Below are 54,857 nucleotides of genomic sequence, written 5' to 3'. Positions count from 1 at the left end.
CCCATCGCTGGAATTTCCAGCGATGGGCGTTTCGGTTTCCAAAGGGTGGGTTAAAGCTGTGATTTTAAGAAGGCGATGGATGTGTCGTAGACCTGCTGTTTCCAGTTCCAATTGCTGAACTGATGATTCGCTCCCTCCACAATCTTCACCTGCATCTGTTCACCGTACAGGTCGGCGTAAGGGCCCACAACATAGACGGGAACCTTCTCGTCCAGTTCGCCATGTACCAGCAGCACCTTGTTTCGGTAGCCTTTAGATCTTCCAATGATGTCCATCCCCCGCAGCTCGGTGAGGAACTCGGCCGAAAGCAGCAGTCCACCCACCGAATAGGCCTGCTTATAGCGGGTAGGCACCGCATGGATGCGGGCGCTGATGTCATAGTAGGCGGTCAGGCCGGGCGACCAGAGAGAGATTGCCTTCGGCTGGCGCAGCGGTGCCGCCATGCTGCACAGGATGCCGCCCAGGCTGTGTCCGACCATAAACATCTGTTCAGGGTCGGCAAACGGCTGAGCCGCTGTCCAGTCATAGATGGCAAGCGTCTGCTCCAGCTCAAAGCTGACCCGTTTCTCCCGAAAATCCCCGTCGCTCTCGCCGCAGCCGTAAAAGTCGAACCGCACGCAGGCAAACCCTTCTTCCACGCAGCGTTTGGAGAAGAGGAAATGCAGCCGGTCCATCCCTACCCGGTCAACTGAAAAGCCGTGATAAAAACAGACGGTTGGGAACGGGCCATTCCCGTCAGGGGTCATCACGGTGCCGCGGATGGTCCTGCCCGCAACCACCACCTCAACATTTGTAAACATAACGGAAAACTCCCTTTCTTTATCCAATATAACCCAGCGCGCGCGGCAGGAACATGGTGATGTCCGGCACAAAGATGAGCACGAGCAGCAATAGATAAAGCACGATAATCATCGGCAGGGTGTCTTTAAAGATCTCCTCAAAGGTGGACCCCGACACCCGCTGTGCTACAAACAGGTTGCCGCCCATCGGTGGGGTAATCATACCGATACACAGGTTGATGACCATAATGATGCCAAAGTGCAGCGGGTCAAACCCAATGGCCGCGGCAATCGGTGCAAAGATGGGGGAAAAGAGCAGAATGGAAGAGATGGTATCCAGGAACATGCCAATCAGCAGCAGCATGAGGTTGATGAGCAGCATGATGACATATTTATTCTGCGAAACCGAAAACATGAAATCGGTCATCATGGTGGGGACATTGAACATGGTCAGCAGACGGCCGAAGGTGTTGGCCGCGCCGAACAGGATCATGATGGTCGCCGAGGTGATGCCCGCGTCCACCAGCGCCTTTTTGAATGCCTTCCAGGTCAGCGAACGGTAGACAAATGTGCTGACGATCAGCGAGTAGACACAGCCGATGATCGCGCTTTCGGTTGGGGTAAATACGCCCGAGTAGATCCCCCCCAGCACGATGATCGGCATCAGGATCGCAGGGATGGCCCGCCAGAGCACTCCCAATTTTTCCTGGATAGTGGTCGATTCGCTGGCATCAGTATTGTAATAACCGCGCTTTTTAGAGACATGTTTGTTCCAGATGATGAGTACTACGCCCATCAGCAGGCCGGGGATGATACCGCCCATAAACATATAGGAGACCGACACGCCCACGGTGATGCCGTACATAATCATCGGGATGGAAGGTGGGATGACTGGGCCGATGGTCGAGCCGGCCGCGATGATCGCGCCGCTGTAGCCTTTCGAGTAGCCCTGCGCCTGCATCGCGCCGCACATAATCCCGCCGATGGCAGCGGCGGTCGCGGGGCCGGAGCCGGAAATCGCCGCAAAGAAACAGCTGGCCACCACCGCCGCGTTGGCCAGGCCGCCGGCGCGTTTGCCGGTGACGACGTTGGACACGTCCACCAGTTTCTGGGCGATCCCGCCGCCCTCCATCAGGCTGCCCACCAGCATGAAAAACGGGATGGCCAGCAGTGAGAAAGAGTCAATGCTGGTGACGGTGGCCTGCGCAAGCATCGAAACCATATCACGCCCGGGATAGAAGATCTGGAACACCGAAATACAGCTGATGCCAAGCGCCGCTGCAATCGGCACGGTGAAGATCAGACAGAGGAACAGGATGCCGAGCATAATCAGGATAATCATGCGTTTGCCGCTCCTTTCCTCTTTTTAAAGTAGCGAACCCGCCGCTGGACAATCCGCAGACCGCAGCCCGCCATCCCCAGCACGCCCGCTAGGTACATCACCCATTTGGGGCACCAGGGCATTGCGGTGAATACCTGGTACTGCTCGATGGTCATCTGCATGGTGATTCCGATGCGGTAGGCAAGATAGAAACAGTAGATGGTGGCGACCAAGTCGCCGATTATCAGGATGTACTCGAATACCTGCGGGTTCTTTTTGGTCAGCAGCGAGACGGCGGTGACCTTCATATGTACATCCAGCATCCCCGCCCAGCTGATGCCTGCAAACGAAATCCACACCAGCATCAGGCGGGTCATCTGCTCGGTCCAGGAGGTGGTGTAGGAGAACAGGAAACGGGTGACGATGGTGATGGTCAGAAGCACCAGCATAACAATCATCAGGATGATGATGACCCATTTTTCGATCTGATTATAAAACGGCTCTTTTTTATCCAAACGTATGCACCTCTTTTGAAAAAGGGCCACATGCGGCGCGGATCGTGGGACGCATGTGGCGATAAAGATGATAGAGAAGAAATCGGGTGGCTTTTTTGAGAAAAGCCACCCGCGAGTTACCGAAAAAACTTAGTATTTCGCGTTGACCGCCTCAACGGTGTCGATCAGATCCTGGATGGGTGCGCCGTACTCGTCGTAGACCGGCTGCGCCGCATCGCGGAACGCCTGGCGTTCCTCATCGGTCAGTTGGATGACCTGGTTGGTGCCGTTGCTGCCGATCTTCTCGCGCAGTTCGTCCTGGTTGCTTGCGCTCAGCTCACGCTCCCAGGCTAGCCCCTCGGTGATCACCTGGGTGATCAGCTCCTGATCGCTTGCGGACAGGGTATCCCACCAGGACTTGGAGGCAAGCAGCGGGGAGGTGTCATAGATGTGTCCGGTCTCAATGATATACTTCTGTACCTCATACAGGCGGTTGCCGTCAATATTGGCCCACGGGTTCTCCTGGCAGTCCATCGTGCCGTTCTGCAGCGCGGTGTACAGCTCAGAGAAGGCCATCGGGACAGCCGACGCGCCCAGCGCGTTGAAATGGGCGATGTGCATCTGGTTTTCCATCACACGGATTTTCAGACCCGCGAGATCAGCCGGTTTGTGGATCTCCTTGTTGGCGGTCAGGTGGCGCCAGCCGGTCGAGAGCCACGCCAGTCCGTGGAAACCGGAGTTCTCCAGATCGGCGAACATCGACTGGCCGACCTCGCCGTCCAGAACCTCCTCGGCTGCGGCCTCGTTTTTAAAGAGGTAGGGCAGGTCGAGCAGGGTGGTGGTGTCGGTGAACGCGCCCAGGAAAGCGACCGAGGAGATACACATCTCCAGCGTGCCAAACTGCAGCTGTTCGAGCAGTTCACTGTTGTTGCCCATCTGGGATGCCGGGAACACCTGCACGGTGATCCGTCCGCCGGTCAGGTTGTCAAAGTCCTCCACCAGTTTGTCGCAAAACTCGTCGATGGGCACTCCATCGGCCGAAACATGCGCGATTTTGATGGTGACCGGATCACCCTGGGTGTGGTCGGCCTCGCCGCTGGCCGCGTCCGCCGGGGCGGAAACCGCCGTGCTGCTGGCCGGGGCCGGGGCGCTGCTGGCGGGAGCCGGGCTGCTGCCGCCGCAACCCGACAGGAGCATCGAACAGCTAACCATCAGTGCAAGGATCAGAGAGAGTCCTCTTTTCATTTTCATTTCCTCCTTCTTTTTTGGAGCCGCAGAGGTTCTGCGTCCCTTAACAAATTTATTCTAGCGTGATCCGGAAGTAAAAGTAAACGGTCAAGTGGGTCAATTAACCACATCATAAAATTGTGCTGAATATCCATAAGCCTGTAAATTCGGCGAATTTTTCACAAAACTCCCACTAATTCTTTGTGTATTTCGGGTCATTTCCAAGCGATTTCTCGTAAAAATGTCAATAATCATTATTTTTTCGTCTGATTCCTGTGCTGAGTGCCCATAAAAGTCATTCCCCCGCTTGTTTTTTGGCTGGATTGCCCGTATAATAGAAACAGATGCCCACTATTTTAGTAGTATTGCAGAAATTTTTTTGTAAATAATGAAAATTTGATGTAGATTGCACACATTTGCCAGGGCGGGAGATGGCGCAAACGGGGAGGGGATTCTATGCAGCTGGATTCTCAGATTTATCTGAATTGTGCAAAATATCTATCCGAATGTATGCCCTGCCCGGTGGCGCTCTTCAGCCCGCAAGGGCAGCCGCTGGCCTGCACCCATCCGATTCGCGCTCCTTTCGCGCAGATGGTGGTGCGGCAATGTTTGGACGACCCCGCGCGCAGCGGGCAGATTGCCGGTTCGTATGGCGCGCAATACGCGGTGCTCAAGGGTGAGGACCAGCAGCCGCTGTGCATCCTGCTGTTTATGGAGGCTGCCGGGCAAGACGGCCTGCTTGCGCCGGTGCGTACCCTGCTGCTGTTGCTGCTGCAGGAACATAACCTGCATGCCCAGCTGTTTTTCGAGTCGGATGAGCACCTTTCGTTTGTGCGGGAGATCCTGTTTTCGAACGCTTATCAGAATGTGGCGCTGCGCGAGCAGGCCATCCGCCGGCAGTATCCCGTCTCGGCCAACCGGGTGGTCATGCTCTTCGACCCGCTGGACGACTCCCTGCAGGAGCTGGGAGAGCGCCGCGAGACGCCGCTTGTCAGCCGCAAGGACCTTTTTTCCAAAACCATCGCGATGGCGCCCGGCTACCATTTTGATGACATCTTCGACCTGCTCAACCTCAAACGGATCGTGCTGCTCAAGATGATCCCGCCCGAAATGAGCGATTTCCCGGAGGAATACCTGTACACCTTTGCGCAGGCGGTGCTCGCCATGATGCAGCGAATGGACGGCGGGCAGTTCCGGGTCAGCATTGGCAGCTGCTACAACGAACTTGCCGAGATCCGCAACAGCTATGAGGAAGCCTGTTTTATCGCAAACCACTTCGATTTTTTTGATACCGAGGACCGCGGGATCCTTTTTGTAACCGACCATATTGCCGATTACCTGTTCAGCCTGCTGCCAGACAGTTATTTTGCTGAAAAATTTGCCCCGCTCGCCCCACTGACAGGCAGCCGTTCCAACCTGCCGCAGACGCTGTGCGCCCTTTCGCGCTACAACATGAATTTTCAGGAGACCGCCCGGGCGATGTGCCTGCACCGCAACACCCTGTTGCAGCGGTACAGCAAGATGGATACTTTAACCAAATTGGACCCGGCCAAAAACCGGCAGGACCGGGTCACGGCGCGGCAGTATGCGCTCTTTCACCGCCGCAGGACGATCATCCGCGCCGGCTCAATCATCCGGGGCAAGAGCATCCTCACGCAGCTTTATGACTGGCTGGCCGAGTGTATCTCCCGCAACAGTGACGGCGCCATCCAGCTCGAGGTGCAGACGGTGGGGCTTTCCGGCAATAACGCCCTGCTGTTGGAGATGCTCCGGCAGGACAAGATTGACTTCTGCGTTGGCCAGGCGGGGATGCTGCTGCCGCTGCTGGGTGATGCCATTTCGATTGTGGACGTGCCGTTCCTGTTTCCCTCGCCCCATCAGGCCATCCAAATCCTCAATGGCCCTGTGGGGCAGCAGCTGCTAGCGCCGCTGCAGGACAGCGGCTTTTATGGGCTGGCCTTCTGGAGCATGGGCTGGCGCTATTTTACCTCCCGCTCAGAGCTGCCCATCCGCCAGCCGCAAGACCTCAACGGGCGCAGCGTGCGGATTATGCGAAAACCGCTGCTGGATGCGTTCATCCGTTATCTGGGGGCGGAACCCTGCTACATCAGCTACGACAAGCTGACCGACGCAATTGACAGCGCGCTGGTCGATGTGCAGGAAAATCCCTACCAGAATTTTTATGATATGCGGCTGTATGAATCCCATCGCAATCTGCTTGAGTTAAATATGCTGTTTGACAGCAACGTCCTGCTGACCTCCTCGCGTTTTTGGAACCGCTTTTCGGTCAGTGAGCAGCAGACCCTTTCCCGCTCGATCCAGCAGACGGTTACGTGGAACAGCAGTTCGTTTTATCATATCACCGCGGCGGCCAAGCCGGCCATCCTGGAAAAAGGGGTGGGTATCCACATCCCCTCCCAGAAGGAAAGCCTCCCCTGGCGGCGCGCGGCAAAAGAATTTATTCTGTCCTCCAGCTATCGCCAGCTCTATCTGGACTTTTTGCGGAAAACCGAGGAAGGAGGGGAATTGCTGGATGGATCATTTGATGTATGAGATCACCCAAAAGCTGCTGGAAACCTATCCGCAGCTGGAGGTGGCTGCCTTTGATACCACAGGCAAACGCATTTGCAGCTATCCCGGGTCGCCCAGCAGGCGGCTTTCGGCCAGCCCGCATCCGCCCAAAATTCTCCGCGGCAGCCATTTCACCGCCGCCATCCCGGTGCCCAGCCACGGCGCGGTAGCCTTTGACGGTAAAATTTCCGATATTCAGGACCCGGATACCCTCTACGCCTTCGCCAAAAATTATATAAAAATTCTTCAGGAACAGGAGAGTATCCGCTGGAAACTCGGCATCGAAAACGCACCCTGCTCGGTACTGCTTAAATCGCTGTTCAGTATCTCGAGCGACGAGGACGTTTCCTATGTTACCCGCAGCGCCAAGGCACAGGGCTATGATCTTGAATTGCCGCGGGTGATCCTTCTAATCGAACTGAGTGCCGCCGAGGCCAGCGACCGGCTGCTTGACAGCGCGATGCTTGGCCTTCCCGCCGAAATCCGCCAACTGCCGTTCTTTTCGGAGCAGGATATCATCGGCTGGGGCAACGACCACCAGATTGCAATCTGCAAGGCTCTCGGCCGCCCGCAGGACGGCACCCTGCGTGAGCGTTTCGCGCCATCTCTGGGGGAACTGTGCACCCTGTTACAGACCCAATACCATATTTGTGCAAAGGTCAGCGTCAGCCCCCCGGTGCAGGAAATCCGGCGCTACGTCGCCTGTTTGACCATCGCCCAAAAGACGCTGATGTTTGCCAAAAGATTCGGCCGTGACCAGATGGTTCACTTTTACGACGATTACCTGCTCGAAACCGAGATTTCCCAGCTGCCGCCCAAGGTGCTCGATCATTTTTTTGCCAGCCAGGTCAAAGTCATTGAACGTTCCTCCTGGATGGCTGAGACAATCGACGCCTTGGTGCGCCATCAGATGGCGCTTGATAAGGTCGCCTGCACGCTGTATATCCACCGCAATACCCTTGCTTTCCGTCTTCGCCAAATCCGCAAAACGCTGCGCCTTGACCCGGTCAACCGCGACAGCGATTATTTTACCCTGATGGTGCTGAATATCTATCTGCACCTTTATCACTGGGATTCCATCCCAGCCAGCGGCGGCTGAGCCCGCTACAAAACGGGAAGCCGCATCGCCTTGGTTCGGTAAAAGGCTAGATATATGCGCTCATAATTCCTTAAGAGCTGCAATCTGTTCGTTCTGGTGCTCTGGCGCGATACGGATGCATACAGTACCACCGATGCTTGTGCGGCAGACGGCATCGGCTCAAACTTTACTTTGGTAAAAGAGAGGCTGCAAAGCAGCCTCTCTTTATTGTATAAAGAAAACCACTCGCCTAGCGAGTGGTTCAAAAGGAGGCTACTGCCAATAATGGAGGCGAAAATGACAAAGGAAGGATATTCAGGTGGGTCTGAAGGACATCGTTTCATGGGATACCACAAAGGGAAAAGCAGCACGATGCTATATGAGCAATTCGGCGAGTTGAAGTACAAGTATAGAAGTCGGGAATTTTGGTGTCGTGGATACGATGTAGACACGGCGGGAAAAACACAAGCCGAATAGCGAAATATATCAAAAACCAGTTAAAAGAAGATCAGCTGGGTGAGCAGTTAACGGTGAGTGAGGTTAGCCCGTTTACAGGCGGAAAGTAACAATCTCTGCGAAGCTGGCAGACCGTATTACACGTTTGAGGTGTAAGCGAGAAATCGAGGGCTTTGCCCGCATGTAAAATACCCCCAGCTACGCCGGGGGTACTTATTTTTGTACTGCTTATCTGTAAAAATCAGATGGTACCGTCCCAGGTGGAGACCACCGTGTTCTTGCTCTCTTCCTCGTCGAACCATCGGGTCGTGACCGCCTTCGTCTCGGTGTAGAACCGATAGCCGTCCTTGCCCAGGCAGTGCAGGTCCCCGATAAACGAGTTTTTGTGCCCGGTGAACGGGAACATCCCGATCGGCACCGGGATCCCCACGTTTACCCCGACCATGCCGCCGTCGGTATGCCGCACGAATTCCCGTGCATAATGACCGTTCTGTGTGAAGATCACCGATCCATTCGCAAACGGGTTCGCATTCATTAGTTCCAAGCCTTCTTCGAAGGTCTGGACCCGCTTGATGCAGAGCACCGGTCCGAAGATCTCGCGGTCGCCCACCGTCATGCCCGGTTTCACATGATCCAGGATGGTTGGTCCGAGGTAGAAGCCGTTCTCAAAACCCGGTACGATCGCTTCCCGGCCGTCCAGAACCATCTGCGCGCCCTCTTCGAGCCCCTTATTGATCCACTCGATCACCGATTTCTTATGCTCCGCGTTGATCACGGGCCCCAGGTTTGTCTCCTTGTCATATGCCGGGCCGAGCTTCAGCTTCTTTGCCTGTTCCACGAGCGCCGCCACCAGCTTATCGGCAATCCTTTCCTGCACCACCACGACCGGCAGCGCCATGCATCGCTCGCCCGCGCAGCCGAACGCCGAGTTGATGATTCCCGCCGCCACACGCGCCACCGGCGCGTCGTCCAGCACCAGCGCGTGGTTTTTGGCCTCGCAGAGCGCCTGTACCCGCTTGCCGGTCGCGGCCGCAGTCGAATAGATGTGCATGCCAACCGATGTCGATCCGACGAAGGTGATGCCCTTGACGTCCGGATGCCGCAGAAGGATCTCCGCCTCATGCCGCGAGCAGGTTATGATGTTGATGACTCCGTCCGGAAGCCCGGCTTCCTGATAAAGCTCCGCGAACCGCAGCGCCGACTGCGGCGTAAAGGTCGCCGCTTTCAGCACGATCGTGTTGCCGCAGGCGATGCAGATCGGCGTCATCCAGCCCATTGGGATCATCGCTGGGAAGTTGAACGGCACGATTCCCGCAAAGACACCCAGCGGTTCCCGATAGAGCACCGTGTCGTATCCCTTTGAGGCATCCATCAGGCTTTCACCCATCATCAGGCTGGGCGCCGCGATCGCCTGTTCGGTTCCCTCTTTGGCCTTCAGCACGTCCCCCTGCGCCTCCGACCAGTTCTTGCCGTTCTCGAGCGCGACCAGATAGGTCAGCTCATCCATATGCTCCACGATCAGCTCCCGCAGTTTATACAGGATCTGTACCCGCTTTGCGACCGGCGTCGCCGACCAGCCCGGGAAGGCTGCCTTCGCGCTTGCCACCGCTGATTCCACCTCATCCGGGGTACAGCAGGGCACCTTCGCGATCACCTCTCCGGTGCTTGGGTTAAACGCGTCGGTATATTTCTCCGTTTTAGACTGGACATACTGTCCGTTGATGTAGGGCCGCAGGGTTTTTATTTCAGACATTGTTATCGCCTCACTACTATTAATGATGTATCACCGCGGCAAAACAGCCGCAGAAAACCGCTCCAAAAGGAAAAGAGCCAAAGCAACTCTTTTCCTTTTGGGGGTAATTCAAGGGTAAATGGTTTTGGGAGATATCAAATAAAATTATCGGAAGAGCGCCAGGATTCCCATGCTGAACATTGGGAAGAATGCGACCAGCGCCATTGCAACAAAGAGCACCAGGATGAACGGGAGGGCCCATTTGGTAATGCCTCCAACGTCAAGGCCGGTCATCGACTGTGCAACGAAGAGGTTGGACGCAACCGGAGGCGTGACGAATGCGATGCAGAGCGAAAGGGTCATGACCAGACCAAACTGGATCGGGTGGATCCCCAGCGGAGTGACAATCTGCAGAAGGATTGGGGAAACAATGATGATAGTTGGGGTTGTCTGGACAAACATACCGACAATAAACAGGATCGCAAAGATAATCAGCATGATGACAAAGGTGCTGTCCGAGATGCCGAAAAAGAAATTCTGCACCTTTTCACCAAATCCGAGATATACGAACACCGAACTGAGCGCTCCGGCGGTGGCCATCGTGTAGTTCATGCCGCCCATCGCCGCAGTGGTGTCGAAGAACATCTTCCAGATCTTTTTAAGAGTCAGCTCGCGGTAGATAAAGATGCCCACCAGGATGCTGTAGACGGTGGCGACAACCGCGGCTTCGGTGGCAGTGAAGATACCGCCGTAGATGCCGCCCAGGATGATGATCGGCATGAAGATTGCCCAGATACCATCCTTGAGCGCAATAAAGAACCGTTTGATGCTGACCGGTTCGCCGGAACCCTTCCAGCCGTATTTGCGGCTGATGCAGTAGTTGACGAGTATCAGCATGCCGCCGACCAGAAGCGCCGGACCGATACCGGCCAGGAACAGGTCGCTGATCGACTGGTTGTTCGTGATGCCGTAGATAACCAGCGGATAGCTGGGCGGCACGACGCAGCCGAGACCGCCGGCCACGGTGACCAGGGCGACCGCATAGTATTTGTTGTAGCCCGCACGGACCATCTGCGGGATCATGATGATGCCGATCGCCGCGACGGTGGCGTTTGCCGAACCGGAGATCGCTCCGAAGAACATACAGGCCAGAACGGTGACCGTACCCAGTCCACCGACAACGTTTCCGATCAGGCTGTTGGCAATTTTAATCAGCCGTTTGGAGATGCCGCCGGTATCCATCAGGTTACCCGAGATGATGAAAAACGGCAGCGCAAGCAACGTGAACGAACTGACGCCGGAATACATGTACTGAGTGATATATTCCATCGTCGTGAACGGCTGCAGAAGATTGAGCATCAGGATGGCTGCTCCAATGGCCGCGCCGATCGGCACGCCTAACAGGAGACAGACAGCCATGGTTCCAAAGAGTATTGCCATAAGCTATGCCTCCCTCCCTTCTCGTTCCATTTCACCTTCCCGCGCGATGGCGTCCAGATCAAGCGCCGGTTTCCCAACGCCCAGAGTCTTTTCCTCCTCGCCGGCCAACCGCGCACATTCCTGAAGAGTACGGATCAGGATGAGGATCATACTGACCGGCAGAATGCTGAAAGTGAACACTTTTGGAATCTTGAGGATGGGAGAGGTCGCATCGATCTTCTGGAAGCTCATCATGACATTATACATCGGGGAGATCAGCATCGCCGCAAACGCGGCGTTGATGAGGTTCGAGAGGATCAGGACGATCTTTTTTACCTTAAAAGGCAGTGCGTTTACAAAGGCATCGATACGCAGGTGCTTTCTGGTGGTGATGGCGCCTGCAAAACCCAGATAGCTCATCCACACCAGCATGATGCAGGAGAGTTCTTCAGTCCAGGTAATGGCACGGGCGAGATAGCGCGTGACGACCTGCCATGTGAGCAGCACCATCATGGCCAGAAACAGCACCGCCCCGATATAAAGCTCAAACCGGTTGATGAACTCATTCCAAAAGATTTTCTTTTTGGATTCCATGTTGGACGACTACCTCCTTTCGATTGTCTTTTGGGGAACAGGCCGCGCTGTCGGGCGGCCTGTTCCCGCCTGTACGTTTTGAATCTGGATTATTCCTTCTCGTACTTTTCCACTTCGGACATCAGGAGGTTAAAATATTCTTCGCCCATGGCCTCCTTCGCGGGCCCCCAGGAGGTGGAAGCGGCCTCACGGAAAGCGTCAAACTCCTCCTGTGTCAGTTCGGTGACCTCCATCACCTTCCGCAGCTCTTCGAGTTGTGCATTGTCGATCGCTTCGAGCTCTTCACGGTTGCGGATTTCACAGTTGCGGCCCTCTTCGAGCAGGATTTCCTGCACGTCTACGGGCAGCGACTGGAAGTAGGATTCCGCGATGCCGAGCATCTGCAGGGTGTATGTATGTTTTGTCAGGGTCATGTAATCCTGAACCTCATAGAATTTCTCGGTCCAGATATTCTGGCAGGGGTTTTCCTGTCCGTCGACCACGCCCTGCTGCAGCGCGGTGAACAGTTCGGAATAGGCGGTCGGGGTGACGGCTGCGCCCAGCGATTCCATCGCCGAAATCTGGTAGGGGTCGTTCATTGTGCGGATCTTCAGGCCCTTTACGTCCGCAGGGGATTTGATGACGCGTTTTGAGTTGGTCATATGGCGGAAGCCGAGCTCGGTGAATGCGAGCGGGCGGATGCCTGTGTCGGCGATACAGTCGTCGCGCATACGCTGGCCGACTTCGCCGTCAACCACCTTGTGGATGACCTCTTCGGAGGAAAACATGTAGGGGAAGTTCATCGGCATGAAGGCGTTGGTATATTCGCCGAAGCTTCCAAGTGCCAGGGTGCACATCTCGAACGCGCCGCTCTGCAGGCCGCCGACGACCTGTTCGGAGGAACCGCCGAGCTGGCTGTCCATGAAGAGTTTGATCTCATATTTGCCGTCGGTGCGCTCGCGAACCTTATCGACGAACTGGAGGATTCCGAGTCCGTTCGCAGTCTCTTCGACGGTTGAGGATTTGATGGCGCTGTTGACGCGTATGACGATGGTTTCAGCGTTGTCCGCGGCCGCGTTCTGCGCGGGTGCTGCGGTGGATCCCGCGGGCGCTGTGGCATTGTTTCCGGACCCGGAGGAACAACCGGCGAAGATGGCCAGCATCATGCAGATAGTCAGGGCAATCGCGATAATACGTTTCATTTTTATCCTCCTTAAATGTGGGTTTCGGGTGTACTTTATCTCCTTGTCCTAAACGCTTATTCGATTACCGCGTACTCCTCCGCACGGCTGAACGCCTCTTCGGAGATCTCGTTGCCGATGCCCGGTTCGTTCGGGATCTCGAAACGGCCGTTGACAGGCTGCGGGTTATATTTGGTCAGTCCGTGGTTAAACTTCATGCGGTTGTTGCAGTGATGCTCATGGATGATGAAGTTCGGGATGACCGCCTCAAGGTGCAGCGCCAGCGAGGTGGAAAGCGGGCTGGCACAGGTATGCGGCTGGACGCTAATGTCGTAGGCATGCGCCATGTCGCAGATCTTGCGCACTTCGGTGAGTCCCGCGCAGTTTCCAATATCCGGCTGGATAACCTGCAGCGAAGCGTTCTCGAAGTAGGGCCGAAACTGCCAGCGGGTGTAGATGCGCTCGCCGCCGGCCAGCGGGATATTGATGCGGTCGGACACATATTTGGTCAGTTCGGGGGAAGGGATCGTGCACTCCTCGAAATAGAGGATGTTGTATTTTTCAATGAGGTTTGCAACCTGCACAGCGCTCTGTGCGTCGAGCCGGCAGTGGCATTCGGCGATGAGGTCCACCATCGGGCCGACCGCTTCACGTACGGCCGCGACGCGGCGCTCGATCATCGCAAGGTATTTGGGCTGGAGCAGGCGGGTGTATTCCTCCACCGTGATGGTGTTGCCTTCTTCGTCGAACGAGAAGAAGTCATATTTCAGCGCGTCATAACCTTCCGCGACCGCCTCTTTGGCGACGTCGGCGTACTGTTCCGGTTTGAGCTGGCGTTCATGGAGCATCTGTCCCCATTTCCAGCCGAACTGAAGCTGGCTGGCGTAGCAGCGGACCGAATCGCGGCGTTTGCCGCCCAGAAGCTCATGGATCGGGCGGTTGTAGGCCTTGCCTTTGATGTCCCAGAGGGCGATGTCGATCGCGGCGATTGCCGAATACATGACCGGGCCGGCGTTGAGGCCCCAGAAGGTGGTGCGGAAGAACCGCTCCCAGATCCATTCGGTCTGCATCGGGTCCATGCCGATGATCATCGGGGCCAGATCCTTGATCATTGCGTAGGCCGCCGGCGCGCCGGTGTCATAAGCCATTGCGGCCTCGCCGTCGCCATAGATGCCCTCGTCGGTGTGGATGCGGCAGAATATCGGCCGCCAGCTGGGTCGATTGGTTTTGACGCGGAGTACTTCAACCTTGGTAATCTTCATAAATTTTGATCCTTTCTGCATCGTCATCTCCGATTATTTTTGTTCGGGTTTTTGCAGGACACCGGTCGGTGCGAAAAGGCATCTTTGCCAATGGGATTGCGCGTGTGGGTTGGTTATTGCGTCTCATGTCATATGTCATGTCTAGATTATAAGCGCGGAATTTGAAGAAGTCAATAAATTTTTTATAATTATAATGATAATTTTATTTATTATGACTAATACCTAAAAGGGAACACGAAATATTGTGACAAATTGCAGAAAATTTCCGTAGAAATAAAAAAACAAAAAACCGCATGGCTGCAAAGAGATCCACGCAGTTTTCCTGTTCATACGGCAACCACCGGCTCCGCCAGTGGAAAGGAAGGGCTTTATTTATGGACAAAAAAACCTCCCCGATGGATTAAAGTTAAGGTTTGCCAACCTAACAAAACATCGGGGAGGTCTTTTTTATAACAGAGAAAGACATAGACAGTTTAAAGCATACGAAGTAGAACTGTCACGACCACATAGTATTTGCTCTGAAATATCGCAGTCAAGTGATATTTCGAGAAATCAAAGCGAATATAGGAGAAATTCTCGGGAAACTATGTGGGCAGAAAAGGGGAGAATCATAGAGGCGACTGCATGTCCGGATCACATCCACATACTCATAAGTATACCAACAATTTAGTGGGATTGTCCGTCGTAAGCCCTTCTAGGGCTTACGCAAACCTCCGGCTTAGCCAGGGGGATGACTGGATCAAGCCGCTTAAAGCAGGCCGCCTTCGGTCGTACCGGAGGAGATATGCGCCCGACAGAGCTTGCGGATCTCCTCGTCGTTTTTGCGCAGGACCGCCTCAAAGATCATCTGGTGACGGCTGTAAAAATTCTTCGATTTGCGCCATTTCCGGAAAAGCTCACTGCGGTAAAGCTGATAGAGCGTTTTTGTGATCAGCGGAAGCATCCGATTGGCAACGGCGTTGTGGCTTGCCTGATAGATCAACTGATGGAACTGCATATCGTAGGTCCAGAACCGTTCGATCAGTTCGTCGGCATTGTCGCCCTGTCCGAGCTTTTCGTTGGCGATGCGCACCTGTTCGAGGACAGCGGCGGCAGCCTCGAATTCCGCCTGCGTGCCGCGGTGGGCGGCCAGCACAAAGATTTCCGGCTCAAGGATCAGCCGGATTTCAACCAGGTCGGGATACAGCGCGTTCGTATCCATGAATTCAAAACCGAACGGGTCGTCCCCGAGCCCAGGATCCGCACAGGTGAAGGTGCCGATCCCGCGCTGGATCTCAAGGATATTACAGGACACCAGCGCCTTCACCGCCTCGCGAACGGTGCGCACGCTAACATTGAGCCGCTGGGAAAGCTCCTGTTCGCTTGGGATCTGCTCCCCGGTCGGAAGTTCCCCATGAATGATCATCTGCTTGATTTTATCTGCTACTTTTTCTGATAATAACGGTCTGGCCATAGCTCCAGATACTTCCTTTATAACTGATTTTTCGTCTTTTCAGGAGCTCGCAGCTCGCCGTTAGACATGTCATATCAATGTTTATCATACATGATGATTTTGTATTTTGCAAGTCTACCTGCAAAATTTTGTGTTGAAATTTTATTTTGGGGATCGTCGACAAAATCTTTTTTCCATTTGACCTTGACAATTCGATTATCAATGCTATAATCAAGGCAAAACATGTCATGTGTCATGTCTGGCGCAATTCAACTACAGAGGAGGGAATTTATGCGTGTAAGCGGTCATTTGGACCACGTCGAGCTTTCACGGATCCGTGGGATCGGTGAGAAGATCAAGGTCCTGGAGGATCAGGGACGCGATGTGATCCGCCTGCATTTGGGAGAACCCGATTTCACCACGCCTGAAAATATCATCGCCAGCGCAAAGGCCGCGCTCGACCGCGGCCAAACCCATTACGCTCCGAACCGCGGCATTCCCGCGCTGCGAAACGCCATTGCCGAGAAGCTGCAAACAGAAAACGGGATCGCCTACGATCCCGAAACCGAGGTGCTGGTTACCTCCGGCTGCGCCGAAGGACTCTACCTCGTTTTCAGTGCCCTGCTCGATCCGGGCGACGAGGTGATCATCGTCGAGCCAGCTTACATCGCCTATCTGCAGCTTGCCCGCATCGTCGGCGCGAAAAGCGTGCTGGTGCATGCCGGGGAATCGGGCGGCTGGCTGCCGGACATCGACGACCTGCGCAAGGCAGTTACCGACAAGACAAAGCTGCTCATCCTCAACAGCCCCTGCAACCCGACCGGCGCGGTTTATCCGCGCGAACTGATTGAGCAGATCGCACAGCTTGCAATCGAAAAGGATTTCCTAGTCCTTTCGGACGAAGTTTATGAGAAGCTGCTTTATGACGGCGCAGAGCATGTCTCGATCGGTTCGATCAATGGGATGCGCGAACGCACCCTCACGATCAACGGCTTCTCCAAGGCTTATGCGATGACCGGCTGGCGGCTGGCTTACATCGCCGCGCCAAAGGAGTTCATCCTTCCCATGGTGAAGATCCATCAGTATTCGATGTCCAGCTCGAACATCATCGCGGAATATGCCGGCGTCGAGGCGCTTAAAAACGGCGCAGAAGCCTGCGCGCGGATGCTTGCGCAGTACAGCCAGCGCCGCAGGCTTCTGCTGGACGCTTTCGAACGACTCGGTATCCCCTGTGCGGCGCCGAAGGGAACCTTCTATATCTATCCCAACGTCGTTCGCGGCGGGTTGGGAGGCAGGGAATTTGCCGAACGGCTGCTCGCCGACGCCGGGGTTGCGGCCGTCCCCGGAACCGCTTTCGATTCCTTCTATGATACGAATATCCGGATTTCTTACGCAAGCAGCATGGAAAACCTGCGGGAATTCATCGCCCGGTTGGAAGATATGCTTACACGCTTAATAAAATAACAAGGAGGAAAATTTGTCATGATGACACCTGCTGAACTGAAAAAACATATGAAGGGCGTTTGCTTTGTAAATGTGACCCCATTCGATGAGGACGGTACTCTCCGGATTGATTCCTACCGCGAGAACCTGCGGTTCACCCTCGATAAGGTCAAGAATGTCGAATGCACGATCACCCCGTGCGGAAGCAACGGTGAATTCGCTTCGATGAGCGAAGAGGAGCACAAGACGGTCCTCAAGACCTGTGTCGAAGAGGTTGCGGGCGCGCATCCGGTCATCGCGGGCGCCGGCCGTGCAAGTACCTATGAAACGGTTAAAATGTGCAAATTTGCGCAGGAGGTCGGCGCCGACGGCGTACAAATCATTCATCCGTATTATTTCGTCCCGACCCCGGAGGGCATGTACGAGCATTATAAACATATTGCAGAGGCAGTCGATATTGGTATCATCGTCTATAACAATCCTGCCTTCTCCCAGTCCTGGATCAACGGCAAGCTGATGCGCAAGATGATTGATGACTTCGGCGGCAAGATCTGCGGCGTCAAGGAGAACACCCCGCACCTGATGCTCTTCAACTCGATGGTCAAGGCGCTCAAAGGCACCGACGTTTCGATCCACAGCGGTTTCGGCGAGCAGTGGTACGCCTATCAGTTCCCGTACGGCGCGGACGGCCTGGTCACCCCGTTCGGCAACTTTTTCCCGGAATATCCGATCAAAATGTACGAAGCGGCACAGCGTTACGATTTCGACGAGATCCGTTCGCTGCTTAATATGATGGACCCGTATTATTCCTTCGTGGGCCGCTGCGCCGCCGCGCGCGGCGACACTGGCGTTGCCACCAAGCCGGGCGGCTCGATCTACGGCGAAGGTAATGTGCGTTTCGGCGTGCTCAAGGAGGCCATGCGCCTGATGGGCCTGCCGGGCGGACATATGCGACTGCCGCTCACCGGCCTCAACGACAAGGAGCGGGATGAACTCAAAGAGATCCTGCGCGCCCTCAAGCTGGTCTGATCCGGACCCCAAACCGCCCGCGGAACAAGCGCTTGTTCCGCGGGCGGATACAGTAAGGAGCGTAACGCCTATGAAATATGAGCACGACCGTACCTGGGCTGAAATCTCTCTCGATAACCTCGACTATAACTACCGGACTCTGAGCGATCTGGTGGGTCCGGGCTGTACGGTCATGGCGGTGATCAAGGGCAACTTCTACGGGAACGGCGCAATCACCGCGGCCCGTTCCCTGGAGGAAGCCGGATGCCGCTGGATGGGGCTTGCCACCATCGAGGAGGCCATGGAACTGCGGGAAAAGGGTATAACAGCGGAAATGCTGTTGCTCGGGCCAATCTGCCCGGAACACACCAAAATTGCAATCGACAACAATCTGACCATCCCGATGCTCGACTACGCCTACGCGCGGGAGATCTCCAAAGCGGCCCGCAGCGTCGGGAAGACGGTACGGGCACATATGAAGGTTGACACCGGGATGTGCCGTTACGGTATGATGGTCTCGAAAAATCTTGCCCAATGCGTCGACGAGACGATGCAGATCGCGGCCCTGCCCGGTATCGAACTGACCGGCGTATTCACCCACTTCGCATCCGGCGGCGATCCGGCGGAAGACGCCTTCACCATGGGGCAGCTCGCAAACTATCGCGCCTATGCCGAAGCGCTCGAAGCCCGCGGGCTGAAGCTGCTGCGCCACTGCGCAAACAGCCCGGTCAGTTTACGCTTCCCCGAGGCGCGCTACGACATGGTCCGGGTGGGTACCCTGCTCTGCGGCTTCAATCCGTTCGGCTGCGGCGTGGAGCTGAAACCGGTCATGCAGGTGCGCGCCCGCATCCTTTCGATCAAGCAGCTCGATCCGGGCGACACGATCGGGTACAACCGCCTATTCACCTGTGAGCGGCCAACCATCGTTGCAATCATCCCGTTTGGATTTGTCGACGGGATTCATCGCAGCGCCTCGAACCGTGCGCAGATGCTGCTGCATGGCAAACGGGTCACCCTCGTCGGGAAGATCTGCATGGACCTGTGCTTTCTGGACATCACCGATGTGCCCGAGGCAAAAATAGGCGATGTGGTCACAATTTTCGGTGAGGACAGCGGCGTCTTTCTCTCCCCGTACGAGATTACCGCGAGCTATCCCGGTTCCGCGCCTGAACTGAGTGCGGTGATCGGCACCCGGGTTCCGCGCTTTTACCTGCGCGGCGGAAAAATCGTGGCCCGTGACTGAATTTTTAAGAACCTCTTAAACATTTTGCCTATTTCTATCTCCTTAAAACGGGAAGCGGCATCGCATTGCGATCGCCGCTTCCCGTTACTGCCGCAAGGCTTTTTATATACGGGTACAAGCTGTGAGTTAGTAAGAAGGATTAGAAACGTTTGGACACATAAAGCAAAAAGCGGAGGCCGACAAAGGCAACCTCTTAATCCCGGATAATATCGCTTTGGCCGTCGTGCGTTTGGGGAAGGAAGGCAACCGCGTTGATGATAGCAGCTTCGACCGCCGTTTCAACTTCGGGTGTGATTCCTATTCCCGCCGCGATGGGCTTCTTGAGGGTGAATTCCTTCGCGCGGCGTTGTGAAAATACAGCCTTTCGCCCCACCGCTGACCACGCCTGGGCTATAGAAGTTCTTCTGATCCGGATAGATCCGCGCCAACTTATTGTAAAGGGGCCCAGCTGCCTTCCATGATTTCGCTCCGGTTAATTCCGTCAGAACGAGGATGCCGCGAGCGGAGCCATTACGCCCGTTGGTATGTACTGCGATATACAAATCGATATCAAGCATGGCCGCTTCCAGCAACCGGTCATTGATGAGGTTTTTTTCATCCGTGAACCTCGAAATCACATCTGGTCAGCTTTTTGCAGAGGTGTCCGCATACCCAAACGTGAAATTTCCGTTTGGGACTGCCTTTAGCGGTTTCGGGCGAAAATGACTGTCAAACTTATTTTGGCAGTCATAGAAAAAGAAGAAAGTGGCTTGAACTAATTGTTCAGGCCACTTTCCAGTGGTTGCGGAGGCAGGATTTGAACCTACGACCTTCGGGTTATGAGCCCGACGAGCTACCGGACTGCTCCACTCCGCGATATTCAAATTTTGAATGCTTGATTATTATAGCATATCCTACAAAGGAACGCAAGTCTTTTTTTATCTTTTTTCTAAAATATCGATGAAAAGAATGTATTCGAAGAAAAACCGGCGGACGAAGTGTCCACCGGTACGCAAACTTCATTAGAATGCTTCTGGTTTTTCTTCTTGCGGATCTTCTTCGACGGCGGGCTCTGATACTTCGGCAGTCTGAGCGGCGGCTTCCGGCTCGGATTCGAGTGGTTCATCGGAATCCTCAGAAACCTGGGTCGCGTAATAATCGAGGTCGGACATGTCGTCATCCATCATATCGTCATCGAAATCATCACACAGCGTGCAGCTGCGGCGTTTAAAATATGCGGCAAATGCGACGATCGCTCCGGCAATCGCAATCAAAAGCGCTACCGTTGCCAGAAATGTTCCTTTTCCCATAATATATCTTTCCTCCTGTATCAAAGTAAGTTGCTTCAAACGAGTTGCATTTATTATAAACCTTTCGGAAGTTGTTGACAAGCCATATATCCTTATTTTATACGTTTTTTATCCATTCATGCAAAATAAAACAGCCCGCTGAGAATTCTCTCAGCGGGCTGTTGGAGGGGGCACTTATTCGATAATCGGAGTACCGGTCATCTCTTTGGGCTGAGGCAGGCCCAGAATTTTAAGCAGGGTGGGTGCGAGATCTGCGAGCCGGCCACCTTCGCGCAGCTTACAGCCGCCAAGCCCGACCGCGATTAGCGGGACCGGATTGGTGGTATGTGCGGTGAAGGGCGAACCGTCCGGTTCAAACATCTGGTCCGCATTGCCATGGTCGGCGGTGATCAGCGCCGCGCCGCCCATTCCCAGGATAGCGTCAATGGTACGCCCAAGGCAGATGTCAACCGCCTCCACCGCCTTCTTTGCGGCGTCGAACACACCGGTGTGGCCGACCATATCGCAGTTGGCGTAATTTAAGATGATGACGTCGTATTTGCCGCTTTCGATCCGTTTTACCACTTCGTCGGTGACGAGATAGGCGCTCATCTCCGGCTGCAGGTCGTAGGTCGCCACCTTTGGGGAGGGGATCAAAGCGCGGTCTTCGCCGGGGTACGGCGCCTCCACCCCTCCATTGAAGAAGAAGGTGACATGCGCGTACTTTTCGGTTTCCGCGATACGAAGTTGGGTGAGGCCTTTATCCGAGATGTATTTTCCGAAGGTATTGGAAAGCCCCTCCGGTGCAAACGCCACATGTACGTTCGGCATGGTTGCGTCGTACTGGGTCATGGTCACGAAATAGAGCTGTTTTCTGCCGCCTTTGCGTTCGAAGCCGGAGAAGTCCGGGTCCACCAGCGTGCGGGTCAGTTCGCGCGCCCGGTCGGGGCGGAAGTTGAAAAAGATGACCGAATCGTTGTCGTGGACGCCCGCGTCTTTCAGGCAGACAGTCGGTTCAACGAATTCGTCGGTGATCTCCGCGCCATAGGACTTTTCCATCGCATCGACTGCGGACGGGTTTACATTCCCCTCAGAGTTGACGATGGCATCGTAAGCGCGCACCACCCGCTCCCAGCGGTTGTCACGGTCCATTGCGTAATAACGGCCCATGACCGAGGCGATCCGTCCGATGCCGAGCCGGTTCATTTCGGCTTCCAGCTCCGCGATGAAATCCCGGCCGCTGGTGGGCGGGACATCGCGTCCATCCATGAAGCAGTGGACATAGACCTTGCGAAGGCCAAACCGTTTTGCCATCTCAAGCAGGCCGTACAGATGGGTGTTGTGGCTGTGCACGCCGCCATCGGAAACAAGGCCCATCAAGTGCAGGGCGGAATCATACTTTTTGCAGTTTTCCATTGCACCGGTGAGCGCCGGGTTATCGAAAAAATCGCCGTCCTTGATCGATTTGGTGATGCGTGTAAGCTCCTGATAAACCACCCGTCCGGCACCGATATTGGTGTGGCCGACCTCGCTGTTTCCCATCTGCCCGTCCGGCAGGCCGACATCCATGCCGGAAGCGCCGATCAGGGTATGCGGGCAGGTGGCGAAAAGTTTTTCGATGTTGGGCTTTTTTGCGGCGGCGATCGCGTTGCCGTAATCCGCCTGGTTATATCCAAATCCATCCAGAATGATGAGTGCCAAAGGTTTTTTCATAAGTTCGTTTATCCTCCTGTGCACGGCTTTTATTTCGAGGCCGCCTCGATGATCGTGTTGAAATCGGCCGCCTTGAGCGCGGCGCCGCCGATGAGCCCGCCGTCCACATCCGGCTGTGCGAGCAGCTCCGCCGCGTTCTTCGCGTTCATCGAGCCGCCGTACTGGATGGTCATGGCTTCAGCAGCAGCGTCGCCGTAGAGCTTAGCGACCACGGTGCGGATATAATGATTGACCTCGTTGGCCTGTTCGGCGGTTGCGGTCTTGCCGGTGCCAATTGCCCAGACCGGCTCGTAGGCGATGATAATGCGACTGAGTTCCTCCGCCGAAACGCCGCCGAGCGCGACCTTGGTCTGCATGCCGACGATCTCTTCGGTGATGTCCGCTTCCCGCTGTTCAAGCAGCTCGCCCACACAGAGGATTACATCGAGGCCCGCATCGAGCGCGGCACGCACCCGCAGGTTGACGGTCGCGTCGGTCTCTCCGAAATATTGGCGGCGTTCGCTGTGGCCGATGATGACGTATTTGACTCCCATCTCGGTGAGCATGCCGGCGGAAATCTCGCCGGTGAAGGCGCCGGACGCCGCCCAATGGCAGTTTTCCGCGCCGACTTCGATGTTGGTGCCTTTGGTGGCTTCAAGCGCGGTTTCCAGGTTGGTGTAGGGCACGCAGATGATCACGCTGCAATCCGCGTCCTTGACGAGGAGTTTCAGCTCATTGATGAGCGCCTGTGCTTCCGGGCGGGTTTTGTTCATTTTCCAGTTGCCTGCGATAACTGCTTTCCGAACCGCTTTATTCATAACTGCATTCTCCTTTATTCTTGTCATTGGAACAGCGAAAAAAGGGAGCGGATTTGCCCGCTCCCTTTCGGATTACTTGTCGTTGAGGGCCGCGATGCCGGGCAGCTCCAGTCCCTCGAGGAATTCGAGCGAAGCGCCGCCGCCGGTGGAGATATGGGTCATCCTGTCGCCGAAGCCCAGCTTGGTGACCGCCGCCGCGCTGTCCCCGCCGCCGATGATCGAGATTGCGCCGCTGTCCGCCACCGCGGTCGCGACCGCGAGGGTGCCTTTCGCAAAGGCCTCGAATTCAAATACGCCCATCGGTCCGTTCCACACAACCGTGCCCGCGCCTTTGATGGCGTCGCAGAAGAGTTTTTCAGTCTTGGGGCCGATATCCATACCCATCCAGCCGTCCGGGATCTTGTCGCTGTCAACCAGCCTGCTCTGGCAGTTCGGATCGAATTTGTCACCGACGAGGTTATCGACCGGCAAAAGCAGGCTCACGCCCTTGGCTTTCGCCTTGGCGAGCATTTCCTTGGCCAGTTCGAGCTTATCCTCTTCGCAGAGCGAATTGCCGATCGAGTGTCCCATTGCCTTGATGAAGGTGTAGGCCATACCGCCGCCGACGATCAGGGTGTCAACCTTCTCAAGCAGGTTATTGATGACGCCGATCTTATCCGAAACCTTCGCGCCGCCCAGGATCGCGACGAACGGGCGTTTGGGGTCGGAAAGGGCTTTGCCCATGATGGTGATTTCCTTCTGGATGAGGTAACCGCAGACCGCCGGAAGGTACTCCGCGACGCCGGCGGTGGAAGCGTGGGCGCGATGGGCCGAGCCGAACGCGTCGTTGACATAGATTTCCGCGAGGGAAGCAAACGCCTTCGAAAGCGCCGGATCGTTCTTGGTCTCGCCCTTTTCAAAGCGGACGTTCTCAAGCATCAGCAGCTCGCCGGGTTTTAAGGCCGCGGCTTTCGCCTTGGCGTCCTCGCCGACAACGTCTTTGGCCATTTCGACCGGTTTGCCCAGCAGCTCACCGAGGCGTTTGGCGACTGGAGCAAGCGAGAACTCCGGTTTCACTTCGCCCTTCGGACGGCCGAGGTGCGAACAGAGGATGACCGCCGCATTCTTTTCAAGCAGGTATTTGATGGTCGGAAGCGCAGCCACAATGCGTTTGTCCGATGTGATCACGCCATCCTTCAGCGGGACGTTGAAGTCGCAGCGGACCAGCACTTTTTTGCCGGATACGTCGATGTCTTCCACCGACTTTTTGTTGTAGGAAGTCATGTTTGCCACCCTTTCTCGATTTTCTGTTTTTGGGTTTTCCCCGATTTTCAACAACTCTGTTAATTAATCAACAATCCATGGATTATTCTACGGCATCGGCTTTTTTTTTGCAAGCGTTTTGCGCGATTTTCCATGGTTTCAACAGCTTCCAAAGTTAGTTTGCGCAATTCTTTGGGGATTATTTTCCATAGGATACCGGTCTGAGAAAAATCCCCCGGCAGACACCGGGGGATTTTTATTTTTCAGGCCAGATAATCCTGTTCGCGCGCGCGGGTATTCAGCCGCTTCTCCCCGCGCACGATCATGGCGACCGCCTTGGGACCCGCGTTGATTGTGATGGCGGCGCCAAGCTGGAATTTTGCCTTTGGCGCGTGCCCGAACCGCTTGGAAATCTCCTTCCAGAGATCTTCTCCGTACTGTTCAATGCTGCCGTACGCCACCACCGTGGGGGCTTTTTTGTCGCTGGCATGCGCAAGTCCCTGTTCGCAGACGCGGACCACCACATTTTTGTCACCGCGCACCTTTTCCACCACCGCGGTCACGCCGTCGATGATCGAGATGACCGGCCGCAAGCCGAGCACGTCGCCCACAAAGGCAGCGGCGGCAGGGACGCGTCCCGAGCGGCGGACATATTCGAGCGAATAGGGGGCGAAATAAATCTCCACGCAGGAGAACCAGTCATCCAGGAATACGGTGACCTCATCGGCGGTTTTGCCCGCCTTGATGAGCTTGGCAGCTTCCACGATCGGATAGCCGTAACCGATGGAATAGGAGCCTGAATCAAGCACCGTGATGTTCATTTTGTCCACAGCCTCCGGGGTGTCCTCATAAAACTGCTTCTTGGCAAAGACCGCCGCCTGGAACATATTGGACCCCTTTGAGGTGATGGTCGTGTTGATCACATCCGTGTAGCCCTGCTCATAAGCGTCCTGGTACGCTTGGGCGTAGGTCACCGACAGGATGTGGCTGGTGACTGGCAGCTCCCTGGCCGCTGTCAGCCGCTCATAAAATTCCGGAATGGTAAAATCCACCCGTTCGAGATAGCCCTTGCCGTCGATTGCAATTGGGATCGGCAGCATGACGATCCCGCCCGTGAGCAGGTCCGCGTCCGGGATGTCGCAGGCGGAATCGGTCATTAAAAGGATTTTCTGGTCGTGCTGTTTCTTTTTTGCCATACATGATCTCCTACCACTGATATTGGGTGAGTTGTCCGTGATTTTTGAGCGCCGGGAACCCCCATTGACGCAGCGCTTCATAAGTTGCGACCGCCACTGTATTGGAAAGGTTCAGGCTGCGCGCACCGGCAATCATCGGCAGGCGCACGCAGCGCTGTGGGTTTTGATAGAGCAGATCTTCCGGCAGACCCGCGTCCTCCCGGCCGAAAACGATATAGGCATTGTCCGGATAAGCGATTTCGGTGTAGATATGCGGCGCTTTGGTGGTGAAATAAAAGAATTCACCCTGGTTCTTTTCAAAAAATTCCGAGGTTGAAGCATAGGTGGTGATGTCCAGCAGATGCCAGTAATCAAGCCCCGCGCGTTTTAGTTTCGCATCGGTGATCGCAAAGCCCATCGGCCCCACCAGATGCAGCCGTGCGCCGGTCGCGGCACAGGTGCGGGAGATATTCCCCGTGTTCTGCGGGATTTGGGGCTCAATGAGGACAATGTTTAAAGTTGGCATCCGGGCGGCATCTCCAATATGAATTTTTGCGGGCAGGACATGTCCGCCACACCATATAATTTACCATCCTTTTACACGGTTCGTCAAGTAGCAATTGTTACATTTTGCTGATGCGGATATTGAAAGCGCCTTTCAGATTTGATTTTTTCCAAAAACAGCGGAAAGTTGCACCTGCGTGCAACTTTCCGCTGTTTTTGCCGTATGGGTGAAAGGATGTGACCTATGAAACAATCGGATGAAGCGAAACGCCGCGAGCTGTTCTGCATTTTTATGGCGCGGGGATTTTCTCCGGAGGAATCGGTTCGCCGGGCGGGTTATGGCGCCGGGGACTGCGGCAGGCAGTCAGCGGCGCTTCTGGGAGATGCAAAGGTGCGCAGGCGGATCTCCAGGCTGATGAAGGACCTCTGTTGCCGCGCGCCTGAGCAGACCGCGCGCGCCGGGCTCGAACGGCTGGCGCTGGGGGACGTGGGAGGTGTACTCGCGCTTTTGGGAGACGAGGAGACCTTTATCCGGGACGCGGATCTGTTCCATGTGGCAGAGTTGAGGCGGCCCAAGGGCGGTGGGATCGAGCTTAAATTTTACGATCGGCTGCGGGCGCTTTCGCTGCTGGCAGAAATGGGGGCAGGTGGGGACGGCGCGGCTGGGTCGCTCCTTTCCGCCTTGGAAAAATCAGCCCGTGCCGTGGGAAGTGCAGAGGATGCCTGAGTTTTCCCGTTTCTCAAAAAAACAGCTCGCCGCGATGACCTGGTGGCATCCCCAAAGCCCGCATCATGGCCGCGGCGCAATTATCTGTGACGGCGCCGTGCGTTCGGGCAAGACGCTCTGCCTTTCCATTGGGTTTACCGTGTGGGCGATGTCCTGCTTTTCTGGACAGGATTTCGCACTCTGCGGCAAGACGGCCGGCGGGCTGCGCAGAAATCTGATCACGCCGTTGCTTTCCTGCCTGCCTGCGCTTGGCTATGCCTGCAGCGACCGGCGTTCGCGCGGATATCTCGAAATCTCATACGGCAGGCGCATGAACCGCTTTTACCTGTTTGGCGGGCGCGACGAAAGCAGCGCGGCGCTCATCCAGGGGGTGACCCTCGCGGGCGTGCTGCTCGATGAGGTGGCGCTCATGCCGCGCTCGTTTGTCGAGCAGGCGCTGGCCCGCTGTTCTACGGAAGGCGCGCGGTTCTGGTTTTCCTGCAACCCGGAGTATCCGCAGCACTGGTTCTATCGCGAGTGGATTCAAAAGGCGGCGGAGAAGAACGCCCTTTACCTGCATTTCACTATGCGTGACAATCCGTCGCTTTCCCCTGCCGTCCTGCAGCGGTACGAAAATCTTTACGCGGGCGCCTTCTACGAACGGTTCGTATTGGGGAAATGGGTGGCAGCCCAAGGCGCTGTTTACCCGATGTTTGACGAAAGTGCGCATGTGGTAAAAAAAGCACCCGTCTGCGGACGTTTTTTCATCTCCTGCGACTACGGGACGGTCAATCCGGCTTCGTTTGGACTGTGGGGGGAGCATGCGGGGGTTTGGTACCGGCTCGCGGAATATTACCACGACTCCCGCGTGACAGGTGAACTGCGTACCGATGAGGAATACCATCAAGCGCTTATGGAACTTGCGGGGGGCCGGAAGATCGAAGCGGTGATCGTTGACCCGTCGGCGGCGAGTTTTCTCGCGTGTATCAGGCGGCACGGTGTCTTTCGGGCAATCCCGGCGAAAAATGAGGTGGCGGACGGCATCCGTATGGTGAGTAGCCTGCTGAAGGAACAGAAGCTCCTTTTCTGCGCGGGGTGTCGGGACACAATCCGGGAATTTTCCCTCTACCGCTGGGACAACAGGGCGGGAAAGGATCAGCCGTTCAAAGAACATGACCATGCGATGGATGATATCCGGTATTTTGTGATGACCGCGCTCGTAAAGGACACATGCCCGTTTTTCGCCGCTTCGGTCAGCCGGGCGGATGGGCTGCGCGGACATTCCGATGGGTTCTTTGGATGAGGCGCCCGGCGCGGAGCCGCCGCGCCATTTGGGCCGCGTCCAGGAGGGACGCGGCCGCCCGCGGAAGTGGGCCGCCGCGCAGCGGGGCAAATGGCGCGTGTTGTGATAAAGGAGGAAACCTATGAAAATTTGGAACCTATTGCGGCACAGAGAACCGGCGGTGAGCGTGCAGACCGCACGGGAAGGGGTGAACGTGTGGAACGATACACTTTTGCTCTATGGCCGCGACTGTGCGGTTTACGACGGACTGCGCCGCTCGATTCCCATCATTGACGCGGCCATCGACAAAATTTGCCGGCTGGTGGGCGGCTGCGCGCCTGTCTGCGAAAACCGAAAGGCACAGGCGGAACTAGAAACCTTTTTCCGGGAGGTACAGGTGGGCGCTTCCTCCCGTGGGATGGAAAGCTTTCTGCGCTGTTATCTCGACAGCCTGCTCACCTATGGGAATGCGGTGGGAGAAGTGGTGCTTTCCGCCGATGGAGAATCGGTCGCAGGACTCTATAATGCTCCGATCGAGAATGTCTGTTTTCAGAATGCCGCCTCGCCGTTTGATCTGAAGCTTTGCGCCATGAAAAACAGCCTGACGCCAGTCCCGGTCCCGTATCCGGAACTGATCGTCCACACAGCGCTTTCGCCGCGTGCGGGGCAAGTGCTTGGGACTTCCATCCTGGATGGGCTGCCGTTTGTATCGGACATTCTGATGAAGATCTATGCTTCAATGGGGCAGAATTTCGAACGAATCGCCAACCTGCGTTATGCGGTGACCTACAAGCCGGGCGCTTCCAGTGTTGACCGGGCGTATGCCCGGGAGATCGCGGAAAACATCGCAACTGAATGGGCCGACGCGATGAATGAGAGCAAGCGGGGCCGAATCAAAGATTTTGTCGCAGTGGGCGACGTCGATATCAAGGTGATCGGCGCGGACAACCAGATGATCGGCACCGAAGTCCCGGTACGGCAGATGCTTGAACAGATCGTTGCAAAGCTTGGCATCCCACCGTTCCTTCTGGGGCTCAGCTGGTCGACAACCGAACGCATGAGTACGCAGCAGGCTGACATCCTCACCAGCGAACTGGAAAGTTACCGTCGGCTGCTCACGCCTGTGCTCGTGAAGATCTGCCGGATTTTCCTGCGGGTGCGCGGGTACAGCTGCGATACGGATATTGTGTGGGACAATATCAACCTGCAGGATGAACTGGAACTGGCGAACGCGCGTCTGACCGGTCTGGAAGCCGATAAGCTCGCGTTTGAACTCAAAACACTGGAGGGAAAAAAATGAAACATGCGATGATTCTCAAAACCGCGCAGAGTGTCCCGGTTACGCCCGAACAGCTCGCCAAGATTAACGCGTTTTCCCGCCGGGAACTTTCGGCTGAGGAGGTTTACGTCTTTTCGCTCGTCCTCTGCGACAACGAGATCGACCGCGATTACGAGCGGTTCCCGGTTGAGAGCCTGCAGGTGCTGGCCGGACTTTTCGTCGGAAAGACAGGGATCTTCGACCACAACCCGAAAGGGGAAAATCAAAATTCCCGGATCTTTGAAACCGTGGTCGAACATGATCCGGAACGTCTGACCCAGGCTGGGGAGGGCTACTGCGTACTGCGCGCTTGGGCTTATATGGTGCGCTGTGACAAGAATGCTGACCTCATCCTGGAGATCGACGCGGGCATTAAAAAGGAAGTCAGCGTCAGCTGCGCGGTGGAACGCGTGGAATGTTCGATCTGCGGCGCCAATGTACGGGAAGCACCTTGCTCGCATGAACCGGGACAGGAATATAACGGCGTGCTTTGCTGGCGCGACCTGATAAACCCCACCGACGCATACGAATGGTCGTTTGTGGCAGTCCCGGCCCAGAAGAAAGCGGGCGTCACAAAAGGCCGTGTTCCAGGTGTGGATGGGGAACTGCTGAAATCGCTCGCGAGCGGCGGGAGCGTGACCCTGAACAAAGCGCAGGCCGCGGCGTTGACCAACCATCTCAGAGAACTTGAGCAGCTTGCCGAAAGCGGCCGTACCCGGCTGAATGAGCTGCGCCGCCGGATGGTGAAGCTCGCGGCGTTCTCGATGCCCGAGCTCGACGCGCGGGTGCTCGAAGAAGTTGCAAAAAACATGGATGAGCGGCAGCTCACCGCCTTTTGTAAGGGTTTTGCAAAGGATGCGCCGCCCGCTTTGCAACTGGGGGGCGTCGGGGAATCCGAAAAGCCGGACAACGGAGCCTTTCGGATTTGACCATCCGGGTGATGTATCCGGAAAGATAGAAAGGATGATTTTATGGGGAACTATCAGAATCTGAAACTCGACAAAGCGATGTACAAGGGGGAGCTGCCATTTTCGGCACAGCTCGAACGGCTCGATCCGTCCGTAAACTATACGGGCGGCGCGCTTGCCGGGCTCGACGCTTTCCAGCGCCAGCTCAAGCGCTTTGACATCAAGGTGAGCGGAAGCGCAAGCGATCCCCTCTCCAAATTCTTTTCCACCTCTGATTCGGCGGCGCTTTTCCCGGAGTATGTCATGCGCGCGGTTATGCAGGGCGCGGACGAGACCGAACTGATCAATGCGGTTATCGCATCCAAAACCGTCATCAATTCGCTCGATTACCGCACCATCACAACCACCACAGGACACGACATCGCCGCAAAGGTCGTCGCGGAAGGCGCGGAGATTCCCGAGACGGTGATCAAGCTGAAGGACAACCTTGTCAAGCTCAAAAAGCGGGGCCGGATGCTGGTCGCTTCATATGAAGCGGTCAAGTTCCAGCGGATCGACCTGTTCACCATCACTCTCAAACAGATCGGTGCGTACATTACCCGCGCTCAATTCGCAGACGCGGTGGATGTGCTCATCAATGGTGACGGAGCGGACAACGGAAACGCCGCGTCCGCGATCGAAACCGCGGGTGCCGGAACCCTTGCGTACAGCGACCTTGTGAATCTGTGGAGCCAGTTCGAGGACTTCACGATGAATACTCTGCTTGTTTCACCTGATATGATGCAGAAAATGCTTGCCATCGAGGAACTGCGCGATCCGGTCGCCGGGCTCAACTTCTCGGGCAGCGGCACGATCGGAACCCCGTTCGGCGCGAATGTCATCAAGTCCAAATCGGTTCCGGAAGGAACCATTGTCGGTCTTGACAAGAACTTTGCGCTGGAGATGGTTACCGCGGGGGACATCACCGTCGATTATGACAAGCTGATCAATTCCCAACTGGAACGGGCAGCAGTTACTTCAATCGCGGGTTTTGCGAAGATCTTCCCGGACGCCGCCAAGGTGCTCACATTGAAAGCATCCGCGTAAGGCAAAGGCACGGCGGGAGCCGTGGCCGCATAGCGGCCCAACGCGGCATGGCCGCGTTGCCCGCGCTTTGCGCGGGACGGCTCCCGCCAGATCCCGGCGCGGGGAACTGGTTTTCCGCGCCGGTGAAAAGGAGGTCAACAGATGAATCCCGATCAGGTTTTTTGCCAGTTCCTGCTCTTTTCCGGGTTGAGCCCGGAAAGTGGGGAGAACTGGAAACCGCTTTGTGACGCGGCCACAGCCAGGATTTCCGCCGCGATGCGCACGGATGCGGACCCGAACGATCCGCGTTTGGTGCTTGCGGCAGCGGGAGAGGCGTATTGCCAGTACCATCTTATGCGTGCGGGAGACGGTGCGCAAAGCTTCAAAGTGGGCGATATCTCAGTTTCGGAGAGCAGCGGCGTAAGCTTTGCGGATGAACTGCGCGCCATGCGCGATGAACTCTATGCGAATGCGGCAGGGCTTCTCGACTGCAGCTTCGCCGGGCTTTGGAAGGTGGATGGATGAACGCGGCAAAAGCGGTGCGCGTCGCAATTCAAAAATGCGGGGCTGAGACAGTGCTGAAAAAGGAAGGAAAAACCTATCGTTTTACAGCCTGCGTGATGCCGCGGGTCTATACGAATGAAACGCATATCCATCGGAAGGAAACATATTTTGGCCGGGAGGACCCCAGGCGGTTTGTCTATTACGGACCGGTTGCCGATGGCGGGGAACAGGCTGGAGATGGCGACGTCATTTTATGGGGCGGGGAACGCTATCTGCTTTCAGTCTGTCATGATTTTATCTTTCAGGGTGAAAAGATTTTCCGCCGGGCGGATGCGCGGCGGGTGTATGGAGGTGGTGTGGATGGATGAATTGGGCCGGATCAGAAAGACGCTTGCGGAATATCTCGCAGAGCGGCTCGCCGGAGATAATATCCGCGTGATGGAGCAGTACCCGGCCAACTGGCGGCAGGTTCCTCCGGAAAGCGCCTGTGTCGCGGTGGGATTTGCGGGTGTTGCCTTTCCGGGTTCCCCGGATGGGATCAATCAGGCAAAACTCACCCTCCGGTTTGATATCCTATGCCCGGTTTCTGCTCCGAATGACTGCCACAAGGTGTTTGAAAAGCTTTGTGGCGCGTTGATTTGCGTGCGCGGGCAGTTTGGCGTGGGAGGAATTTCCTGTGGAGAGATCACCTATGAACGCGGCCTGCCCGCCTTTGCCCTTACGGCGAACGCAATGTTGAGCGGACTGTTCACCCCGCCGGAGGATGCGCAAGGCGTGCCGCTTGAATCGATCCTGGTCAAAACGAAAGGAGTTTCGATATGATCCATATTCCTACCACCATGCGGCCGGGTGTTTTTACCGACTTGCGGGTGCATGCGGCTGCCGCCTGTGGCATGTATCGCGGGATTGCCGCTGTGGCGCGGACCGTGTCCGGCGAACCCGGGGAAGCGACCCTGGTGCGCGATCCCGCGCAGGCCGCTGTTTTCGGAACGGACAGCGCGCTTTATGAAATGATTAAGGCCTTATTGGAAGCGGGCGCTTCACAGATTTATGCCATTCCCGCCGGAGAGGACTATACCGCGGCGTTTGCCGCTGCGGAAAGGCTGCCGGTTTATCTGCTCGTCTGTGATGGAGGGGCGGATGTACTTGCGGCACATATTTCCGCCTGCTGTGAAAACGGCAGAGAACGGATTGGCCTGCTGGCTGTGTCCGATCCGGCCGCAGCTGCCGCTGCGGCCGGGACGCTCAACCACCCGCACATCGCAGTGATTTGCGACGGCGGGGACGATACCCATGTGACCGCGGCGGCGTTCGCGGCGGCGGTGGCGCGCTTTGGCGCGTCCGGCAGCCTCAATGGGCTGCCGGTACGTTCCGCCGGGGGATCCGGCGGAACGCTCACCGCCGCCCAGGCGGAGATGCTGCTCGCGGCAGGAGCGATCCCATTTGAGGTGTGCGGCGGGGAGGCGGTTTGCGTCCGCGCGGTCACCAGCTGTACCAAAGATGCGGATGGTGAGCCGGATGCGGCCTTCCGGGACCTTTCGACCGTGCTCGCGGTGGACGAGGTGCTCGACACGGTGCGCCGGGCGGTCAAGGCCCGCCTGCGCGGATGCAAAAACAATGCCGCCACGCGGGAAAGCATCGCTTCGCAAATCACCGTTGAGCTGGAAGCGATGCGCGCGCGCGGGATACTCGACAGTTACCGGCCGCCTGTGGTGGCCGCGCATCCGCAGGACAGCGCGGTCTGTGTGGCGACACTTGGCATCCGGGTCGCGCCGGAGATCAGCCAGATCGTCCTGCGTGCCGAAATCACTGTGTAAGGAGGGTCGCGGATGGCTTTTATTACGTTCCCAACCAGTAAGGATATCTATATCGAGGTGGATGGAAAGCGGCTCGCCGCTGCACAGAGCTACAAGGCCAAAACCACTCGGGAGAGCCGCTATGTCGAGGCATTCGGTTCGGATGAGCCGATCGGCACGGTCGGTGGAAGAACCCGCCACCTGTTAGAACTGACCCGCGTGATGCTCACAGAGACCGCCGCTGCGGAAGGGATCGACTTTCACGCGATCGACGGCTTCAATGTCGTGATTGTGAAGCCCGACCGCAAGGTCATTTATTCCGGTTGTCAGTGGTCCGCGATCGACGAAGCGGTCGCGCTCAGCGATCTTGTCTACGAGACGCTCACCATCGTGGCGCGCTCCCGCATGGAGGTGCGCTGATGGCACGGGGACAGAGACTGCCGGACAATCGGTTCCCGGCTATTTTTCTCGGGCGGGAGATCCTTTTTGACCGGCAAAACGGGCTGGGTCAGCTCTCAATCGTAAAACAGGCCTGCGCGCTGCTGCCCGAACTCTGCGGCTATGGGCTTTCGCCGCGTGAGGGATATGCGCTCGCCTATAACTGCGTGCTGCTTTTTCAGACGCTCGCCGGATCGGACACGCTGCCTTCTCCGCGCGCTGCGCTCGAACGGTTTACCCTTTCGCAGATTGCAGATTTGTGCAGACTCTATTGGCAGCAGGACGACCTGCCGTTTGATGCGGGAGACTTTGAGGAATGCGGCGTGAACGAATCTTTTGACAGCATGCAGGCACTTTTATAAAGAGGGGAGGACGGATGGATGGCAAACTACAATCTTTCGGCTGATCTAGCCAAGAATCTGCAGGTCTACAGCGAATTCATTTCGAACCGTTCGGCGGTCGAAAGCCCGCGAAAGCTCGATGTGCCGCTCGTGTGGGATCTCTATATGGACACCACGCAGCCAGTCGGCACAGCGCTCGAGGCATACCGGCAGGAGGAAGCGCCCCTTTCCCCAATCGATTTTTCGCCGGCCGAATTTGAGAGCGGCCCGGCGGCGCAGGTGACCTACCGTTCGCCCGTCACCGGGGATCTCGATATCCTGGGGCTCATGAACGACCGGCTCAAGACCCAGGCGCGCCGCTATCCGCACCCCATCACCAATGAAATGGAGGAAATCACATGACGCGGCTGCAATTTGGCTCGTATCTCTTCGCACATAATCCGCGCAGAATCGAACTTTCCTTCCAGCGCAGCCTGGTTTCCCATCTGATCCCCGCGCGCGGCGCCAGGACCCAGGACCTTGGCCCGCGCTGCCGGGTGGTGCGGTGTGAAGGCGAAGTGTTTGACACCACTCCGGACGGCGCGGCGGAAAAGCTTGCGGAAATCGCCCAGGCCTGTGCAGGCGGCGAAGCTGAAACCCTTTATCTGCCAACCGGGGAGCGGTTTTCCGCTGTGGTTTCCCGTTTTGGATATACGGCCCAGGGGGATGGCAAGGTGCTCTCCTATTTTCTCGAATTTCTTGAGGCGGAAACGGGGGGAAGCGCATGAGCATCGACATAAAAGCGCTTTCCTTCACGGCATGGGATCTTCAGGAACATGAATTTACATTACCCGCGCCGCTCGAATGGGAGATTGTCAAGTCGTTTGACTCCCCGGCGCATTCGTTAGAAGCGGTCTTCTGGCAGGACCGCGGTTACCCGGAGCTTTACAGGCTCAGGGTGGCATTGGGCGAAGTGGTGCTCTTCTCCGGCGGAATTGACGAGCAGACCGCGACCGAAAATGACGAGGGCGCCCGGATGAAACTGATCGCACGCAGCGCCGGCGCGGTGCTGCTCGACAATGAGGCGCAGCCGCAGCTCTATCAGAATGTGACGCTGCAGGATCTTTTTCAAAACCATATCCGACCCTATGGGTTCACCCGGCTTTCCAGTGATGAGAACCCAATTTTAAATGTCTACCAGGTTGTAAAGGGAACCAGCGAATGGGAGGCTTTTACAAATTTCTACCGCAACGTGGCCTATGGCTTCACCTGGCTTGACGACAGCGGCCTCGTCCGCTGTGCGGCTGCGGCTCCGACCGGACAAAGGCATATCTTTTCGAATGCGGCCGCGGGCGCTTTGCGGTACGCGAACCTCAAGATCACCAACAACCGGTATTCGCCGGTGACCGAATATGTGATTAAAGATCTCGATGGGTTCTACAGCTACAGCTACCAGAACCCAAAGGCCTCAGCCATGAAACTTACCCGTAAGCGATATTTGAACCCGCTGCCCGATTTCTTTCTCTATGAAGGGCAGGGAACTTTTGAAGCGATCATCCGAACCAACCGTTCGATGCTCGGCAAGCGGGTCATTACCCTCACGAGCCCGGATCTTCTGGAGATCGCGGTCACCGATCTGGTGGATCTTTCCGGAAATCTGTTTTCCTTCGGTGGGCTTTTCGTCCAGCAGGTGCGGTGGAAGCTCGATTCGAGCGGAGCGTTTACCACACTGACCCTGCTCGACTATGATTATCTATAGAAAGGATGTGGAACGATGGATGTCCTTCTTAAAAATGGGGATACCGTCCTCGATCACCGCGGACGCCCGGTGATGGTCAGCGGCGAAGACGAACTGCTGCAGCGGGCGGCGATCCGGCTGACGGTGCGGCGCGGGAGCCTTGCGCATGACCCGGATTTCGGCAGCAGGCTTTTCTTGGTGCGCACGGGAAATCGCGAAGCCCGGGACCGGCAGGCGCTTGCCGCTGTGCGGGAAGCGCTCGCGCCGATGAAAGAGATCGCGGTGCGCAGCGTGCGCACCGTCTATGACCCGGCGGCGCAGCGGCTTATGGTCGATGTAAGGATTGCCTCCGGGCCGCGTCCGTACACATTGGAGGTATGCGTATGAATCTGACGCAGGAAACCTTTTATGAGACTATGATCGAGAGGTATCGCACGCTTTCCGGCTTTACGCCGGACGAAGCCTCTGACATCGCCCTGCGGTTTCACGCGCTGGCAGGCGAACTTGCAGCGCTTGGCAGGCGGCTGGAAAGCGTGCGCCGGGACGCTTTCCCGGAAACTGCCCAGGGGGCCGCGCTCGATGTGTTTGCAGCGCAGCGCGGGCTTTCCCGCAAGGCGGCCGTGCAGGCAGCCGGACTCCTGCGGTTTTGGCGCGGCGCGAGTCAGGCGGAAAGCGTGATCCCGGCGGGAACCGTGTGCCTTACCGAAGACGGCGAACGGTACGAAACCACTGCGGACGCCGTTCTCGCGGAGGGGGAAGCCGCTGTGGACGCGCCAGCACGCGCGCAGACGGCGGGCGAAACCGGAAACGCCCTGGCAGGGAGCATTGTGCGGCTTACAAAACCGCTGGCCGGGATCGGTGGTGTTTCGAACCCGGAACCTTTTACCGGCGGCGCTGGCGGAGAAAACGACGAAAGCCTGCGCCGGCGGCTGCTCGCGGGCTATGCCGCGCCGAATAACGGAGCAAATGCCGCTTATTACCGGGAAAGGGCGGAAGCATTTCCTGGCATCTCTTCCGCGTATGTTACGTCGGACGGGGAAGGCGGTGTCCGTGTCTATGTGGCTGCTGACGGCGCGGCGGAGGTGCCGGAGGGCACCCGCGCCGCGCTGCAGGATGCGCTTAACGCCGCCCGCGAGCCGTGCGCCCCCGTTGCCGTTCTGGGCGCGCAGGCGACGGCGGTGGATTTGTCCATCGCCGTCGAGCCCGCCGCCGGGCTGGAGCCCGGCGCGGTCTTGGCGCCGCTTGCGGCGCTCCTGCGCGCCGTGGTGGATGCGCTGCCGATTGGAATACGGCTGACCCGCGCGCGGCTCGCCCGGCTTCTGCTCGAAAGCGGCCTCGTGGAGAACTTTGCAATCACCGCGCCAACGGCGGACGTTGCCTGTGCGCACACACAGGTGCTCCGCGCAGGGGAAATCACCATCAGCGAAATGGAGGGCTGAGATGGACCTCATTGCTTCGGCCCGGGCAACCGGCCTTTACGACCCGTATCCAGGCACCCATATCCATCATGAGCTCTCCGCGCTGCAAGCCGGGCTCGACCTGCTCTCAGACGGGATTGCCAGCCTTACACAGATATATTCCGCGCAGGCGATGCCGGTGGAGCGGCTGCATGATTATGCCCGGCTTTTTGGCCTTGCGGTTCCGGACGGAACAGGAGAAACACAGCTGCGCGCCGCTGTCAGCCTGCTGATGAGGCTGCCCGCGCCGCGCGCGCCCGATGAAATCGAACGTTTTTTTGAAGCGCTTGGCGCAAAGATTCTCCTGATCGAGCAGCCAATGCGCGGCCGCGTGCTGGCGGAAGGTTCGCTTGGAGGCTTTCTGCCGGACGCCCAGACCTTCCTTCCGGTGTTCGCGAGCCTCCTGCCCGCGCAGACAGAGGCTGTGCTCAGTCTTGGCGAACTCGATTGGGACAGCATCGCCCAATCCGAAACGGACTGGGCGATGCTTGACCAGGCTGACTTCACCTGGGACTGGTTTGATCTTTATGGACACCGCCTTTTTTGACAGTTTAGATAGAAAAGCAGCGTGGCGGCGGAGACCTGCCGCCGACTGGAAAGGAGTTTTGCATGCCCAGCACCAACAGTACAGAACATCTCGCGCTGAATCAGTGGCTCGGAACGGACAAGCCTAAAATGGCGGATTTCAATGCGGACAACCTGAAGCTTGACGCGGCCATGGGCAATCATTTGGCGGACGCGGTGTCCCACCTGACGGAGAACGAACGCAACGTCTGGAACCATGCGGTGCCGCTCATCGGGACCTACACCGGGGACGGAAGCTCCAGCCGGTTGATTGAACTGGGATTTCAGCCCGCATTCGGCATCATTTTTGCAGTCAGCCAGAATATCGTCCAGACGATCGGAAGCAGCGGAAATATGGCGGTCTATTCCGCGTTTGTTTCAACGCAGGGGGCCTCCCAGGGGGTTTTTATGGAGGAGACTGGTATCACCGTTCTTTCGAGTGAACAAGCGGTTTATAACCGGGTCGCGCATCTCAATGATGACGGAACAGTCTATGTCTACCTGATGTTCCGCTGAGCCCGCAAGACGGGGCTTGCCGGCTTTTCAAAGCCGGGCCGATCCGCCTTGGCCGCCCCGCTGCTTTTTTTGCGTTTTTTTCGCAAAAAATTGCAGCGGGGTATTGCTTTTTGGAAAAAAAGATGCTATCATAACTTGTACTGTCTAGTAAGGTCAAGGAGGTGTAACCTATGCCGAACATTAAGTCTGCGAAGAAGAGAGTGCTTGTTGCCAAGAAGAAGGCGCTTCAGAATAAAGTCGTGAAGTCCAACCTGAAGACCGTCCTGAAAAAGGCCGACGCCGCCGTAGCCGCTAAAGCAGCTGACAGCGCCGATGCGATCAAGGTCGCCATCAAAAAGGTGGATCAGGCCGCGGCCAAAAACATCATGCACAAGAATACAGCCGCGCACAAAAAGTCCGCGCTGATGAAGAAGCTCGCTGCCGCTTCCAAGTAAGCGTCGGCTGGGCGAACCTTCCCCTCTTTGGAATGTAACACTGTCACTTCGGTGACGGTGTTATTTTGTTATCGAAAAATCCTGCTTTTGGCGGCGGCTCTTCCTTGACGGCTTGGCTCTTTTCCTGTATGATAGGGGATAGCTACCAGTTGCGGTCAAAATGGCCGGCTGCTGTGTGCAGCCTGATCCAATTGCAAAGGAGGTATCCTGAATGGAGCATGAGAAATCCGCGTCTCTGTTTTCGCTGATTGTACCATTCGCCGTTGCGATCCTGGTGCTCTGCGTCACCGCGGGCTACTATATCTATCATTATGCCAGTGAAAAGGCCTATCGTGAGAAATGGAAGGATTATAATGACTGTGGACTCGCCTAAACAGAAAAAACGTGATTACGGCGCGTTGTGCGATACAATCAAAGCCAAGCCGTTTGGCCCCCTCTTTCGCGCGGCCGCCTGTGTGGTGCTCTCTGTATTCTTTTTTTATTCTTGGTATGCAAATGGGGTGTTCTCTTCGGATATCGGCGCGCTGCGTATCTATCTGCCGCTGGTCATCCCGGTGATTGCGCTGGTCTATTCGGTTCCGCTGGCGCTGAGCGTGAAAAACCGGCTGGATGTCTATGAGCGCGGCATGGTCTATCATACCGCATGGTTTGAAATGGACGCGGCGTGGGATACGGTCACCAACATTTCGCTGAACCTTGACCGGGGAAATGGCAGGATGGGTTTTTCCCGCAATGCACGGGTTGTGCCTGTACTGATGCTCAATATCACCTTTCGGGAGGAAAATCCGTGGGTTTTCCGTTCCAATACCTATGCGGATCTCATAACCAAAGGGAAAGCTTTGGCCGACCGGTTCCAGAAGGACCATCCGGCCGAGGAGTGTGCGCCGCAGGAAGGTCCTGCCGCACAGCTGGAAAGATCGAATGAAATAAAAGAGGCGGACGTCAACTGACGTCCGTCTCTTTTACTTTTCCGCCGGCCCTTTTCATAGGGACAGGATTTTTTGTTTTACAGCAGCTGATAGTTTTTCAAAACCTCGCGGTGGGTGAGCCAGGCCAGGCATTTTTCCAGCATCACACCGTAACGGGTGTCGGTGCCGTAGCTGAAGGTCGCCTTGATCGCCAGTTCAACAAATGCGGATGCACGCGCCATTGCCATCGGGAAGCTGTCGCCGGTGATCATCGAGCCGGTGAGCACCGATGCGAAAATATCACCCGTCCCCGGATAGGAGGTCGGAACATAGTCGTACGGTACGCACCAGTAGGCGTTCTGGTCGCGGTCGTAGCCGGTATTGGCGCATCCTCCCGAAGCAAGCTCCGCGCCGGTGACCACCACATAGCGGGGTCCTTGTTCCGCCAGCCGCGCAAGCATGCTTTTGAGCCGCTGCCGGGTGAGCGGTTCGTGACTGTACGGCTCATTCAAAAGGATGTATGCTTCGGTGAGATTCGGAGTGATAACCGAAGCGGACTTTACCAGTTCCCGCATGTGATCGACCAGTGCGGGCGTGCAGGTGCGGTAGGTTTTCCCATGGTCGCCCATGACCGGGTCCACAACCGCGAGCGCTTCGGGATAGGCGGCGATGAAAGCCTGCATATCATCCGCCTGCGAAGCATTTGAAAGAAACCCGGAATAGATCCCCTCAAATTCCAGGCCAAGCCGCTTATAATGCTCGACACAGGGCCGGATGTAATCGGTCAGATCGCGGTATTCCACGTCGCCGAGCCCCCCGGTGTGGGTGGAAAGGACGGCGGTGGGGATGGGACAGACCTGTATGCCCATTGCGGACAAGGTTGGGATCACGACCGCGAGCGAGCTTCTGCCGAAGCCCGCGAGGCCGTGGATTGCTGCGACTCTGGCTGGCCGGTTCATCATAGGGCAACACGCTCCATTTTTCCACATTTTCAACGTCGGACTGTTGAAAATGGATAGTTTTCAAATTTTAATTTGTTATTATCTGTTGAAAATCATACTGTGCAATCCAATCGATTTTCCAAAATCCCGCTCGATTGTTTCGATCTTTTTTGGGGAAAGCTATTACCGCGAGAGATCGCGTAACGAAATGGGAGGTGGAATGCAAAATGATGAACAAAACGACAACCACAGCGGTTACCGGTGTGGCAGTTGCGATGGCGGCGGGAACAGCGGCTTATATGCTGGCCAACCACGGCAAGGCGAACACCGGAAAAAAACTCAAGCGCAACGCATCCAAGGCGATCAAAACGCTTGGAACCGTACTTGACAGCGTCGAGTATATGATGCACTGAACGCACCCGGAAAAAGGACTGCCCGCCTTGCGGACGGTTCTTTTTTTGTGCTCTTCGCGCGCCTGGGATTGCCTGCGGCGGCCCCCTTTCTTGCCCGTGTAAGAAAGGGGGAAAGAACACGCGCGGGGACACCCCGCGGCCCCGTGGACGCAATTTCGTTGCCTACGGCAAAGATCGCGCCCAATCTGCTTAGACAAGACGAAGTGTGCCGCGCGCGCTTCGCAATGACGCGCGGGACAAATTTTCGCAGCCTTGCGAAAATGCGCTGCGCGCAGAGCGGACAAATTGATTCATGATGCGGCCCTGCGGGCCGCATACGCGTTGCCATCAGTCTTGAGAGGACCATGCGTTGGGAGCGCTTGTGATCCAGGTCTCGAAATCTAAGGCGGCCTTCGGAGGCGGCTCCCCGTGGCGCGCGATTAGCCGATCTGGATCTTGCCTTCGGGGAGGACTTCGCGACGGTTGTTTTTGGGCCGCATCGCAAGGGAAAGGAAGAAGGAAACCGGCCCAAGCCTGCCGATATACATCGAAAACAGCAGGAGCAGCTTTGGCAGCGTGCCCGCGACGCCGGATACGCCGGCCGAAAGTCCCACGGTCGCAAAGGCCGAAACGCTTTCAAACAGTGCGTCGACGCCGGAAATCGCGTGGGTGTCCTGCATGGTTGAGACGATGCAGCCGGAAGTGACCGTAACAGCCAGAATGCCGAGAATCATAACGGCCATCGATTTATAGACGGCCTGCCGCCCGACCCGGCGTCCAAAGATAACCGTATCCTCATCGCCGCGGATCACACAGTAGACGGTCATGAAAATAACCGCCACCGTGGTGCACTTGATGCCGCCGCCGGTCGAGCCGGGCGCGGCGCCGAAGAACATCAGCACCGAGGATAGGATTTTTGTGATATCGTACATCCCGTCGATTGGCACGCTGTTAAAGCCCGCCGTACGGCAGGAAACCGAATGGAACCAGGATGCCCCCAGTTTCTGCCAGAAGCTGGGCAGCGCGCCGATGGTCGCGGGGTTGTTCCACTCGCAGAGAATGGTCATCAGCGTGCCGAGCACAAGCAAAATCCCGGTGACCGCAACAACGATCCGGGTGTGCAGGGTGAGCTTTTTTGTTCTGCGGTATTGAAGCAGGTCATGGATGACGATGAAGCCGATCCCGCCGAAGATGATGAGCATCCCGATGGTTCCAATGACCACGGGATTCCCATTGTAGTTGCAGAGGCTGATGAACGGCTCCTGCCGGCCAAGGATATCGAATCCGGCGTTGCAGAAGGCGGAGACGGAAAGGAAAATCGCGATGAAAATACCGCGCGGGCCATATTCAGCGGTAAAAGTCGGCATGAGCAGCAGCGCTCCCGCCGTTTCCACGACCAGCGCGGTGAGGATGACAATCCGGATAAGCCCCTTGATGTCGTCCCCAAACGAAGCCACCGATTCTTCGGCCAGATGCATCCCGCGCAGGCCCAGTTTTTTGCCGATAAGCAGGTTGAAAAAGGTGGTGAAGGTCACGAGGCCGAGCCCGCCGATCTGGATCAGCATAAGGATTACGCACTGGCCGAACGGCGACCAGTGGGTATAGGTGTCGTAGATGATAAGTCCGGTCACACAGGTGGCGGAAGTCGCGGTAAAAAGGCAGTCCAGGAATGGCGTAACGATCCCTTCTCGGCTGGAAAGCGGGAGCATCAAAAGCAATGTCCCGACCAGGATGACCGCGGCGAAGCTGGCCGCAATGATCCGCGCGGGGAATGCGAACAGCTTTTTCAGTTTTGGAGCACGACGGTCCAATGCAATCGCCTGTCTTTCATTGATGCGGTTTTACAAGATGGTCAGATGGTGTTTTTAACGCTTAAAAAGCGCTTTGCCTCCCGGATGAGGTTTTTGTCGTTTTTGAAGGTCACCATGTCGTCGGCGTCTTCCAGCGGGCACCATCGGTATTCGCTGATCTCCTCCTCCTGACGGGTGACCGTGTCGTCGGCGCCGGGATGCCCCAGAAAGTACACCACCTGCTTTTTTACATGGGGTTTGGGAAAATATTCGACACTCTGCCGGAACCCATCCAGCAGATCGACGTCCAGCCCGGTTTCTTCTTTGATTTCACGCAGGGCGGTCTGCAGCTCGTTTTCGCCCGCCTCGACATGGCCTTTTGGAAACGACCAGTGCCCGCCGCAGCGATGTTTGATGAGCAGCAGTTCGATTTTATCCTGTTTTTTGCGGTAGACAAGCGCTCCGCAGGATTTTTCACGGATCATAAAAATGCAACAGTCCTCTCTTTTCATGGCGCCGAATGCGCGCCATGCAGCTTTTGGGGCAGCGCCGGGCGTTCGGTTTTTTGCGTTGGCGCTGTTCCGGGCCTTCAGCCGGCACCGGAATATACAGTTATTAATATAACACGATCCGGGCTGATTTAAAAGTATAAATTTTCGATTCCCAAAAGCCGCAAAGAGAAAAGGGATACGCGCCGGCCCTTCCGGTGCGTATCCCTTGCTGTGGCAGATGCGGTCATTCGGTTTTATTTGCCGTTTCGGGCGGCTGACCGTCGGTCTCAAGGAAAATTTCTTCGGCGGCGGCCTGCGCATCCTGAAACCGCCGTTCGAGCAGGTAGAGAATTTCGTATAGTTTCCGGATTTCACCCAGCGCGTCGGTGTAAGTATGAAACAATTGCAGGTACATTTTTTTGTAATCTGCCATAATCTGACTCCTTTCTATATGGAAAACAATATATATTACTTGTGATATCCTATATAGGATATCACAAGTAATATAATAAATCAACTCTAATCGGTAAGATTATTAGGGGAGTTGATCTGATTGAAATTCATCTATCGGGACAATTACATCAAAATGGGCCTGAAAATTTCCTATTACCGAAAGCTTACCGGTATGACTCAGCAGCAACTGGCCGCGAAACTCGACAAGGACACATCGTTTATCAGCCAGATTGAAGCGCCGAATGTCGCGCGGGCCATCACGATGGACTCGCTGTTTGACATCGCCACCGCGCTAGGCGTTCCAGCTCATAAACTTATCGACTTCGATGACGATTGACAAAATCGTCCAGCCGAATTATACTATTATGGTGTCAGCGTGGGTTGACACCATTTTTTGCGCCCGTAGCTCAGTCGGATAGAGCGACCGCCTCCTAAGGTTGCGTTACAACGGCCACCTCAAAAAAAACTAAATAAGGGATTGCAGTTCGACTTTGATCGGGCTATAATCATATATCAGACACGTCCATATAGCTCAGCTGGATAGAGCACACGCCTCCTAAGGTTGTGCTCTACCAGCTGCCTTACGGGGAAAAGTGATCGTTGCCAGTCTCAATTTAATATAAGTCTCTGTAGCTCAGCAGGATAGAGCGTTCGCCTCCTAAGCGAAAGGCCGTGGGTTCGAATCCCGCCAGGGACGCCAGCAAACACGCCGAAAACCTTTGATTTATCAGGGTTTTCGGCTTTTCTTATTTCTGCGGCTTTTGTGGCTTTTTTGCAAAAAACCTTGGTTTGCTAACATTTGCTAACGAGATTTGGCCTTTTGCTAAGAAAGGCGGTAAGTCAGAGGTTCGATTTTTACCAAAGGAACTTGCAAACATTTGTTAGCAGAAATTAGAGGAAGTTGCAAACAAAATCGCGAATTTGCTAACATCGCTCAAAAATGCTTTCAGAACCTTGCTAACAAAAAAAGTGTTTGGTCACTGTGCAAAGTGGTTCAAACGAAGAAAACCTCTCACAAAGTGAGAGGCGTTCTTCTGAGGGAGGGACTTTATAAAGCTTTTGCCAGCTGCTTGAGCAGTGCGGCAGTTTCGGGATTTTTAAGCAGTTCCAGTATCTTCGCTGCATCACTTTCATCACTTTCAGTGACGGCAGTATCCGCAGTTTTAGGCTCTGTATCTTCAACAGGGTCAGGAGTCTTGGATGAGTAAAATGCTTCCTCCAATCGCTGAGCGTTTATGCAGCGATCCTCGTCGATGATGTGAGAGTAGACATCTGCAACCATTTTTACCTGAGCATGACCAGAGTCGCCCTGGACGGATTTCATATCGCCACCATTGAGTTTCAGCTTGTAGGTGATACTGGAGTGACGGAGAGAATGGAATACAACATGAGGCAGTCCGTTTTCTTTGATAAGTTTATTGAAAGCACGGTTAATCACCTGGCTTTCCATCGGACGGCCATTGCTGGAGCAAAAGACCAGGTTATTGTCGATGTATTCATCTCCAAACAGATCCATCAGCTCATCAATTTCTTTTTTTCTCTCTACCAGCATATAGGCAACTGTTTTCGGCAGGTACACGCGGCGAATACTGGTTTTGGTTTTAGGCTCTTTCAGGACCAGAGCAGTATGGGTACTGGCTATGCAAGGTGGAAACTTCTTAATAACACCTTTGTCGCTCAAATCGTCCAATGCACCTCGTGTAACCCGTTGCAGCTCTTTGTTGACGAATATATAAGCTGAACCATTTTCTATGCTCTGTGGTGCAATATCAATGCAGTCCCAGGTAAGGCCCAGCATTTCACCAATGCGTAAAGAGCAGGAGAACGCCAGATTTAAGGCAAGGGAGAGGATAGGATCATCACAGACTTCCATAGCCTTGCTCAGCGTTTCGGCAGTCCATATATCCCGTTCTTTATGTTCTTCTTTGGGAAGTGTCGCATTCAGGACAGGGTTACGGCTGATTAGTTCCCAACGCACCGCCTGATTAAAGGCACTGCGAAGTAGCTTGTGAATTTCTCTTACTGTATGCGGGGTCAGATATTCGCTTGTGGGTTTGCGGTTGTTGACGCTTACCGTTTTCACAGAGAGCAGATCACGGTAATACTTATCCATCATCCTTGGAGTGATGTCGGATAGTAACATATCTCCGATAATAGGAGTTATGTAGTTTCTCGCCAGACCACGGCGGCTTTCATATGTTGACATTGCCCAGGTATTTACACCATAGATGGACATATATTCATCGAGCAGATCGTTCAGGGTCTTTGCCGTAGGAATAAAGAAGGTTCCAGAGTCCTGCTCATACTCAATTTGCTTTTTTCGTTTTTTTGCTTCTGCATTTGTGCTGAAGGTTTCCCAACGCTGTCTGCGTTTTCCGTTTTCATCTGTGTAATCATACACCACAGAATATTTGCTTTTACGCTTCACGATAGATGCCATTTTCATTGCTCCTTTCTGAGATTTTCACATAATGAGTTTGCTTTTGATACCAGGCTTCAAAACTGCTGGTAATGATACGAATTCTTCGATCAATCAAGGTCGTCTCAAAATAGCCCCTTTTAACAAGGTCATAAGCTGTGCCAGATTTCAGCCCCAAAAGATCCGCCATTTCCGGAACTGACATCGTAGTATGCCTCCATTTCTCTCCGGGCGGTGTACCATCCACTTTTTTATAGTGGAACTGGCCGGCATACCAATCTTCAAAGCTATCCAGCATAACTCTCATTCGTCCGGCCACTTGAATTGTTTTGAAATAGTTCTTTTTAACCAACCAGTAGGATTCTACTTTACCAAGCCCAAGCATTTTGCCCATCTCTGGTACAGACATACTGGTCTTTACTCTTTGTTTTCGCATGGCTTTTGCCTCCTCTATAAAGTTTTTCTTGCTATGGCCTCATTGTAAGAGAAAGCAGAAAAAAAGTTAAGGATGTCGATTTGGAGATCGGCATCCTTGACAAATCATTCATCTGCGTGATCCAGCCAGTCATCAAAGCTCTTTTTGGAAATGCGGATATGACCGCCGACTCTGACGCTGTGGAATACACCCTGTTTTACCAGATTATATGCTGTGGGACGACTGATACCCAGAATGTCCTGAATCTCATCGACCGTATAGGTTCTTTTGTCATAGCTGACAGGATTTTGTTCATTAAAGCGGTTCAATTCCGCAATTCTTGCTTCAAACATAAAAACGCCTCCTTTATCCGGTAAGTGGCCTTACGGAGCCTCCATTTCCTCCGGAATATGAATATCTAAACTAACTTGCAGAGCATCATCAATCGCTCTCATTTCTTCGCGAGATACGCGCCCAATGTACGATAAAACACGCCTTTTATCAATCGTTTTAATTTGCTCCAGCAGAACAACAGATTTCAGTCCAAGCTCTGGAACGCTCTCCAGTGCATAGTGTGTGGGCAGCTCCTTTTTCTTAATCCATTTACTGGTGAGTGGAGCTACGATCAAAGTGGGGCAGAAAAAATTCCCCACATTGTTTTGAAGAACCAGGACAGGACGGGTGCCGCCTTGCTCTGATCCAAAATAAGGGTTCAAATTGGCATAATATAAATCCCCACGCTTATAAATCCAATCTTCTTTCATGTTCATCCTCCTATGTTTTGAGATTTGATTATGTAAGAAGGAGGCTCTGCAAATTACAGAGTCTCCTTCAATTTAGCGCCTGTTTTATCCCTTACTTGTCCACGACACCCCAGGGATTTGGGTAATCATTAAGCCGCAGGTGGCTGGCCTGCTTCTCAGGAGTTTCACCTCCACTTCGTTTGGTCTTACCCATGGCCTGCGACGGTTATTATCACGCTCGGACTATGGCTGTAAGAGAGCTTTCCTCCTTGTTATGCCATGACCGGATGCCATCCGATGTATTCCAGCCTGATATATTTCTGATAAACCGAAAACTCATCTATACAGCAAAAATGGGTTGGCCTGTTATGCGAGTGGCAGCTCTCAGAAAATATACCGCTGATGTAGCGGCTATTACGCCCAAAGAGGATCAAACTTAATGATTCGTATATGAGGTTGTCAAGGTGCAAGTGAAAGGATTTCCCTCTCACTTGCTACTGCCACTTTTTTAGAAAATCGCAACCAACTTTTTTATTTTTTCTTCAATTTTTTTCAATCGCTTATCTGCGGCTTGCCGAGTAATACCATATCGTTGGGCTAAACAAGTTGCATTTGGTATTTTCATTTCATAATAGGACAATATAAAATCTCGTTCTGCTGGACTCAGTTTCAATAGAGCTTGGTGTAAATCCTCAAGAAGTAAATTCTGAATAGCTTGTTCCGCAGTATCAACAGATTCATCCACAAACAAATCTGTATCCTGATAACCTTCCTCTGTGCCGTCACGATCTCCCACATGAGAAGCCGGGAATATAGAGCGACTTTTCTCATGTTCCTGGAGATAGCGGCTGTGGCGGTCCTCCTGTTGGTATTTTTCAAAATCTTTGCGAGAACATTCCATGATAATGCGGTCATCTTCATCACGGAACATTTTGACTGTTTCAACAAAAAAGCGCCCAGTAAAGCAACCATTGCGGCGTGCCTTACTGAACGCTGAAAAACTGATTTCCTCCCATTCCTGTGGGCTGTTATTTTTCCAAATGAATACTCTCGTCATATCCTTTCCTCCGTTCAAATTCTTGGTAGTCAGCGAATTTGAACGGTGTCATGGATATTTTGCTATGTACGCCTCCCAGCGCATACCGGCCTCCTAATACCGGGCAAAGAAAAAGGCCGGAAGTGTTTTCACCTCCAGCCATGTTCCTGCCGCCATATTGCAGCAGGAATGAAAAAAGCCCGGTTAATGCCGGGCCTTATGTAGAAAAGTATTCAATTTAGCGCATTCCTGCCACTATAACAAGTATAGCAGGTCGGAAGTCGGAAGGGAGTAGGGATTAGGTCGGGGATTTGTCGGGATTTAGTCGGGATTTAGTCGGGGCAGCTCCTCCAGGACTTCTGGAATAGAATATCCAAACAAGCAAACAGAAAATAAATAGATGGCTTCTCGTTTTCGGTCATAAAAGACACTGCGCTCTATATTTAGTTCTTCCAGCAATTCTTTCTCTGTACTGTTGAACCGATAGATAAATTGCTTAGTCAAAATTTCATAGTAAAGTTCTCCTCGATCCGGATACCGTTTCAGACGAAGGAGTGCACGGTCAATAATATTGACTAGCATTTGATTTTGAACAAGGCAGCAAACTTTTTCTTCAAAGGCTTGCAGTTCAATATCTGGTGCAAAATTTTCAAGATAGCAGAGGCCAGACTCTATATCTTGTTCTCCCATAATCCAAGCAGTTTCTTGTAATTCTTCTGCCCGTTCACTCAGAACCCAGACTACATCACGGTAAATCTTTAGAATCAGCTTACTTCTATGAAACGCAGCGTCGCTGTTAAGCCCCAAAGCTGTTAGCCTGCTGTTACATTTTTGGATTGTTGTGCTTTCTTTTCTCATAGAACATCCCTCCTTGTTCGCAATATTGCGAACATATTAGGTACAAAATAGCATAGCAGAGGAGCGTGAGAGAGGGCAGTGCCTCTCTCTATTCCCCCATTTGGTTATATCAGGTTTCTGGATTTTAGACGAATCTGCATTGCTTGCTTGGAAACCTCAAAAATATTTGCCATTTCAGCAATGAGCTGTTCATCTGTCCGGCCTATTTTAAGCCGGTAAAAACATTTTTTGATCTGCGGTAAAGGCATCAGCAGAGCAGAAGCCAGAGTATCCGCCTGACGCTCAATTATGCCATGACTTTCGTCGGAAGAAACATTTCCGTTATAAGCAGCAACATCTCCAGTACCAGAGTACAACTTCTTATGTAGTACCCAATGAGCCAGCTCATGGGCACAGGTAAAACGGAGCCGCCCTAATTTTGACGGATCACAAAGCCGTTCATCAATTAAGATTGTACCGGCTCTTACTGCAATCATTCGATACTGTCTCTGTATCTGGTCATATAAGACAACAGCACCGTCATCGAAAATTGTTTCCCCTAATATCTTGGGGTTTTTTCTTAGTGTATGAAACTCCAGGATTAGATCAAACTTTGTCTCGATAATGGTTTCGATTGGCACAGGACATGGTTGCCCGGATAGCAGAGAGGGATCATATTCCATCAGGATTTTTCGCCCTACTGCCTCGATTGCTTCTGTACGGATTTGTGGAATTGACAAAGCTCTCCCCCCTATCGTTTACGCTCCTTTAGCATTTTCATAAATGTCTGCCATTCTTCATCGGTAGCATCTACTTCTTTTGCCACACGCAAGGCTGCCCGAACAATATCTTTTTCCATGATATAGTCTGGCAAATCAGCAGATACTGTATTGCGTGATTTTGCAGCCAGATCCAAAAGCAACTCATGTTCTGATTTATCCAAATTCAGAAAGGCAGAGATGCGTTCCACAAAATCTCCATTGGGTGCAGGACGGCGGCTTTGCTCAATATCACACAGATAACCGTAAGCAATATTCAAATGCTTGGCTGTATCGCGTAAATTGAATTTGTGCGCCTTGCGTTTCTCGGCTATAAATGATCCAAAAGTTATATTGCCCACAGCATTCACCTCTCATTTGTTCGACGAACTGCGAACATCTTGCTTATATTGTATATCGAACATCTGTTCACTTCAAGGATAAAAATTTCATTTGAAAAGAGGTGTTAAAAATCAATAACACCTCTTTTGCGCTATATAAATTCCTGAGCGATTTGCTGCATTTCCGTAATGCACTCTTTGGGAGAGAGAATTTTTATTTTCCCTTTGAATTTGAATATCCAGCCATAAAAAGTTCCACTGGGGTTCACTTCAATTTTGGCTGTGAAGTGTGTATCATCATACCTATCAACAGCAGCATCTTCTCCATAATGATCTATGATTACTCTCATCAATTCGTTTTCACATAGAAGGGTTACTTCCTTCGATGACTCCGATGTAAACATATCAACCATTTTATTTGTATAGGAGGCTACATCAAATCCCTCTATCGGCATAAAGTAAGTTTCCAGATTTTCTACACTTGTTAGCCGATCTACACGGAAGTGAGCAATTTTCTGATGCTTCAGAGAAAATCCAATCAAATAGTAATGGTCATTTTTCCATTCAAGCGCATAGGGATTTACGACATAATAATATCCATCGTGCTTTAAGATTTTCTTTTTTTCCTGAGTATATTCATAGTATTGGAACCGAATTTGCTGATGGTTTCCAATCGCTGTTTGGATATTATCAATGATATAGTAAACCTTTTCATTATGCGGTTTGACACGGCTGGATAAAGCAGCAAATTTTTGAAGCTGTTCTGCCTGATGTGTGCTGGTCAGACGGCATAATTTCTGTACCAGTTCCTCGGATTTCTTGGCAGAAATGATCTTCGAGGATGCTACTGCGTCTGTCAGCATTTTCAGTTCAGGATACTCAAACGGTCGGCTTCCCATAAAATATTGGTTTTGGGTACTCTTGACCACCACAATATCAATCCCTGCATCGATCAGCGCATTGGTATCTGCGTAAACAGTCTGCCGCACTGCCTGAATTCCTTTTCCATTCAGATGGGCAATGATGTCAGATACTGTGGCGGGATGGTTTTCATCGGTCCTCTCATAGAGAAACCGGAGTAATTCCAGTATCCGCATATTTGTTGAATTCTGCATACTTCACCTCCTCGATTCTTAAAATGGCCTATTTTGTATGGTGTCCAGCCCCAAAGACCAGAAGCAGGGCGACAGCACAGAGAAGCAGGCCGATCCAATTTCGATCTATAATCAGCTTGATCACCGCCACAAGCAGAAGTCCGCCTGCCAGGAGCACAACGCCATTCATTCAGCGTCCTCCCGAAGCATAGTTTCCCATGTTGATGTCCAGCACCCCTCTGGGCGGCTGGATCAGGGAGTCCTCATACTGGCACTTCCACTGGACCTCCCGGCACATCTGGCTATCCGCCACGCCGTCTATGGTTTCCCCATCCTGAATGGGGTTATCATGCTCCAGAATATAGGACGCTGCATTATAGGCGTGGTTTACCACCCAGTTGGGGTCCATGCCGTGGAAGTGGTACTGGAGATCCGGCAAAAACAGGGTGCTCATGCCCACCGTGTCGATGAGCATATCCTCCGTGCCCTCGATGTTGAAGAAACGGACATTGACGCCAAAGCGGATGAACCGATCCGGCCCCTCAATCTGATGGGAGCGCACATCCTCTGCCAGAAACAGCTTGCCGCAGTTCTGGAAATAGAACGCCTCACAGGTGGGGTACAGCTCTGCCAGAGCCTCCAGAAAGTCGGCATCCAGGTTGGCACGCTCCAGCGCTGGAAGCGCCGCAGTCAGCATATCGGTGGCCACCACCTGATATTTGCACTCCCGGAAGATCCGGTCACGGTCCTCCTGGCAGTCCCACATCTGGCTCATCAGAAAGGCATCAAAGCCTTTGCCCTTGAACTTGTCGCATTTCATCACCATCAGCTGTACCGGGTACTTGCCGTCCTGAAATTCCGCGACATGATCCAGGGCGGCAAAGCCGGCCATTTTCTTATCATAACAGAAGCACTCTGTTGATCCGATGTGCTTCTCCATTATGGCAGTCATTTTTTCTTTATCCGGCATTTCTACCGGCTCTTTGAACAGCATCTGAATGAGATAGGGACCTCCGGGCTGGGGGCCTTTTTTGTCGTCCAGATTTTGCTGGAAAGCTTTATTGCTCATTTGGGTTCCTCCTTCTTTTCTGGGAACAGTTTCCACCGAAACTCCAGCTCTTTCTGGACAAACTCTTTCGGCAGGCCGCGGGGGTTGGCGATGAGATACCATACCCGAAAGGTGCGCTTCTTCGGATCTGTTTCCTGCCGGTAGAGCTGATAGCCCGCCTCATCCTCCTGTGTCCACTGTCCTGTCTGCCGCTTGGCCTGCACAAAGGGTTCCACCACCTGGTCCAGTTCCTCTCTGGTGCGGCTTGAGGCCCAGGCTTGATCCACATCATTGGCGTGGGAGAGGTGGAACAACATCGAACCCATCCAGTTCTTTGCCTTGTGTCCAGGCGTTCCGCGCAATTCCGCCTGACGGCGGTACTCCTCCATCTGCTCCGCCGTTCCGTACCGTTCCACCATCTGCTCCCGCACATAGATGAACCAGCTGTAGTCCTCCGCCTCGGTGAAGGGGGCGCAGACCGGCTGTAATGCCTCCACGGGGTCTGCCTCGAAGCGGTCGATGAAGTCGAGGTAGTTGGCTTTGACCAGGGGCAGAAAGGTGTCCAGCAGCCCGGTGTTCAGCCGCAGGTCCTCTGTCAGCATCCGAAAGAATGAACCGCCTGTTGTGGGTTCAATTCTGAAAGAGTAGAGGTAGTCATCTCCCTGCTTTATGATACAGCTGAAGCCCACCTCCACATTCCCATGGCCGATTTCGTAGTCTATGTAGTTGTAGCGGCTCCGGTCAAACCAGATCTGATAGGTCAGCCCGTTTTTCATTTTCTTTTTGAAGTCGCCCTTTTTCAGACGCTTCCAGCCCTTTTCCTCCAGGCCCAGGCCGTTCCACAGGTAGTCCAGAAGTTCCTGAATTATATCTGCCGGCCGTTTTTGTTCCACGGTCTCCACCCCCTGACGAATTCTCTTTAATAGTCAAGCAGGATAGGCACCTGCTGCTCCTCGGCAAATCGCATGGCCCGCCAGAACATGGAGAAGGCAAACTTGGCAAGGGATTGAGTGTCATACTGGGTGTGTTCCGGGATGTCTGCCTTGCTGTACTGTCCATCTGAGTCTACGGTTCCGTCTACCGGGTATCCCTCCGTGTCTGCCCAGCCAAGGATAGTGTCCTCATCGGCCTGCCACGCCAGCTGGTTCAGCTTTTCCAGCTCCTTCCGCAGTCCGCCCAAGGTGGCGATAGCGGCGGTGTCATCGGTAGGCAAGGACCCTTGGAACAGAAAGCTGTCAGAAAGAGGGAGCCACCAGGTAGCCCCACGAAACAGGGACCACACCCGCTCCTCATCTGATGCAAGGCGGGCGACCAGAGGATGCTCCCCGAAGATCCAGTCCTTCTCCACGGTGGAAGGCACCGGTTCCTCGTATGTACGACAGGCGGCCACCAGCAGCATAGCGCCGAAGGCATCCCAATCCGGCTTGTCGGTGTAATAAGGTTTCTCATTATTTTCAAGCCAGGGAGCGTAGGGGGGCTGGCCCGGCTGAGAAATGGCGCTCAAGATCTGACCCCGCCAGTTCTCCACCGCCGCCTGGACCTCAGCCGGGGACATTTCTTCCTCGTTATCAGCAGGTTCCCCGTCCGGGGTGATGCGGTTGAAAGAGTATCCGTTTTCCTCCGCCCACTGCTGCACAACAGTTTTCCAGTTGTGAGAATAGTACCGGGTCAGCGTCCCGGCGTAGATGTCAAGTCCCATAGTAATGTCTCCTTTTCAATCAAAATCCATCCAGACCAGGTGTTTTCCGCAGTGGAGGCACTGGAACAGATAGCATTGCAGATGCCCGCCATTGACAGATTCCCGGATCATTTCTTTTTGCTCATCGTCCCACATCGGGTCGTCCAGCACCTCCTCCAGCACACCCAGTGCCCGCAGTTCTCTGGCTCCCACATTACCCAAATAGGCGCAATAGTCACCACAATGGGCGCGCCAGTATTCCTGCTGCCAGCCGGAGTAGCCGGGGGTGCGGTGGATCAGCTCGTCCAGCTTCTCCGGATCGTCTACACCATCGTCCACAGAGAAATCATCTTGAAAACTACCGTCATATTTCCGGGCTGCTTCGCCGTTGGCGATGCACTCTGGGCACAGATATGCAATATCCTCCACTGAAAAGAACGGATTGGTATAGAAAATATGGGTCGTCTTGCCACAGCAGTCGCAGACAACGCCGTCTGCGGATTCCTCAAAAGCCCCAGTTTCCAGAGGGTTTGGGTGATACCGGAAGGC

At 54.5% G+C, this 54,857-nt stretch carries 63 protein-coding genes, 2 tRNA genes and 2 pseudogenes; 31 read left to right on the top strand and 36 right to left on the bottom strand.

The window, feature by feature from the left end:
• Positions 1-50 precede the first annotated feature (50 nt).
• From DWV16_RS10455 to DWV16_RS10440, 4 genes are all read right to left on the bottom strand, one after another.
• Positions 51-800: a S9 family peptidase gene (locus tag DWV16_RS10455; RefSeq protein WP_079988160.1), complete on the bottom strand. Its 750-nt coding sequence runs from the start codon at positions 798-800 to the stop codon at positions 51-53.
• A gap of 19 nt (positions 801-819) precedes the next feature.
• Positions 820-2,121 (bottom strand): TRAP transporter large permease, encoded by a 1,302-nt coding sequence (locus DWV16_RS10450; RefSeq protein WP_207735586.1) that lies wholly within the window; start codon positions 2,119-2,121, stop codon positions 820-822.
• Positions 2,118-2,615, bottom strand: a complete 498-nt coding sequence (locus DWV16_RS10445; RefSeq protein WP_243007310.1) for a TRAP transporter small permease — start codon at positions 2,613-2,615, stop codon at positions 2,118-2,120. Before DWV16_RS10445 ends, DWV16_RS10450 begins: the two co-directional genes overlap by 4 nt.
• A gap of 129 nt (positions 2,616-2,744) precedes the next feature.
• Positions 2,745-3,839, bottom strand: a complete 1,095-nt coding sequence (locus DWV16_RS10440; protein ID WP_118479097.1) for a TRAP transporter substrate-binding protein — start codon at positions 3,837-3,839, stop codon at positions 2,745-2,747.
• Positions 3,840-4,277: 438 nt separating this feature from the next.
• On the opposite strand from DWV16_RS10440, the gene dctP reads away from it, so the two are divergent.
• The 3 genes and pseudogenes from dctP to DWV16_RS10425 all read left to right on the top strand — a co-directional run.
• Entirely contained in the window at positions 4,278-6,374 is a 2,097-nt protein-coding gene (dctP, locus tag DWV16_RS10435; RefSeq protein ID WP_118479095.1) for a TRAP transporter substrate-binding protein DctP, read from the top strand.
• Positions 6,355-7,491, top strand: coding sequence for a CdaR family transcriptional regulator (locus DWV16_RS10430; RefSeq protein ID WP_118479093.1), 1,137 nt, complete (start codon positions 6,355-6,357; stop codon positions 7,489-7,491). Before dctP ends, DWV16_RS10430 begins: the two co-directional genes overlap by 20 nt.
• 318 nt (positions 7,492-7,809) lie before the next feature.
• Positions 7,810-8,036 (top strand): annotated as a pseudogene (locus DWV16_RS10425) (transposase); the annotation flags it as partial.
• A 131-nt stretch (positions 8,037-8,167) separates the two neighbouring features.
• Here the strand turns inward: DWV16_RS10425 and DWV16_RS10420 are convergent.
• From DWV16_RS10420 to DWV16_RS10400, 5 genes are all read right to left on the bottom strand, one after another.
• Entirely contained in the window at positions 8,168-9,679 is a 1,512-nt protein-coding gene (locus DWV16_RS10420; RefSeq protein ID WP_118479091.1) for a CoA-acylating methylmalonate-semialdehyde dehydrogenase, read from the bottom strand.
• A gap of 144 nt (positions 9,680-9,823) precedes the next feature.
• Positions 9,824-11,098, bottom strand: a complete 1,275-nt coding sequence (locus DWV16_RS10415) for a TRAP transporter large permease (protein WP_118479089.1) — start codon at positions 11,096-11,098, stop codon at positions 9,824-9,826.
• A 3-nt stretch (positions 11,099-11,101) separates the two neighbouring features.
• Positions 11,102-11,671, bottom strand: a complete 570-nt coding sequence (locus tag DWV16_RS10410) for a TRAP transporter small permease (RefSeq protein WP_066456477.1) — start codon at positions 11,669-11,671, stop codon at positions 11,102-11,104.
• Positions 11,672-11,760: 89 nt separating this feature from the next.
• Positions 11,761-12,852: a TRAP transporter substrate-binding protein gene (locus DWV16_RS10405; RefSeq protein ID WP_118479087.1), complete on the bottom strand. Its 1,092-nt coding sequence runs from the start codon at positions 12,850-12,852 to the stop codon at positions 11,761-11,763.
• 56 nt (positions 12,853-12,908) lie between these two features.
• Complete coding sequence (locus tag DWV16_RS10400; protein WP_066460288.1) at positions 12,909-14,093, bottom strand: mandelate racemase/muconate lactonizing enzyme family protein; 1,185 nt, start codon at positions 14,091-14,093, stop codon at positions 12,909-12,911.
• A gap of 506 nt (positions 14,094-14,599) precedes the next feature.
• Between DWV16_RS10400 and DWV16_RS19610 the strand changes: the two are divergent.
• A pseudogene (locus tag DWV16_RS19610) lies at positions 14,600-14,754 on the top strand (transposase); the annotation flags it as partial.
• An 87-nt stretch (positions 14,755-14,841) separates the two neighbouring features.
• Here the strand turns inward: DWV16_RS19610 and DWV16_RS10390 are convergent.
• Complete coding sequence (locus DWV16_RS10390; protein ID WP_066456496.1) at positions 14,842-15,546, bottom strand: FadR/GntR family transcriptional regulator; 705 nt, start codon at positions 15,544-15,546, stop codon at positions 14,842-14,844.
• Between the two features lie 270 nt (positions 15,547-15,816).
• On the opposite strand from DWV16_RS10390, the gene DWV16_RS10385 reads away from it, so the two are divergent.
• The 3 genes from DWV16_RS10385 (at position 15,817) to alr (ending at position 19,219) form a co-directional block, all read left to right on the top strand.
• Positions 15,817-16,989, top strand: coding sequence for a pyridoxal phosphate-dependent aminotransferase (locus DWV16_RS10385; protein WP_158572846.1), 1,173 nt, complete (start codon positions 15,817-15,819; stop codon positions 16,987-16,989).
• Between the two features lie 18 nt (positions 16,990-17,007).
• Complete coding sequence (locus DWV16_RS10380) at positions 17,008-17,997, top strand: dihydrodipicolinate synthase family protein (protein ID WP_066456500.1); 990 nt, start codon at positions 17,008-17,010, stop codon at positions 17,995-17,997.
• A 70-nt stretch (positions 17,998-18,067) separates the two neighbouring features.
• Positions 18,068-19,219: an alanine racemase gene (gene alr, locus DWV16_RS10375; protein WP_066456502.1), complete on the top strand. Its 1,152-nt coding sequence runs from the start codon at positions 18,068-18,070 to the stop codon at positions 19,217-19,219.
• A gap of 193 nt (positions 19,220-19,412) precedes the next feature.
• Here the strand turns inward: alr and DWV16_RS10370 are convergent, their stop codons facing one another.
• From DWV16_RS10370 to DWV16_RS10335, 8 genes are all read right to left on the bottom strand, one after another.
• Positions 19,413-19,592, bottom strand: a complete 180-nt coding sequence (locus DWV16_RS10370; RefSeq protein WP_118479083.1) for a hypothetical protein — start codon at positions 19,590-19,592, stop codon at positions 19,413-19,415.
• 405 nt (positions 19,593-19,997) lie between these two features.
• Positions 19,998-20,074, bottom strand: a tRNA-Met gene (locus DWV16_RS10365).
• A gap of 146 nt (positions 20,075-20,220) precedes the next feature.
• Complete coding sequence (locus DWV16_RS10360; RefSeq protein ID WP_066456853.1) at positions 20,221-20,508, bottom strand: hypothetical protein; 288 nt, start codon at positions 20,506-20,508, stop codon at positions 20,221-20,223.
• Positions 20,509-20,682: 174 nt separating this feature from the next.
• Complete coding sequence (gpmI, locus tag DWV16_RS10355; RefSeq protein ID WP_066456855.1) at positions 20,683-22,200, bottom strand: 2,3-bisphosphoglycerate-independent phosphoglycerate mutase; 1,518 nt, start codon at positions 22,198-22,200, stop codon at positions 20,683-20,685.
• Positions 22,201-22,229: 29 nt separating this feature from the next.
• Positions 22,230-22,997, bottom strand: a complete 768-nt coding sequence (tpiA, locus tag DWV16_RS10350; protein ID WP_118479081.1) for a triose-phosphate isomerase — start codon at positions 22,995-22,997, stop codon at positions 22,230-22,232.
• A gap of 72 nt (positions 22,998-23,069) precedes the next feature.
• Complete coding sequence (gene pgk, locus DWV16_RS10345) at positions 23,070-24,260, bottom strand: phosphoglycerate kinase (protein WP_066456862.1); 1,191 nt, start codon at positions 24,258-24,260, stop codon at positions 23,070-23,072.
• Positions 24,261-24,502: 242 nt separating this feature from the next.
• On the bottom strand, positions 24,503-25,435 hold the full coding sequence (locus DWV16_RS10340; protein WP_066456863.1) for a DegV family protein: 933 nt from the start codon (positions 25,433-25,435) through the stop codon (positions 24,503-24,505).
• Positions 25,436-25,445: 10 nt separating this feature from the next.
• Complete coding sequence (locus DWV16_RS10335) at positions 25,446-25,940, bottom strand: tRNA (cytidine(34)-2'-O)-methyltransferase (RefSeq protein ID WP_066456866.1); 495 nt, start codon at positions 25,938-25,940, stop codon at positions 25,446-25,448.
• A gap of 222 nt (positions 25,941-26,162) precedes the next feature.
• Here DWV16_RS10335 and DWV16_RS10330 point away from each other — a divergent pair, with 222 nt between their 5' ends.
• The 21 genes from DWV16_RS10330 (at position 26,163) to DWV16_RS10235 (ending at position 39,914) form a co-directional block, all read left to right on the top strand.
• Entirely contained in the window at positions 26,163-26,645 is a 483-nt protein-coding gene (locus tag DWV16_RS10330) for a hypothetical protein (RefSeq protein WP_066456869.1), read from the top strand.
• Positions 26,638-27,927, top strand: a complete 1,290-nt coding sequence (locus tag DWV16_RS10325; RefSeq protein ID WP_118479079.1) for a PBSX family phage terminase large subunit — start codon at positions 26,638-26,640, stop codon at positions 27,925-27,927. Before DWV16_RS10330 ends, DWV16_RS10325 begins: the two co-directional genes overlap by 8 nt.
• 121 nt (positions 27,928-28,048) lie before the next feature.
• On the top strand, positions 28,049-29,206 hold the full coding sequence (locus DWV16_RS10320) for a serine/threonine protein phosphatase (protein ID WP_066456873.1): 1,158 nt from the start codon (positions 28,049-28,051) through the stop codon (positions 29,204-29,206).
• The gene (locus tag DWV16_RS10315) at positions 29,203-30,153 is read left to right on the top strand and encodes a hypothetical protein (protein WP_118479077.1); all 951 of its coding nucleotides are present in this window, start codon (positions 29,203-29,205) and stop codon (positions 30,151-30,153) included. The genes DWV16_RS10320 and DWV16_RS10315 overlap by 4 nt, the downstream gene beginning before the upstream one ends.
• A 42-nt stretch (positions 30,154-30,195) precedes the next feature.
• The gene (locus tag DWV16_RS10310) at positions 30,196-31,218 is read left to right on the top strand and encodes a phage major capsid protein (RefSeq protein WP_118479075.1); all 1,023 of its coding nucleotides are present in this window, start codon (positions 30,196-30,198) and stop codon (positions 31,216-31,218) included.
• A 141-nt stretch (positions 31,219-31,359) separates the two neighbouring features.
• Positions 31,360-31,722: a hypothetical protein gene (locus tag DWV16_RS10305; RefSeq protein WP_118479073.1), complete on the top strand. Its 363-nt coding sequence runs from the start codon at positions 31,360-31,362 to the stop codon at positions 31,720-31,722.
• Positions 31,719-32,069, top strand: a complete 351-nt coding sequence (locus tag DWV16_RS10300) for a hypothetical protein (RefSeq protein ID WP_066456883.1) — start codon at positions 31,719-31,721, stop codon at positions 32,067-32,069. Before DWV16_RS10305 ends, DWV16_RS10300 begins: the two co-directional genes overlap by 4 nt.
• Positions 32,062-32,523, top strand: a complete 462-nt coding sequence (locus tag DWV16_RS10295) for a hypothetical protein (RefSeq protein ID WP_066456886.1) — start codon at positions 32,062-32,064, stop codon at positions 32,521-32,523. The genes DWV16_RS10300 and DWV16_RS10295 overlap by 8 nt, the downstream gene beginning before the upstream one ends.
• Positions 32,520-33,518 carry a phage tail sheath C-terminal domain-containing protein gene (locus DWV16_RS10290; RefSeq protein WP_118479071.1) on the top strand — a complete coding sequence of 333 codons (999 nt, stop codon included), beginning with the start codon at positions 32,520-32,522 and terminating at the stop codon, positions 33,516-33,518. Before DWV16_RS10295 ends, DWV16_RS10290 begins: the two co-directional genes overlap by 4 nt.
• A gap of 12 nt (positions 33,519-33,530) precedes the next feature.
• Entirely contained in the window at positions 33,531-33,917 is a 387-nt protein-coding gene (locus DWV16_RS10285) for a hypothetical protein (RefSeq protein WP_066456891.1), read from the top strand.
• A complete protein-coding gene (locus DWV16_RS10280) occupies positions 33,917-34,297 on the top strand; it encodes a hypothetical protein (RefSeq protein ID WP_066456893.1) in 381 nt (126 codons plus the stop codon). The genes DWV16_RS10285 and DWV16_RS10280 overlap by 1 nt, the downstream gene beginning before the upstream one ends.
• 18 nt (positions 34,298-34,315) lie before the next feature.
• The gene (locus DWV16_RS10275; RefSeq protein WP_066456895.1) at positions 34,316-34,678 is read left to right on the top strand and encodes a hypothetical protein; all 363 of its coding nucleotides are present in this window, start codon (positions 34,316-34,318) and stop codon (positions 34,676-34,678) included.
• Complete coding sequence (locus DWV16_RS10270) at positions 34,675-35,043, top strand: hypothetical protein (RefSeq protein ID WP_066456898.1); 369 nt, start codon at positions 34,675-34,677, stop codon at positions 35,041-35,043. The genes DWV16_RS10275 and DWV16_RS10270 overlap by 4 nt, the downstream gene beginning before the upstream one ends.
• Positions 35,040-36,014 (top strand): hypothetical protein, encoded by a 975-nt coding sequence (locus DWV16_RS10265; protein ID WP_066456901.1) that lies wholly within the window; start codon positions 35,040-35,042, stop codon positions 36,012-36,014. The genes DWV16_RS10270 and DWV16_RS10265 overlap by 4 nt, the downstream gene beginning before the upstream one ends.
• A 15-nt stretch (positions 36,015-36,029) precedes the next feature.
• Entirely contained in the window at positions 36,030-36,380 is a 351-nt protein-coding gene (locus tag DWV16_RS10260) for a histidine kinase (RefSeq protein ID WP_118479069.1), read from the top strand.
• Positions 36,377-37,432, top strand: coding sequence for a baseplate J/gp47 family protein (locus DWV16_RS10255; RefSeq protein ID WP_158572845.1), 1,056 nt, complete (start codon positions 36,377-36,379; stop codon positions 37,430-37,432). Before DWV16_RS10260 ends, DWV16_RS10255 begins: the two co-directional genes overlap by 4 nt.
• 1 nt (position 37,433) lies before the next feature.
• Positions 37,434-37,997: a hypothetical protein gene (locus DWV16_RS10250; RefSeq protein WP_118479065.1), complete on the top strand. Its 564-nt coding sequence runs from the start codon at positions 37,434-37,436 to the stop codon at positions 37,995-37,997.
• 62 nt (positions 37,998-38,059) lie between these two features.
• Positions 38,060-38,530 carry a hypothetical protein gene (locus DWV16_RS10245; RefSeq protein ID WP_066456911.1) on the top strand — a complete coding sequence of 157 codons (471 nt, stop codon included), beginning with the start codon at positions 38,060-38,062 and terminating at the stop codon, positions 38,528-38,530.
• Between the two features lie 170 nt (positions 38,531-38,700).
• The gene (gene rpsT / locus DWV16_RS10240; protein WP_118479063.1) at positions 38,701-38,964 is read left to right on the top strand and encodes a 30S ribosomal protein S20; all 264 of its coding nucleotides are present in this window, start codon (positions 38,701-38,703) and stop codon (positions 38,962-38,964) included.
• Positions 38,965-39,175: 211 nt separating this feature from the next.
• Positions 39,176-39,337 (top strand): hypothetical protein, encoded by a 162-nt coding sequence (locus DWV16_RS19050; RefSeq protein ID WP_154018866.1) that lies wholly within the window; start codon positions 39,176-39,178, stop codon positions 39,335-39,337.
• Entirely contained in the window at positions 39,318-39,914 is a 597-nt protein-coding gene (locus DWV16_RS10235) for a hypothetical protein (RefSeq protein WP_118479061.1), read from the top strand. Before DWV16_RS19050 ends, DWV16_RS10235 begins: the two co-directional genes overlap by 20 nt.
• 56 nt (positions 39,915-39,970) lie before the next feature.
• Here DWV16_RS10235 and DWV16_RS10230 read toward each other — a convergent pair whose 3' ends face one another.
• Positions 39,971-40,834, bottom strand: coding sequence for a pyridoxamine kinase (locus tag DWV16_RS10230; RefSeq protein WP_066456917.1), 864 nt, complete (start codon positions 40,832-40,834; stop codon positions 39,971-39,973).
• 206 nt (positions 40,835-41,040) lie between these two features.
• Here DWV16_RS10230 and DWV16_RS10225 point away from each other — a divergent pair, with 206 nt between their 5' ends.
• Entirely contained in the window at positions 41,041-41,226 is a 186-nt protein-coding gene (locus DWV16_RS10225) for a hypothetical protein (RefSeq protein WP_066456919.1), read from the top strand.
• Between the two features lie 419 nt (positions 41,227-41,645).
• Here DWV16_RS10225 and DWV16_RS10220 read toward each other — a convergent pair whose 3' ends face one another.
• The 3 genes from DWV16_RS10220 to DWV16_RS10210 form a co-directional block, all read right to left on the bottom strand.
• Positions 41,646-43,016 carry a TrkH family potassium uptake protein gene (locus DWV16_RS10220; protein WP_158572844.1) on the bottom strand — a complete coding sequence of 457 codons (1,371 nt, stop codon included), beginning with the start codon at positions 43,014-43,016 and terminating at the stop codon, positions 41,646-41,648.
• 41 nt (positions 43,017-43,057) lie between these two features.
• Entirely contained in the window at positions 43,058-43,480 is a 423-nt protein-coding gene (locus DWV16_RS10215) for a bis(5'-nucleosyl)-tetraphosphatase (protein ID WP_066456927.1), read from the bottom strand.
• A gap of 250 nt (positions 43,481-43,730) precedes the next feature.
• Entirely contained in the window at positions 43,731-43,919 is a 189-nt protein-coding gene (locus DWV16_RS10210) for a hypothetical protein (RefSeq protein ID WP_066456930.1), read from the bottom strand.
• A 120-nt stretch (positions 43,920-44,039) separates the two neighbouring features.
• Here DWV16_RS10210 and DWV16_RS10205 point away from each other — a divergent pair, with 120 nt between their 5' ends.
• Together DWV16_RS10205 and DWV16_RS10200 are read left to right on the top strand one after the other, a co-directional pair.
• A complete protein-coding gene (locus DWV16_RS10205) occupies positions 44,040-44,276 on the top strand; it encodes a helix-turn-helix domain-containing protein (RefSeq protein WP_242863620.1) in 237 nt (78 codons plus the stop codon).
• A gap of 286 nt (positions 44,277-44,562) precedes the next feature.
• A tRNA-Arg gene (locus tag DWV16_RS10200) sits at positions 44,563-44,639 on the top strand.
• A 348-nt stretch (positions 44,640-44,987) separates the two neighbouring features.
• Here the strand turns inward: DWV16_RS10200 and DWV16_RS10195 are convergent.
• The 14 genes from DWV16_RS10195 to DWV16_RS19605 all read right to left on the bottom strand — a co-directional run.
• Positions 44,988-46,379 carry a tyrosine-type recombinase/integrase gene (locus DWV16_RS10195; RefSeq protein WP_007862346.1) on the bottom strand — a complete coding sequence of 464 codons (1,392 nt, stop codon included), beginning with the start codon at positions 46,377-46,379 and terminating at the stop codon, positions 44,988-44,990.
• A complete protein-coding gene (locus DWV16_RS10190) occupies positions 46,357-46,794 on the bottom strand; it encodes a helix-turn-helix domain-containing protein (RefSeq protein ID WP_007862347.1) in 438 nt (145 codons plus the stop codon). Before DWV16_RS10190 ends, DWV16_RS10195 begins: the two co-directional genes overlap by 23 nt.
• A gap of 104 nt (positions 46,795-46,898) precedes the next feature.
• Positions 46,899-47,126 (bottom strand): helix-turn-helix domain-containing protein, encoded by a 228-nt coding sequence (locus DWV16_RS10185; RefSeq protein WP_002569114.1) that lies wholly within the window; start codon positions 47,124-47,126, stop codon positions 46,899-46,901.
• A 30-nt stretch (positions 47,127-47,156) separates the two neighbouring features.
• On the bottom strand, positions 47,157-47,537 hold the full coding sequence (locus DWV16_RS10180) for a type II toxin-antitoxin system PemK/MazF family toxin (RefSeq protein ID WP_002569115.1): 381 nt from the start codon (positions 47,535-47,537) through the stop codon (positions 47,157-47,159).
• Positions 47,538-48,024: 487 nt separating this feature from the next.
• On the bottom strand, positions 48,025-48,573 hold the full coding sequence (locus DWV16_RS10170; protein WP_006059623.1) for a sigma-70 family RNA polymerase sigma factor: 549 nt from the start codon (positions 48,571-48,573) through the stop codon (positions 48,025-48,027).
• A gap of 300 nt (positions 48,574-48,873) precedes the next feature.
• The gene (locus DWV16_RS10165) at positions 48,874-49,410 is read right to left on the bottom strand and encodes a hypothetical protein (protein WP_002592913.1); all 537 of its coding nucleotides are present in this window, start codon (positions 49,408-49,410) and stop codon (positions 48,874-48,876) included.
• A 104-nt stretch (positions 49,411-49,514) separates the two neighbouring features.
• Positions 49,515-50,129, bottom strand: coding sequence for an ImmA/IrrE family metallo-endopeptidase (locus tag DWV16_RS10160; protein ID WP_002592912.1), 615 nt, complete (start codon positions 50,127-50,129; stop codon positions 49,515-49,517).
• Between the two features lie 11 nt (positions 50,130-50,140).
• Positions 50,141-50,509, bottom strand: coding sequence for a helix-turn-helix domain-containing protein (locus DWV16_RS10155; protein WP_002569119.1), 369 nt, complete (start codon positions 50,507-50,509; stop codon positions 50,141-50,143).
• A gap of 131 nt (positions 50,510-50,640) precedes the next feature.
• Positions 50,641-51,603 carry a YafY family protein gene (locus DWV16_RS10150; RefSeq protein ID WP_007862353.1) on the bottom strand — a complete coding sequence of 321 codons (963 nt, stop codon included), beginning with the start codon at positions 51,601-51,603 and terminating at the stop codon, positions 50,641-50,643.
• Positions 51,604-51,631: 28 nt separating this feature from the next.
• Positions 51,632-51,772: a hypothetical protein gene (locus DWV16_RS19340; RefSeq protein WP_007862354.1), complete on the bottom strand. Its 141-nt coding sequence runs from the start codon at positions 51,770-51,772 to the stop codon at positions 51,632-51,634.
• Positions 51,773-52,651, bottom strand: a complete 879-nt coding sequence (locus tag DWV16_RS10145; protein WP_007862355.1) for a DUF4261 domain-containing protein — start codon at positions 52,649-52,651, stop codon at positions 51,773-51,775.
• Complete coding sequence (locus DWV16_RS10140; protein WP_007862356.1) at positions 52,648-53,523, bottom strand: hypothetical protein; 876 nt, start codon at positions 53,521-53,523, stop codon at positions 52,648-52,650. The genes DWV16_RS10145 and DWV16_RS10140 overlap by 4 nt, the downstream gene beginning before the upstream one ends.
• 26 nt (positions 53,524-53,549) lie before the next feature.
• Positions 53,550-54,329 (bottom strand): hypothetical protein, encoded by a 780-nt coding sequence (locus DWV16_RS10135; protein WP_118479057.1) that lies wholly within the window; start codon positions 54,327-54,329, stop codon positions 53,550-53,552.
• Positions 54,330-54,344: 15 nt separating this feature from the next.
• The coding region (locus tag DWV16_RS19605) for a CbrC family protein (RefSeq protein ID WP_243007309.1) at positions 54,345-54,857 on the bottom strand (513 nt) is incomplete at its 5' end.

Source organism: Anaerotruncus sp. AF02-27, assembly GCF_003465835.1.
Taxonomy (GTDB): Bacteria; Bacillota; Clostridia; order Oscillospirales; family Ruminococcaceae; genus Anaerotruncus; species Anaerotruncus rubiinfantis.
Note: the sequence above shows the minus strand (reverse complement) of the source record. Positions and strands in the feature narration are given on the sequence as shown.

Excerpts from the sequence above, each read along its gene's own strand:
- DWV16_RS10455 (WP_079988160.1), bottom strand. The coding sequence starts at position 800 with ATGTTTACAAATGTTGAGGTGGTGGTTGCGGGCAGGACCATCCGCGGC.
- DWV16_RS10450 (WP_207735586.1), bottom strand. The coding sequence starts at position 2,121 with ATGATTATCCTGATTATGCTCGGCATCCTGTTCCTCTGTCTGATCTTC.
- DWV16_RS10440 (WP_118479097.1), bottom strand. The coding sequence starts at position 3,839 with ATGAAAAGAGGACTCTCTCTGATCCTTGCACTGATGGTTAGCTGTTCG.
- dctP (WP_118479095.1), top strand. The coding sequence starts at position 4,278 with ATGCAGCTGGATTCTCAGATTTATCTGAATTGTGCAAAATATCTATCC.
- DWV16_RS10430 (WP_118479093.1), top strand. The coding sequence starts at position 6,355 with ATGGATCATTTGATGTATGAGATCACCCAAAAGCTGCTGGAAACCTAT.
- DWV16_RS10420 (WP_118479091.1), bottom strand. The coding sequence starts at position 9,679 with ATGTCTGAAATAAAAACCCTGCGGCCCTACATCAACGGACAGTATGTC.
- DWV16_RS10415 (WP_118479089.1), bottom strand. The coding sequence starts at position 11,098 with ATGGCAATACTCTTTGGAACCATGGCTGTCTGTCTCCTGTTAGGCGTG.
- DWV16_RS10410 (WP_066456477.1), bottom strand. The coding sequence starts at position 11,671 with ATGGAATCCAAAAAGAAAATCTTTTGGAATGAGTTCATCAACCGGTTT.
- DWV16_RS10405 (WP_118479087.1), bottom strand. The coding sequence starts at position 12,852 with ATGAAACGTATTATCGCGATTGCCCTGACTATCTGCATGATGCTGGCC.
- DWV16_RS10400 (WP_066460288.1), bottom strand. The coding sequence starts at position 14,093 with ATGAAGATTACCAAGGTTGAAGTACTCCGCGTCAAAACCAATCGACCC.
- DWV16_RS10390 (WP_066456496.1), bottom strand. The coding sequence starts at position 15,546 with ATGGCCAGACCGTTATTATCAGAAAAAGTAGCAGATAAAATCAAGCAG.
- DWV16_RS10385 (WP_158572846.1), top strand. The coding sequence starts at position 15,817 with ATGCGTGTAAGCGGTCATTTGGACCACGTCGAGCTTTCACGGATCCGT.
- DWV16_RS10380 (WP_066456500.1), top strand. The coding sequence starts at position 17,008 with ATGATGACACCTGCTGAACTGAAAAAACATATGAAGGGCGTTTGCTTT.
- alr (WP_066456502.1), top strand. The coding sequence starts at position 18,068 with ATGAAATATGAGCACGACCGTACCTGGGCTGAAATCTCTCTCGATAAC.
- DWV16_RS10360 (WP_066456853.1), bottom strand. The coding sequence starts at position 20,508 with ATGGGAAAAGGAACATTTCTGGCAACGGTAGCGCTTTTGATTGCGATT.
- gpmI (WP_066456855.1), bottom strand. The coding sequence starts at position 22,200 with ATGAAAAAACCTTTGGCACTCATCATTCTGGATGGATTTGGATATAAC.
- tpiA (WP_118479081.1), bottom strand. The coding sequence starts at position 22,997 with ATGAATAAAGCGGTTCGGAAAGCAGTTATCGCAGGCAACTGGAAAATG.
- pgk (WP_066456862.1), bottom strand. The coding sequence starts at position 24,260 with ATGACTTCCTACAACAAAAAGTCGGTGGAAGACATCGACGTATCCGGC.
- DWV16_RS10340 (WP_066456863.1), bottom strand. The coding sequence starts at position 25,435 with ATGGCAAAAAAGAAACAGCACGACCAGAAAATCCTTTTAATGACCGAT.
- DWV16_RS10335 (WP_066456866.1), bottom strand. The coding sequence starts at position 25,940 with ATGCCAACTTTAAACATTGTCCTCATTGAGCCCCAAATCCCGCAGAAC.
- DWV16_RS10330 (WP_066456869.1), top strand. The coding sequence starts at position 26,163 with ATGAAACAATCGGATGAAGCGAAACGCCGCGAGCTGTTCTGCATTTTT.
- DWV16_RS10325 (WP_118479079.1), top strand. The coding sequence starts at position 26,638 with ATGCCTGAGTTTTCCCGTTTCTCAAAAAAACAGCTCGCCGCGATGACC.
- DWV16_RS10320 (WP_066456873.1), top strand. The coding sequence starts at position 28,049 with ATGAAAATTTGGAACCTATTGCGGCACAGAGAACCGGCGGTGAGCGTG.
- DWV16_RS10315 (WP_118479077.1), top strand. The coding sequence starts at position 29,203 with ATGAAACATGCGATGATTCTCAAAACCGCGCAGAGTGTCCCGGTTACG.
- DWV16_RS10310 (WP_118479075.1), top strand. The coding sequence starts at position 30,196 with ATGGGGAACTATCAGAATCTGAAACTCGACAAAGCGATGTACAAGGGG.
- DWV16_RS10305 (WP_118479073.1), top strand. The coding sequence starts at position 31,360 with ATGAATCCCGATCAGGTTTTTTGCCAGTTCCTGCTCTTTTCCGGGTTG.
- DWV16_RS10300 (WP_066456883.1), top strand. The coding sequence starts at position 31,719 with ATGAACGCGGCAAAAGCGGTGCGCGTCGCAATTCAAAAATGCGGGGCT.
- DWV16_RS10295 (WP_066456886.1), top strand. The coding sequence starts at position 32,062 with ATGGATGAATTGGGCCGGATCAGAAAGACGCTTGCGGAATATCTCGCA.
- DWV16_RS10290 (WP_118479071.1), top strand. The coding sequence starts at position 32,520 with ATGATCCATATTCCTACCACCATGCGGCCGGGTGTTTTTACCGACTTG.
- DWV16_RS10285 (WP_066456891.1), top strand. The coding sequence starts at position 33,531 with ATGGCTTTTATTACGTTCCCAACCAGTAAGGATATCTATATCGAGGTG.
- DWV16_RS10280 (WP_066456893.1), top strand. The coding sequence starts at position 33,917 with ATGGCACGGGGACAGAGACTGCCGGACAATCGGTTCCCGGCTATTTTT.
- DWV16_RS10275 (WP_066456895.1), top strand. The coding sequence starts at position 34,316 with ATGGCAAACTACAATCTTTCGGCTGATCTAGCCAAGAATCTGCAGGTC.
- DWV16_RS10270 (WP_066456898.1), top strand. The coding sequence starts at position 34,675 with ATGACGCGGCTGCAATTTGGCTCGTATCTCTTCGCACATAATCCGCGC.
- DWV16_RS10265 (WP_066456901.1), top strand. The coding sequence starts at position 35,040 with ATGAGCATCGACATAAAAGCGCTTTCCTTCACGGCATGGGATCTTCAG.
- DWV16_RS10260 (WP_118479069.1), top strand. The coding sequence starts at position 36,030 with ATGGATGTCCTTCTTAAAAATGGGGATACCGTCCTCGATCACCGCGGA.
- DWV16_RS10255 (WP_158572845.1), top strand. The coding sequence starts at position 36,377 with ATGAATCTGACGCAGGAAACCTTTTATGAGACTATGATCGAGAGGTAT.
- DWV16_RS10250 (WP_118479065.1), top strand. The coding sequence starts at position 37,434 with ATGGACCTCATTGCTTCGGCCCGGGCAACCGGCCTTTACGACCCGTAT.
- DWV16_RS10245 (WP_066456911.1), top strand. The coding sequence starts at position 38,060 with ATGCCCAGCACCAACAGTACAGAACATCTCGCGCTGAATCAGTGGCTC.
- rpsT (WP_118479063.1), top strand. The coding sequence starts at position 38,701 with ATGCCGAACATTAAGTCTGCGAAGAAGAGAGTGCTTGTTGCCAAGAAG.
- DWV16_RS19050 (WP_154018866.1), top strand. The coding sequence starts at position 39,176 with ATGGAGCATGAGAAATCCGCGTCTCTGTTTTCGCTGATTGTACCATTC.
- DWV16_RS10235 (WP_118479061.1), top strand. The coding sequence starts at position 39,318 with ATGACTGTGGACTCGCCTAAACAGAAAAAACGTGATTACGGCGCGTTG.
- DWV16_RS10230 (WP_066456917.1), bottom strand. The coding sequence starts at position 40,834 with ATGATGAACCGGCCAGCCAGAGTCGCAGCAATCCACGGCCTCGCGGGC.
- DWV16_RS10225 (WP_066456919.1), top strand. The coding sequence starts at position 41,041 with ATGATGAACAAAACGACAACCACAGCGGTTACCGGTGTGGCAGTTGCG.
- DWV16_RS10215 (WP_066456927.1), bottom strand. The coding sequence starts at position 43,480 with ATGATCCGTGAAAAATCCTGCGGAGCGCTTGTCTACCGCAAAAAACAG.
- DWV16_RS10210 (WP_066456930.1), bottom strand. The coding sequence starts at position 43,919 with ATGGCAGATTACAAAAAAATGTACCTGCAATTGTTTCATACTTACACC.
- DWV16_RS10195 (WP_007862346.1), bottom strand. The coding sequence starts at position 46,379 with ATGGCATCTATCGTGAAGCGTAAAAGCAAATATTCTGTGGTGTATGAT.
- DWV16_RS10190 (WP_007862347.1), bottom strand. The coding sequence starts at position 46,794 with ATGCGAAAACAAAGAGTAAAGACCAGTATGTCTGTACCAGAGATGGGC.
- DWV16_RS10185 (WP_002569114.1), bottom strand. The coding sequence starts at position 47,126 with ATGTTTGAAGCAAGAATTGCGGAATTGAACCGCTTTAATGAACAAAAT.
- DWV16_RS10180 (WP_002569115.1), bottom strand. The coding sequence starts at position 47,537 with ATGAAAGAAGATTGGATTTATAAGCGTGGGGATTTATATTATGCCAAT.
- DWV16_RS10170 (WP_006059623.1), bottom strand. The coding sequence starts at position 48,573 with ATGACGAGAGTATTCATTTGGAAAAATAACAGCCCACAGGAATGGGAG.
- DWV16_RS10165 (WP_002592913.1), bottom strand. The coding sequence starts at position 49,410 with ATGAGAAAAGAAAGCACAACAATCCAAAAATGTAACAGCAGGCTAACA.
- DWV16_RS10150 (WP_007862353.1), bottom strand. The coding sequence starts at position 51,603 with ATGCAGAATTCAACAAATATGCGGATACTGGAATTACTCCGGTTTCTC.
- DWV16_RS19340 (WP_007862354.1), bottom strand. The coding sequence starts at position 51,772 with ATGAATGGCGTTGTGCTCCTGGCAGGCGGACTTCTGCTTGTGGCGGTG.
- DWV16_RS10145 (WP_007862355.1), bottom strand. The coding sequence starts at position 52,651 with ATGAGCAATAAAGCTTTCCAGCAAAATCTGGACGACAAAAAAGGCCCC.
- DWV16_RS10135 (WP_118479057.1), bottom strand. The coding sequence starts at position 54,329 with ATGGGACTTGACATCTACGCCGGGACGCTGACCCGGTACTATTCTCAC.